General features: G+C 60.0%; 52 protein-coding genes and 1 riboswitch (2 of these 53 only partly in view). Of the genes, 23 read left to right on the forward strand and 29 right to left on the reverse strand.

Annotated features, from left to right (window positions below; translation table 11 throughout):
• Together hutH and FHT86_RS12175 are read right to left on the reverse strand one after the other, a co-directional pair.
• Positions 1-986: the 5' portion of a histidine ammonia-lyase gene (hutH, locus tag FHT86_RS12170; protein ID WP_246779429.1), read on the reverse strand. It extends 538 nt beyond the left edge of the window; the window shows 986 of its 1524 coding nt (coding positions 1-986); it begins with the start codon at positions 984-986; its stop codon lies beyond the left edge, outside the window.
• Positions 987-1016: 30 nt separating this feature from the next.
• On the reverse strand, positions 1017-2021 hold the full coding sequence (locus tag FHT86_RS12175) for an ornithine cyclodeaminase family protein (protein ID WP_133706976.1): 1005 nt from the start codon (positions 2019-2021) through the stop codon (positions 1017-1019).
• A 423-nt stretch (positions 2022-2444) separates the two neighbouring features.
• Between FHT86_RS12175 and FHT86_RS12180 the strand changes: the two genes are divergently transcribed.
• The 3 genes from FHT86_RS12180 (at position 2445) to FHT86_RS12190 (ending at position 5168) form a co-directional block, all read left to right on the forward strand.
• Positions 2445-3611 carry a DnaJ domain-containing protein gene (locus tag FHT86_RS12180; RefSeq protein WP_133707139.1) on the forward strand — a complete coding sequence of 389 codons (1167 nt, stop codon included), beginning with the start codon at positions 2445-2447 and terminating at the stop codon, positions 3609-3611.
• A gap of 122 nt (positions 3612-3733) precedes the next feature.
• Entirely contained in the window at positions 3734-4552 is an 819-nt protein-coding gene (fabI, locus tag FHT86_RS12185) for an enoyl-ACP reductase FabI (RefSeq protein ID WP_133706977.1), read from the forward strand.
• A gap of 19 nt (positions 4553-4571) precedes the next feature.
• Positions 4572-5168 (forward strand): histidine phosphatase family protein, encoded by a 597-nt coding sequence (locus tag FHT86_RS12190; RefSeq protein WP_133706978.1) that lies wholly within the window; start codon positions 4572-4574, stop codon positions 5166-5168.
• A gap of 17 nt (positions 5169-5185) precedes the next feature.
• Here the strand turns inward: FHT86_RS12190 and FHT86_RS12195 are convergent, their stop codons facing one another.
• Both FHT86_RS12195 and FHT86_RS12200 read right to left on the reverse strand, forming a co-directional pair.
• A complete protein-coding gene (locus FHT86_RS12195) occupies positions 5186-5710 on the reverse strand; it encodes a hypothetical protein (RefSeq protein ID WP_133706979.1) in 525 nt (174 codons plus the stop codon).
• A 178-nt stretch (positions 5711-5888) separates the two neighbouring features.
• Positions 5889-6149, reverse strand: a complete 261-nt coding sequence (locus tag FHT86_RS12200; protein ID WP_133706980.1) for a DUF1344 domain-containing protein — start codon at positions 6147-6149, stop codon at positions 5889-5891.
• Between the two features lie 313 nt (positions 6150-6462).
• Between FHT86_RS12200 and aroC the strand changes: the two genes are divergently transcribed.
• Both aroC and ribB read left to right on the forward strand, forming a co-directional pair.
• Positions 6463-7560 carry a chorismate synthase gene (aroC, locus tag FHT86_RS12205; protein ID WP_133706981.1) on the forward strand — a complete coding sequence of 366 codons (1098 nt, stop codon included), beginning with the start codon at positions 6463-6465 and terminating at the stop codon, positions 7558-7560.
• A 10-nt stretch (positions 7561-7570) separates the two neighbouring features.
• A complete protein-coding gene (gene ribB, locus FHT86_RS12210; RefSeq protein ID WP_133706982.1) occupies positions 7571-8674 on the forward strand; it encodes a 3,4-dihydroxy-2-butanone-4-phosphate synthase in 1104 nt (367 codons plus the stop codon).
• Positions 8675-8776: 102 nt separating this feature from the next.
• Here ribB and FHT86_RS12215 read toward each other — a convergent pair whose 3' ends face one another.
• On the reverse strand, positions 8777-9856 hold the full coding sequence (locus FHT86_RS12215; RefSeq protein ID WP_133706983.1) for a dipeptidase: 1080 nt from the start codon (positions 9854-9856) through the stop codon (positions 8777-8779).
• Positions 9857-9978: 122 nt separating this feature from the next.
• Positions 9979-11169: a winged helix-turn-helix domain-containing protein gene (locus FHT86_RS12220; RefSeq protein ID WP_133706984.1), complete on the reverse strand. Its 1191-nt coding sequence runs from the start codon at positions 11167-11169 to the stop codon at positions 9979-9981.
• A 108-nt stretch (positions 11170-11277) separates the two neighbouring features.
• On the opposite strand from FHT86_RS12220, the gene FHT86_RS12225 reads away from it, so the two are divergent.
• Genes FHT86_RS12225 through FHT86_RS12235 form a run of 3 tightly spaced genes read left to right on the forward strand, consistent with a single transcriptional unit; the run spans position 11278 to position 13149 of the window.
• Complete coding sequence (locus FHT86_RS12225) at positions 11278-11955, forward strand: energy-coupling factor ABC transporter ATP-binding protein (protein WP_133707140.1); 678 nt, start codon at positions 11278-11280, stop codon at positions 11953-11955.
• Positions 11955-12557, forward strand: a complete 603-nt coding sequence (locus FHT86_RS12230) for an energy-coupling factor transporter transmembrane protein EcfT (protein WP_133706985.1) — start codon at positions 11955-11957, stop codon at positions 12555-12557. Before FHT86_RS12225 ends, FHT86_RS12230 begins: the two co-directional genes overlap by 1 nt.
• 28 nt (positions 12558-12585) lie before the next feature.
• Complete coding sequence (locus FHT86_RS12235; RefSeq protein ID WP_133706986.1) at positions 12586-13149, forward strand: biotin transporter BioY; 564 nt, start codon at positions 12586-12588, stop codon at positions 13147-13149.
• A 73-nt stretch (positions 13150-13222) separates the two neighbouring features.
• Here FHT86_RS12235 and FHT86_RS12240 read toward each other — a convergent pair whose 3' ends face one another.
• The gene (locus tag FHT86_RS12240; RefSeq protein ID WP_166656786.1) at positions 13223-13624 is read right to left on the reverse strand and encodes a thioesterase family protein; all 402 of its coding nucleotides are present in this window, start codon (positions 13622-13624) and stop codon (positions 13223-13225) included.
• A gap of 169 nt (positions 13625-13793) precedes the next feature.
• On the opposite strand from FHT86_RS12240, the gene FHT86_RS12245 reads away from it, so the two are divergent.
• Both FHT86_RS12245 and FHT86_RS12250 read left to right on the forward strand, forming a co-directional pair.
• Complete coding sequence (locus FHT86_RS12245; protein ID WP_133706987.1) at positions 13794-14735, forward strand: histone deacetylase family protein; 942 nt, start codon at positions 13794-13796, stop codon at positions 14733-14735.
• 2 nt (positions 14736-14737) lie between these two features.
• Positions 14738-14989, forward strand: coding sequence for an exodeoxyribonuclease VII small subunit (locus tag FHT86_RS12250; RefSeq protein ID WP_133706988.1), 252 nt, complete (start codon positions 14738-14740; stop codon positions 14987-14989).
• Positions 14990-15013: 24 nt separating this feature from the next.
• On the opposite strand, the gene FHT86_RS12255 is transcribed toward FHT86_RS12250, so the two are convergent.
• Positions 15014-15496 (reverse strand): hypothetical protein, encoded by a 483-nt coding sequence (locus tag FHT86_RS12255; protein ID WP_133706989.1) that lies wholly within the window; start codon positions 15494-15496, stop codon positions 15014-15016.
• Entirely contained in the window at positions 15480-16421 is a 942-nt protein-coding gene (locus FHT86_RS12260) for a hypothetical protein (protein ID WP_133706990.1), read from the reverse strand. The genes FHT86_RS12255 and FHT86_RS12260 overlap by 17 nt, the downstream gene beginning before the upstream one ends.
• Positions 16422-16482: 61 nt before the next feature.
• On the opposite strand from FHT86_RS12260, the gene FHT86_RS12265 reads away from it, so the two are divergent.
• Both FHT86_RS12265 and dxs read left to right on the forward strand, forming a co-directional pair.
• A complete protein-coding gene (locus FHT86_RS12265) occupies positions 16483-17406 on the forward strand; it encodes a pirin family protein (RefSeq protein WP_133706991.1) in 924 nt (307 codons plus the stop codon).
• Positions 17407-17531: 125 nt separating this feature from the next.
• The gene (gene dxs, locus FHT86_RS12270; protein ID WP_133706992.1) at positions 17532-19448 is read left to right on the forward strand and encodes a 1-deoxy-D-xylulose-5-phosphate synthase; all 1917 of its coding nucleotides are present in this window, start codon (positions 17532-17534) and stop codon (positions 19446-19448) included.
• Positions 19449-19609: 161 nt separating this feature from the next.
• Here dxs and FHT86_RS12275 read toward each other — a convergent pair whose 3' ends face one another.
• A complete protein-coding gene (locus FHT86_RS12275) occupies positions 19610-20542 on the reverse strand; it encodes a LysR family transcriptional regulator (protein ID WP_133706993.1) in 933 nt (310 codons plus the stop codon).
• Between the two features lie 95 nt (positions 20543-20637).
• On the opposite strand from FHT86_RS12275, the gene FHT86_RS12280 reads away from it, so the two are divergent.
• The gene (locus FHT86_RS12280; RefSeq protein WP_133706994.1) at positions 20638-21435 is read left to right on the forward strand and encodes an NAD(P)H-dependent oxidoreductase; all 798 of its coding nucleotides are present in this window, start codon (positions 20638-20640) and stop codon (positions 21433-21435) included.
• A gap of 168 nt (positions 21436-21603) precedes the next feature.
• Here FHT86_RS12280 and FHT86_RS12285 read toward each other — a convergent pair whose 3' ends face one another.
• The 3 genes from FHT86_RS12285 to FHT86_RS12295 all read right to left on the reverse strand — a co-directional run bounded on the left by FHT86_RS12285 (position 21604) and on the right by FHT86_RS12295 (position 25387).
• Complete coding sequence (locus tag FHT86_RS12285) at positions 21604-23544, reverse strand: methyl-accepting chemotaxis protein (RefSeq protein ID WP_133706995.1); 1941 nt, start codon at positions 23542-23544, stop codon at positions 21604-21606.
• Positions 23545-23825: 281 nt separating this feature from the next.
• A complete protein-coding gene (locus FHT86_RS12290) occupies positions 23826-24212 on the reverse strand; it encodes a hypothetical protein (protein ID WP_133706996.1) in 387 nt (128 codons plus the stop codon).
• Between the two features lie 167 nt (positions 24213-24379).
• The gene (locus tag FHT86_RS12295; protein ID WP_133706997.1) at positions 24380-25387 is read right to left on the reverse strand and encodes a DUF4424 domain-containing protein; all 1008 of its coding nucleotides are present in this window, start codon (positions 25385-25387) and stop codon (positions 24380-24382) included.
• Between the two features lie 126 nt (positions 25388-25513).
• Here FHT86_RS12295 and FHT86_RS12300 point away from each other — a divergent pair, with 126 nt between their 5' ends.
• Both FHT86_RS12300 and FHT86_RS12305 read left to right on the forward strand, forming a co-directional pair.
• The gene (locus tag FHT86_RS12300; RefSeq protein WP_133706998.1) at positions 25514-26254 is read left to right on the forward strand and encodes a TlyA family RNA methyltransferase; all 741 of its coding nucleotides are present in this window, start codon (positions 25514-25516) and stop codon (positions 26252-26254) included.
• Complete coding sequence (locus tag FHT86_RS12305) at positions 26251-27501, forward strand: class I SAM-dependent RNA methyltransferase (RefSeq protein ID WP_133706999.1); 1251 nt, start codon at positions 26251-26253, stop codon at positions 27499-27501. The genes FHT86_RS12300 and FHT86_RS12305 overlap by 4 nt, the downstream gene beginning before the upstream one ends.
• 38 nt (positions 27502-27539) lie before the next feature.
• Here FHT86_RS12305 and FHT86_RS12310 read toward each other — a convergent pair whose 3' ends face one another.
• From FHT86_RS12310 to FHT86_RS12325, 4 genes are all read right to left on the reverse strand, one after another.
• Positions 27540-28010 carry an SRPBCC family protein gene (locus FHT86_RS12310; RefSeq protein WP_133707000.1) on the reverse strand — a complete coding sequence of 157 codons (471 nt, stop codon included), beginning with the start codon at positions 28008-28010 and terminating at the stop codon, positions 27540-27542.
• 28 nt (positions 28011-28038) lie between these two features.
• Entirely contained in the window at positions 28039-28380 is a 342-nt protein-coding gene (locus FHT86_RS12315; protein WP_133707001.1) for an ArsR/SmtB family transcription factor, read from the reverse strand.
• 65 nt (positions 28381-28445) lie between these two features.
• Entirely contained in the window at positions 28446-29198 is a 753-nt protein-coding gene (locus tag FHT86_RS12320; RefSeq protein ID WP_133707002.1) for a crotonase/enoyl-CoA hydratase family protein, read from the reverse strand.
• 10 nt (positions 29199-29208) lie between these two features.
• Positions 29209-30987 carry an acyl-CoA dehydrogenase gene (locus FHT86_RS12325; RefSeq protein ID WP_133707003.1) on the reverse strand — a complete coding sequence of 593 codons (1779 nt, stop codon included), beginning with the start codon at positions 30985-30987 and terminating at the stop codon, positions 29209-29211.
• Positions 30988-31270: 283 nt separating this feature from the next.
• On the opposite strand from FHT86_RS12325, the gene FHT86_RS12330 reads away from it, so the two are divergent.
• Positions 31271-32272, forward strand: a complete 1002-nt coding sequence (locus tag FHT86_RS12330; protein ID WP_133707004.1) for a transporter — start codon at positions 31271-31273, stop codon at positions 32270-32272.
• 75 nt (positions 32273-32347) lie between these two features.
• Here the strand turns inward: FHT86_RS12330 and FHT86_RS12335 are convergent, their stop codons facing one another.
• The gene (locus FHT86_RS12335) at positions 32348-32815 is read right to left on the reverse strand and encodes a BA14K family protein (RefSeq protein ID WP_133707005.1); all 468 of its coding nucleotides are present in this window, start codon (positions 32813-32815) and stop codon (positions 32348-32350) included.
• A gap of 293 nt (positions 32816-33108) precedes the next feature.
• Here FHT86_RS12335 and FHT86_RS12340 point away from each other — a divergent pair, with 293 nt between their 5' ends.
• Positions 33109-34062: a glycoside hydrolase family 25 protein gene (locus FHT86_RS12340; protein ID WP_246779430.1), complete on the forward strand. Its 954-nt coding sequence runs from the start codon at positions 33109-33111 to the stop codon at positions 34060-34062.
• Positions 34063-34140: 78 nt separating this feature from the next.
• On the opposite strand, the gene FHT86_RS12345 is transcribed toward FHT86_RS12340, so the two are convergent.
• The 3 genes from FHT86_RS12345 to FHT86_RS12355 form a co-directional block, all read right to left on the reverse strand.
• Complete coding sequence (locus tag FHT86_RS12345; protein WP_133707007.1) at positions 34141-35229, reverse strand: hybrid-cluster NAD(P)-dependent oxidoreductase; 1089 nt, start codon at positions 35227-35229, stop codon at positions 34141-34143.
• A gap of 3 nt (positions 35230-35232) precedes the next feature.
• The gene (locus tag FHT86_RS12350; protein ID WP_133707008.1) at positions 35233-36477 is read right to left on the reverse strand and encodes an aromatic ring-hydroxylating oxygenase subunit alpha; all 1245 of its coding nucleotides are present in this window, start codon (positions 36475-36477) and stop codon (positions 35233-35235) included.
• A gap of 98 nt (positions 36478-36575) precedes the next feature.
• Positions 36576-36779: riboswitch (cobalamin riboswitch) on the reverse strand.
• Positions 36780-36994: 215 nt separating this feature from the next.
• Positions 36995-37408 (reverse strand): ACT domain-containing protein, encoded by a 414-nt coding sequence (locus FHT86_RS12355; RefSeq protein WP_133707009.1) that lies wholly within the window; start codon positions 37406-37408, stop codon positions 36995-36997.
• A gap of 105 nt (positions 37409-37513) precedes the next feature.
• Here FHT86_RS12355 and FHT86_RS12360 point away from each other — a divergent pair, with 105 nt between their 5' ends.
• The 3 genes from FHT86_RS12360 to FHT86_RS12370 are packed head-to-tail and all read left to right on the forward strand — an operon-like array spanning position 37514 to position 40623.
• Positions 37514-38125 carry a DUF6656 family protein gene (locus FHT86_RS12360; protein WP_133707010.1) on the forward strand — a complete coding sequence of 204 codons (612 nt, stop codon included), beginning with the start codon at positions 37514-37516 and terminating at the stop codon, positions 38123-38125.
• A 58-nt stretch (positions 38126-38183) separates the two neighbouring features.
• Positions 38184-39158, forward strand: coding sequence for an L-threonylcarbamoyladenylate synthase (locus tag FHT86_RS12365; protein WP_133707011.1), 975 nt, complete (start codon positions 38184-38186; stop codon positions 39156-39158).
• Positions 39159-39192: 34 nt separating this feature from the next.
• Entirely contained in the window at positions 39193-40623 is a 1431-nt protein-coding gene (locus FHT86_RS12370; protein WP_133707012.1) for an FAD-binding oxidoreductase, read from the forward strand.
• A gap of 75 nt (positions 40624-40698) precedes the next feature.
• Here the strand turns inward: FHT86_RS12370 and FHT86_RS12375 are convergent, their stop codons facing one another.
• From FHT86_RS12375 to FHT86_RS12385, 3 genes are all read right to left on the reverse strand, one after another.
• Positions 40699-41247, reverse strand: a complete 549-nt coding sequence (locus FHT86_RS12375) for a GNAT family N-acetyltransferase (RefSeq protein WP_133707013.1) — start codon at positions 41245-41247, stop codon at positions 40699-40701.
• A gap of 195 nt (positions 41248-41442) precedes the next feature.
• The gene (locus FHT86_RS12380) at positions 41443-43869 is read right to left on the reverse strand and encodes a DNA translocase FtsK (RefSeq protein ID WP_409527586.1); all 2427 of its coding nucleotides are present in this window, start codon (positions 43867-43869) and stop codon (positions 41443-41445) included.
• 792 nt (positions 43870-44661) lie between these two features.
• The gene (locus tag FHT86_RS12385) at positions 44662-47169 is read right to left on the reverse strand and encodes a DUF1217 domain-containing protein (RefSeq protein ID WP_133707015.1); all 2508 of its coding nucleotides are present in this window, start codon (positions 47167-47169) and stop codon (positions 44662-44664) included.
• A 320-nt stretch (positions 47170-47489) separates the two neighbouring features.
• Between FHT86_RS12385 and FHT86_RS12390 the strand changes: the two genes are divergently transcribed.
• A complete protein-coding gene (locus FHT86_RS12390) occupies positions 47490-48056 on the forward strand; it encodes a DUF6101 family protein (protein WP_133707016.1) in 567 nt (188 codons plus the stop codon).
• Positions 48057-48147: 91 nt separating this feature from the next.
• Here FHT86_RS12390 and FHT86_RS12395 read toward each other — a convergent pair whose 3' ends face one another.
• The 3 genes from FHT86_RS12395 to FHT86_RS12405 all read right to left on the reverse strand — a co-directional run bounded on the left by FHT86_RS12395 (position 48148) and on the right by FHT86_RS12405 (position 50479).
• The gene (locus FHT86_RS12395) at positions 48148-48624 is read right to left on the reverse strand and encodes a GNAT family N-acetyltransferase (protein WP_133707017.1); all 477 of its coding nucleotides are present in this window, start codon (positions 48622-48624) and stop codon (positions 48148-48150) included.
• Between the two features lie 54 nt (positions 48625-48678).
• Positions 48679-49641: a 4-hydroxybenzoate octaprenyltransferase gene (ubiA, locus tag FHT86_RS12400; RefSeq protein WP_133707018.1), complete on the reverse strand. Its 963-nt coding sequence runs from the start codon at positions 49639-49641 to the stop codon at positions 48679-48681.
• A 64-nt stretch (positions 49642-49705) separates the two neighbouring features.
• A complete protein-coding gene (locus FHT86_RS12405) occupies positions 49706-50479 on the reverse strand; it encodes a MipA/OmpV family protein (protein WP_246779483.1) in 774 nt (257 codons plus the stop codon).
• Between the two features lie 306 nt (positions 50480-50785).
• On the opposite strand from FHT86_RS12405, the gene FHT86_RS12410 reads away from it, so the two are divergent.
• Positions 50786-51217: a hypothetical protein gene (locus FHT86_RS12410; protein ID WP_133707020.1), complete on the forward strand. Its 432-nt coding sequence runs from the start codon at positions 50786-50788 to the stop codon at positions 51215-51217.
• A gap of 94 nt (positions 51218-51311) precedes the next feature.
• On the opposite strand, the gene FHT86_RS12415 is transcribed toward FHT86_RS12410, so the two are convergent.
• Together FHT86_RS12415 and FHT86_RS12420 are read right to left on the reverse strand one after the other, a co-directional pair.
• On the reverse strand, positions 51312-52571 hold the full coding sequence (locus tag FHT86_RS12415) for a cyclopropane-fatty-acyl-phospholipid synthase family protein (protein WP_133707021.1): 1260 nt from the start codon (positions 52569-52571) through the stop codon (positions 51312-51314).
• Positions 52572-52716: 145 nt separating this feature from the next.
• A complete protein-coding gene (locus FHT86_RS12420; protein ID WP_133707022.1) occupies positions 52717-55026 on the reverse strand; it encodes a Tex family protein in 2310 nt (769 codons plus the stop codon).
• A gap of 249 nt (positions 55027-55275) precedes the next feature.
• Here FHT86_RS12420 and purD point away from each other — a divergent pair, with 249 nt between their 5' ends.
• A protein-coding gene (purD, locus tag FHT86_RS12425; protein ID WP_133707023.1) for a phosphoribosylamine--glycine ligase crosses the window boundary here: on the forward strand, positions 55276-56460 show its 5' portion. The gene runs 87 nt beyond the window's last position; 1185 of the gene's 1272 nt are visible here — the first part of the coding sequence; it begins with the start codon at positions 55276-55278; the stop codon falls past the right edge of the window.

The following is a 56460-nucleotide window of genomic DNA, read 5'->3' on the forward strand; positions in this document are numbered from 1 at the left end:
CCGGTCGGCAGCACGACATCTTCGTCGGCAAGGACCGATGGATTGTCGTCGCTGGAGCGCAGTTCCAGCTCGGTAGCGGCCCATGCCGCCCTCAGCGCATGCAATGCGGCGCCGGAGACCGATGGCACGCAGCGTAGGCTGAGCGGATCCTGAAGACGCCGTGCAGCCCCTTGTTTCGTGAGATCGCCCCTTTCGAGCAGCGAGCGGACCGCCGCCGCGATGTCTCCCTGGCCGGGACCGGGTCGCAAGCGGCTTGCCAACGGATCGAGCGGATCGAGGCTGGCGCGAAATCCTTCATAAGACAGCGCGGCTGCGCCGATATGCGCATCGAAAACGCACCTGACGTCCTGCAGCAGCAGACAGGCGAGGCCGACGGAAGCGGCGTTGGAAGAGATCAGCGACAGTCCATCCTTGATGCCGAAGGATGGCTGCATAAGCCCGACAGCCGCCAAGGCATCGGCGCCGGAGACCTCGCGACCATCCGGGAGAATGGCTCTCCCCTCGCCGACCAACACCAGGGCTATATGGGCAAGCGGCGGAAGATCCGCCTCGCCGATCGAGCCGGTCATCGGCACCTTCGGATGAACGGCGTGATTGAGCATGCCGGCAAGCGCCTGTGCCACTTCAGCCGACACACCCGAATAGCCGAGGCAGAAGCGGGCTAAGCGGGCTACGATCATCGCACGGACTTCGTCCGTTTCGGCAAAGCGTCCGACGCCGACGGCGCGGGGGCGTGGAATGCGGTGCTGCCCCGAATCCTTCGTGGGATCGAGGCGGGTATCGACGGCAGCGCCCAAGCCGGTGCTGACCCCGTAAATCGCCTTGCCCTCGCCGGCATGGCGGACGAGACAGGCATAGGCGGCCTCGATGCCGGCGATCGCATCGGCGCCGATCGTGACCGCAGCGCCATTACGTGCGACAGCGCAGATCGCATCGATATCCGCGCCGGACGCATCGAAGATCATGCTTTTGGCGTCCACACCCATCCGTCTGTCCGTTTCTCAAGCTATTCGTTTTCAGGCGAAGCGCAGGCGCTGGCCGATATTCATCCGCTTCGCCTTGTCGACCATGGCCGCGCCCAGCGCAACGTCCGTCGTGCTGAGGCCACGATGCCAAAAGAGGATGGTCTCGTCGTCGCTTTCGCGGCCCGGCCGTGCGCCGCAGACGATCTGGCCGATTTCGGCATGCAGCGTTTCCGCCGTCACCTTGCCCTCATCGACGTGCCGGCGCAATGCGCCGTAGGGACGGCCGGGACCGCATTGGCCCCAATCATCGACGACAACCTTGTCCATGATATCGGTCAGATCGAATTCCAGTGCGCTCATCGTGCCATAGGGAACGACGAAGGCGCCTTTCTTGACCCAAGCGGTCTTGAAAAGCGGCGTTGGCTCCGGCAGGCGGCTGGCCTCGACCATGATGTCCGCGCCCTTCAGGCAGTCTTCCCAATTGTCGGTGACGATAATCTTCTTGCCCAGATCCTTTTCCAGCCGCGCGGCAAAGGCATCGCGGCTTTCCGGCCGGCGGGAATGCACGCGGATTTCCTCGAAATCGAAGAGGTGGTCGAGCAGGCGGACATTCCAATAGGCGGTGCCGCGCGCGCCGACATGGCCGAGCACCTTGCTGTCCTTGCGGGCGAGATGGCGCGCGCCGATGGCGGTGACAGCGCCAGTACGCATATCGGTGATCGCAGTGGCGTCGATGATCGCCCTCGGCATGCCGGTGCGCGGGTCGAAAAGATTGAGCACGGCCATTTCGGAAGGAAGGCCCTGCTTGTAGTTGTCGACGAAATCGCCGACCACTTTGACACCGGCATAATCAAGCGGCTTCACATAGCCGCGGAGGACGTTGAAATGCCCCTTGTCGGAACTTTCAGGCACCAGATGCACGCGCGGCTCGATCACCGTCTCGCCGCGTCCCTGCGCATCCAGAGCCTTGCTGACGGCGTCGAGGATTTCATCATTGGTCAGCGCCAGCGCCTTGGTATCGATGGCGTTCAAATAGTCGATCCAGATTTCCTGCATGGGATGCCCTAGCCCTTCCGCTTGTCGCTATGCTCATCTCATCATGAAACGATTTGTCTATACTTATTGTCAAGGTGAATCCTGCGCGGAAACCGCGCCCTCAGCCAAAGGCCGGACATGGCGCCCAGAGCGCCGCGCGTTCATTTGAGCGCGCAAAGGTCGCTCTAGTCTTTTGAATCTAGAGCATCTAGGCAACATCTCGCATCAAAGCTTAGCGAACGGCTAACCATCACGGCAGATCCGACCGCCGCCGCCAGCGTGGCGTAACAACTGATTAGCAACTGCTCCCGCAGGATCACACCATATGCGCGTCAACCTTTCTTGCTTCCGGGGAGCGAGGGATGTGGCGCGATCCATATCTTTTCTTTCTTTTGGGGTGCCACAACGAGGCCGGGCACACCCAACAAAACGGTGGTTACAATGATGCGCGATCCTTACAAGGTGCTTGGCGTAAAGAGGGATGCTGGGGCGGACGAAATCAAGGCGGCGTGGCGCAACCTCGCCAAGGCCGTGCATCCCGACCACAATATCGGCGATCCAACGGCAACGGAACGCTTTGCCGAAATCGGCCGTGCCTATGAAACGCTGAAGGACCCGCAGAAACGCAGCCGCTACGACCAGGTGGCGCGCATGGCCGAAGCGAAAGGCCAAAGCAAAGAGCAGACCATCATGCAGCAGCGCCAGGCGGCCCGCGAAGCCGCTGAACGTGCCAAGGCTGCACGCGCCAATGCCGAAAAGATACTGGAAGAGCTTGCCCGCGCCAACGCTCAGAAGGCGCAGAAGGCAGCCGCAGCCGCCAATCCGCAGGCCGCCGGTGCGACGGAGTCACCCGAGGATATGGTCGAGCGCATTTTCGGCGCCAAGGCTGCACGCGCTGCACCAAACCAGGCGGAAGCCGTTACCGACGCTGCAGAGGCGGAAAAGCCGCGCGAGCCGATCAGCGGCGAGACCGAAGAGATGTTAGCGGACGAGGAACAGCTCGCAACCGGGACCGGCTCTAGCGTCTTCCGCTCGCGCTTCGGCATTCTCGGCTCGCTCGTGCGCCGCATTACAGGCGGCAGCACTCAAGATAAAGGGCCGGAGAAGACGCCGGAAATCGCCGCCGAGGCGACCGTCACCCTTGAAGACATGCTGAAGGGACATTGGATCACCGTGCCGCTTTCCGACGGACGGGAGGCGCGCTTCCAGGCGACGACGGATATCAGCAACGGCCAGGTCGTGCATCTGAAGGGCCAGGGACTGAAATTGCAGGGCATGCAGCGCGGCGACGTCGCAATTACCGTCCACCTTTCCGCCGACAGCCGCTTCACCCTTGACGGCTTCGACGTCCGCATGACGCTTCCCGTGACTATCGAAAATGCGGTGCTCGGTTATGAGACAACGGTCGAGGGATTGAACGGTCCGGTCAAGCTTACAGTCCCCGCCTGGTCCGGTTCGGATCAAGCTATCCGAATCTCCGGCCAGGGATTACCGGATGGACATGGCGGAAAAGGCGATCTCGTGGTGGAATTGCGCCTGATGCTGTGGGAAAAACCTGATGATAAAGTTACTGATTTGATGCGCAGCATGCGCGAGGGCTTTTTTCTGTGAAATTTCAGTGACAACCGCACCCTTTGTTACGATCCCTAACAGTTGATGATCTTTCCGATGCTTGAACAGGGGATCGGGCTATGCCATAGGCAGGATCAATCGAAAGTTCAAGGGAGCAGAATATGGCTCAAGCCACTGGCCTCATGGCAGGCAAGCGCGGCGTCATCCTCGGCGTTGCAAACAACCGTTCCATAGCGTGGGGTATTGCCAAGGCCTGTTCAGAAGCCGGTGCCGACGTTGCATTGACGTGGCAGGGCGACGCTTTGAAGAAGCGCGTCGAGCCGCTCGCCCAGGAACTCGGCGCCTTCATGGCGGGCCATTGCGACGTCACGGAACCCGCGACGATCGACGCCGTTATCGACACACTGGAAGCCAAATGGGGCAAGATCGACTTCGTCGTGCATGCCATTGCCTTCTCCGACAAGGACGAACTGACCGGCCGCTATGTCGATACCAGCCGCGATAATTTTGCGCGCACGATGGACATCTCCGTCTATTCACTGCTCGCTGTTGCCCAGCGCGCCGAGCGCATCATGAATGATGGCGGCTCAATCATCACGCTCACCTACTACGGCGCCGAAAAGGTCATGCCGAACTACAACGTCATGGGCGTTGCCAAAGCGGCTCTGGAAGCCAGCGTACGCTACCTCGCCGTTGACCTCGGCGGCCGCGGCATTCGCGTCAACGCAATTTCGGCCGGCCCGATCAAGACGCTCGCTGCCGCCGGCATCGGCGACTTCCGCTATATCTTGAAGTGGAATGAATATAACGCGCCGCTGAAGCGCACGGTCTCGATCGATGAGGTCGGCAATTCGGCGCTTTATCTCCTCTCCGATCTTTCCACCGCCGTCACCGGTGAAGTGCACCATGTTGATTCGGGTTATCACGCCATCGGCATGAAGGCCGTGGATGCGCCTGACATCGCCGTCGTCAAGGATTGATCAACAGAAAGCCTGAACCGTGCCGCCTCTCTATGTGATACGCCACGGTCAGACGGACTGGAATGCTGAACGCCGGCTGCAGGGACAGAAAGATATCGATCTCAACGCCATCGGCCGCGCGCAAGCGCGGCAGAACGGCGTCGAGCTCGGCGAAATCCTTGCTTTCGAAAACCAGCCTTTCGACTTTGTCGCGAGCCCGCTGAGACGTACCCGCGAGACCATGGAGATCGCGCGGGAAGCCATGGGCCTGCCACCCAAGGATTACCGCACCGACGAGCGGCTGGTCGAAGTCTCCTTCGGCGCTTGGGAAGGCTTTACCATCAAGGAATTGAAGGCGACCGAGGCCGAACGCCTCGCCGAGCGGAATGCCGGCAAATGGGATTTCATCCCGCCTGGCGAGGATGCGGAGAGCTATGAAATCCTCTCCTGGCGTGTCGGCTCCTGGCTGACTTCGGTCGATCGGCCGACCGTCTGCGTCACCCATGGCGGCGTCATCCGCTCGCTGTTCCGGCTTGTCGGTGATGTCTCGAAGGAAGATGCCGCCGAAGCGGACATTCCGCAGGATCGTATCTTGAAGATCGATCCGCAGCAGAAAATCATCGGCTGGCTGGAATAGGCTCTTTTGGCTCGCACCTATTTGGGATTGTCGATATTAGCTGTGGTGATGGCGTGTGATGTAAGCTTTCCGTTGGTTACCATCGCAACCGATGTCGCGCCTCCTGCCACACGCAGCCAGAATTCGTAGTCCGCTAACTGGTTGCCGAAGGCCGAAGCCTCATTGTCAGTAAGCCAGCGCGCCAACTCCTCAGGTGTTGCGAAGGAAGGGGAAATCGGCGATCCCTCCGTCGTCGTCTCATACATCATCAGATGCGTGCATTCGTCGGTCGGCCAAACCGGCATATAGTTTTTTGGATCGGGGCGCGGCCCAGCATAGTCGACGAAAGATTGTTTCTCGCCCTCGTAAGGTTTCCAACCGCCATTTCGAAAGTCTTTGACAAGCGGCCACTTTTCGGCGCGCTCGTCCCATCTTGCAACTGCCTCTGGATAGTCCGCTAGTAGACACCGCACGGAGCCAACCCAAGGCTCATCCGGTGCATCCTCTATTGTATATCGGGGATGCTCCCAGTTCGCCGGAACCCGTCTCACGTCCCGTCCCATCAAGTCGTCTCCCTGGACATTTTGCGAGGACGAAAATAGACTCTAACCGCGATGCTGTCTCGATCGGCGCCAGCCTACAACTAAATGGGCACAGGTTATTTGTGCCGTGCCATATGACGAATTGGAGCCCCCGCAACTCCTGAAAATGTTCGGCGGTGGGCAAACCCACGATCCAAAATCAGTTGACGATATCGAGATCGTTGATGACGCGCTTGCCGTCGACCTCGGTATAGAAGACGACGACCTTGACGCCGGCCTTCAGACCGCTGAAATCGAAATCCTCGGGCGCCTGATAATTCTTGCCGTCATCCAGCGTGATGCTGAAATTCTTCTCATCGACCTTCTTGATGGTGGCCTCCACATCGGCGCTTTCGGCAAAGCCGGCGACGGGGGCAAGAAGACTTGCCGTGGCCAGGAGCGTCGCAACAAAGAAGCGCATCGGCAGTACCCTTTAACTTCATTTTCGGTGCTAAATTTTGATTGGGTAGAGATAACGCTTTGAATATGGCGGAAGTTGCCCGCAACAATGGCGTTCGCCGCCCAATTGATGAATGTATTTTCACAATCCACAGCATGGGTTAATCTTCGTTTACCATGTCAGGCCCCTGGCGGATTTCGGCGCTGCCGGTGCCTGCGCGGCCACCGCGGAAAGAAAGATTTGCCTCGGCGGCTTTTTGGCCTATGAGTGTGCCGCAATTCCAAGAGATAAAGGCGCGGCCCGCCGCCGGGCCGCAGCAATCCGGTCGTTTTCCATGTCGCACAATACATTCGGTCATCTCTTCCGCGTCACCACCTGGGGCGAAAGCCATGGGCCGGCACTCGGCTGCGTCGTCGATGGCTGCCCTCCCGGGCTTCGTTTCAAGCTTGAGGACATCCAGGTCTGGCTCGACAAGCGCAAGCCCGGCCAGTCGCGTTTCGTCACGCAGCGCCGTGAAGACGATCTCGTCAAGGTACTGTCCGGGGTGATGCTGGACGAAGACGGCGAGACGATGATTTCGACGGGGACGCCGATCTCGATGCTGATCGAAAACACCGACCAGCGTTCCAAAGATTATGGCGAAATCGCACGTCGCTACCGCCCGGGCCATGCCGACTATACCTATGACGTCAAATACGGCATCCGCGACTATCGTGGCGGTGGTCGCTCGTCTGCCCGCGAGACCGCAGCGCGCGTCGCCGCCGGCGGCATTGCCCGTCTCGTCATGCCCGGCGTCACCGTGCGCGGCGCGCTGGTGCAGATCGGCAAGCACAAGATCAATCGTGCCAATTGGGATTGGTCGCAGGTCGACCAGAACCCGTTCTTCTCGCCGGATCCGGAAATCGTACCGGTCTGGGAGGACTATCTCGACGGCATCCGCAAGGCTGGCTCCTCGATCGGCGCCGTGGTGGAGGTCGTGGCCGAAGGCGTGCCGGCAGGCCTTGGCGCTCCGATCTATGGCAAGCTCGACCAGGATATTGCCTCGCTGCTGATGTCGATCAACGCCGTCAAGGGCGTCGAGATCGGTAATGGATTCGCCGCCGCCGAGATGACCGGCGAAGAAAATGCCGACGAAATGCGCATGGGCAATGACGGCAACCGCATTTTCCTGTCCAATCATGCTGGCGGCATCCTGGGCGGCATTTCCACCGGCGAGCCCGTCATCGCCCGCTTCGCCATCAAGCCAACCTCGTCGATCCTGACCGAACGGCGATCGATCGACGCCGACGGCAATAATGTCGATATCCGCACCAAGGGCCGCCATGACCCCTGCGTCGGCATTCGCGCCGTGCCGATCGGCGAGGCGATGGTTGCATGCGCCGTTGCCGACCACTACCTCAGAGACCGCGGCCAGACAGGCCGGCTGAAATAAGGACTTTTTCATGCCCTATGACCAGAAGCGTGTCGTGGAAGCCCTCCGAGCCTTCGAGGCCGGCGAGATCGTAGTCGTCATGGACGATAACGACCGTGAAAACGAAGGCGACCTGATCGTCGCCGCGGTCCATTGCACGCCCGACAAGATGGCCTTCATCGTTCGCCATACGTCGGGTATCGTCTGCACGCCAATGCCGCGCGAGGAGGCCAAGCGCCTGAACCTCAACGCCATGGTGGCAGAAAACGATTCGGCACACACCACCGCATTTACCGTCTCGGTCGACTTCAAGCATGGAACGACCACGGGCATTTCCGCCGACGACCGCACGCTGACGGTGCGCAATCTCGCCAATCCGAATGTCGGTCCGGCCGACTTCGTTCGCCCCGGCCATATCTTCCCGCTGGTCGCCCGCGAGGGCGGCGTGCTGATGCGCTCGGGCCATACGGAGGCCGCCGTCGACCTCTGCAAGCTCGCAGGCCTGCCGCCGGTTGGCGTCATCTGCGAACTCGTCAATGACGACGGTACGGTAACGCGCGGGCAACAGGTGGTGGATTTCGCCGAACAGCACGGGCTGAAGCTCGTCTCGGTCGCCGACCTCATCGCTTATCGTCAGCGCAAGGAAACGCTGATCGAACTCGGCGCCAGCTTCGATATCGAAACATCGTTCGGCAAGGCGCGCGCGCACACTTATTCGCTGCCGTGGGACCCGATGCAGCACCTCGCCGTCGTCTTCGGTGACATCCGCGACGGCATCGACATTCCGGTGCGTCTGCATCCGGAAAGCGTCGCCGAAGACCTGTTCGGCAAGCGCCGGCCGGTCGATTTCTACATGAAGAAGATCGCCGATGAAGGGCGCGGCATCATCGTCTATCTGCGCGAAGGTTCCGTCGGCGTCGGCCATTTCGACAACGGCCGCAAATCCCGCCAGACCGGTCACGAGACCCATGCGGAAGCCCAGGCCCGCGACAATGAATGGTTGGAAATCGGCCTCGGCGCACAGATCCTGAAAGATCTCGGCGTCAGCTCGATCAAACTGCTCACCAGCCGCGAGCGGCACTATGTCGGCCTGGAAGGGTTCGGCATCAAGATCACCAAGACGGAGATCTGCTGACCCCCCTCTCTTGAGAGGTGTCCGAAGGATCGCGATGGCGGCGCAGGCGATTCCCTGCGCTTCTATTCGTTGCGCCTAAGCGCCGCCAATATTTCGCGAGGCTCAGGATTGTCGCGACACGGCAATACGGCCGTCTGCCCAGGTAAGGCCAAACACGCGAAGCCAGTTGTCAAAAGCGAATTTCCGTAAGGCCAGCTCATCAAATCCGCCCTTGCGCATGGCTTCGATGAGACGCGGCAAACCGCTTGCATCCTTGATCTGGCGGGGCATGACTGCGCCATCGAAATCAGACCCGAGGGCGACCTTATCCGCTCCCATACGGCTGACCAGATATTCGATATGACGAACCACGACGTCAAGCGAAGTATCGTCGTCAAGGTGCCCGTCCGGCCGAATGTCATTAACGGCCAAGTTCAGCCCGATGACTCCGTCAGTGTCGCGAATGGCGTCCAGTTGTCGATCGGTCAGGTTTCGCGTCGATGGACATACGGCATGGGCGCAAGCATGCGTGGCAACGAGGGGAGCAGTGCTCAATGCCGCAACGTCCCAGAATCCACGCTCATTCAGATGAGAGACATCGATCATGATTCCAAGATCGTTGCACCTTTTTACAAGGTTTTTCCCTAAATCCGTAAGCCCCGGCCCCGTATCGGGCGACCTCGGATAAGCGAACGGAACGCCATAACCGAATATATTGGGACGGCTCCAAACTATGCCCAAAGATCGAAGGCCTGCATCATACAGAGTATCCAGATATTCGAGATCAGGCTCGATGGCCTCAGCCCCTTCCATGTGAAGCACTAGGGCGAAGGCGGCCTCGATCTGAGCTGCTTTGATGTCCTTTACGCTCGTTGCCAGACGTATTCGACCGTTCGAACGTTTGATTAAGCCCTTTATCGCAGAAAGCTGTCCGTCAATTTGTCTCCGCGCATGCGCCGGCTCCAGAGCATCGGCATAACGGACTTCGTATCCGTTGCTTGTGATAGTAAGATCATCTTCCGGCTCGCGTTCCGGGTGGGTGGACATTGCAAACAACCCACCAGCCAAGTGTCCTTCGAGCGCCCGTGGGAGATCGAGATGACCCTCCTCCGATCGAGCCAAAAAGTCTCGGCCGGTAGGTTCATAGTCCACCATGAACAGAACCGAATCATTATGCCCATCGAATACACAAACATTGTCCATGCGACTTCGATCCTCAGGGTTTATATCTATTTATGCACTCATCTCGGCAAACGCGTTTGATTTGCCAATCACCTGACAAGGCGACTGTTAGGCGAGAAACCAGTGATAAAGGGGCAGGCAGTTCAACCCCGCCACCCTTCCAGGAATACCACCTTCTCCACTCCGGCAAATCGCGCGATCCGCTCGAGCTCAGCCTCCAACTTCTCCAATCGCCCGGCGGATGCCCGGACACCCGGCTCCAGCCACAAGCGTTTGACGTCAAGCGTGCCCGCCTTGCGGTCGGCTTTCATGTCGATCCGGCCGATCAGCCGATCTCCTTCCAAAAGCGGGAAGACGTAATAGCCGTATTCGCGCTTCGGCTCCGGCACGAAGACCTCGATGCGGTAGAAGAAGCCGAACAGGCGTTCGGTGCGGTTGCGGTCGCGCAACGTCGGATCGAAAGGACTGAGGACGCGTATCCGCGCGGGAGCTTCGGGGAAGCTGTCGAGCGTGGCCGGGAAATCGGTGAAGGCGAAGGAAGGGCGTGGCTTGCCGCCACCTGCAGGCCCAATCAGCATTTCCGTCAGTTCGGCGCGGTGCGTCTCAACCCAGGTTTTGGCCTCCTGCGGCGTTACCAAATCCCAGAAGGCGGCGATCTCGCCTGATGTGGCGAAACCCAGGCGTTGCAAAGCGCTGCGGCAGGCCCAATCGACGAATTCGTCGTGATCGACTTCGGGCGTGTGGACATTTTCCGGCAATACGCGCTCGACGAGATCGTAGACCTTCTGGAAATTGGTGCGTCCGGCGATGGCAAATTTGCCGGTGCGCCAGAAATATTCGAGCGCGGTCTTGTTCGGATGCCAGTTCCACCAGCCACCGGAGACGTGATCGTCCGCCTTGATCTCACGGGCCGTGATGGCGCCGTTTTTCAACACGCGCTCGTAGGTCTCCTCGAAGGCGGCTTCGAACCCCTCGCCGCGCCATTTGCGCCAGCGCTCGACGATTGCCAGCTCCTCGCGGCGGAATCGGTGTTTCCAATAAACGAAGAAGGCGCTTGGCAGGATGGAGGCGTCATGCGTCCAGTTTTCAAACAGCGCCCCGTCCTTTTCGAGCAGCTCGGTCAGATGTTCGCGCCGATAGGTCTGGTTGCGCGAAAACAGGATCTGGTGATGCGCCCGCTCGACGGTCGAGATGCTGTCGACCTGTACGAAGCCGATATCGTGGATCAATTGTAGCAGCCCGGCCTTGGTCAAGGCGCGGTTCGGCGGATTGGAAAGCCCTTGCTTGGCGAGGAAGACACGGCGGGCGTCGCGGTTTGAAAGCAGATTCGTCATGCTCCGATCATAGGCATTAATTCCCATGCTTTCAAACGGGCGTTGATTTGATAATTCGTCATGATGGGCTATAGCACCGCGATATCGCTATGGAACAGGACCAGCAGCTTGGATATCCGCTTCGACAATGCCGGCGTGAACTTCGGCCCTCGGCTTGCGCTTTCGCCGCTCAGCCTGATGCTGAATGAGCGGCGCATCGGCGTGATCGGGCTCAACGGTTCCGGCAAGACGACATTTGCGCGGCTGATCAACGGGCTTGCCAAGCCGACGACCGGCCGGGTCACCGTCAACGGGCTCGACACTGTCACCAATGCCAAATCCGTGCTCGGCAAGGTCGGCTATATCTTCCAGTCGCCACAGAACCAGATCATCCTGCCGATCATTCGCGACGACATCGCCTTCGGCCTCAAGGCCCGCGGTCTCGGCAGAGCCGAGATCGAGGCGGCGGTGGACGGCATTCTCGACCGGTTCAGCGTCCGCCACCTGGCGGAACGGCGAGCGCATGAGCTTTCCGGCGGCGAACTGCAGATGGCTGCTCTCTGCTCCGTGCTGGTCACCGGGCCAGACATCCTCATCCTTGATGAACCGACCAATCAGCTCGACCTCAGGAACAGGGCGCTGGTGCAAGAGACTATCGCCGGCCTGCCGGAAAACGTCATCGTCATCAGCCATGACCTGCCGCTTATCGAGGATTTCGACCGCGTGTTGCTGTTCGATCAAGGTCGCTTAATCGCCGACGCGCCACCTCCCGAGGCCATCGCCCGCTACAGGGAGTTGGCTGCCTGATGCAGACGCTGCACGTCGACGCCAGTACCTGGATGCACCGGATAGGGCCGCGTCTCAAGCTTGGCACGCTAGCGGCTCTCGGCATCCTATTGTTCCTGACGGACAACCTCGCGCTGCTCTGTCTTGCCGTCGCCATCGGCGCCCTCCTCTATTTCAACACCGGGTTACCGGTAGGCGAAGCATTGAAGCGGCTACGGCCAGTCGTTCTCACCATTATCGTCGTGGCGCTGTTCAGCCTGATCTTCAACCCGATCCATGTCGCAATCGTCACCGTGCTGCGGCTGACCGCGCTCGTGCTTTTCGCGGCCGTCGTGACGGCAACGACGTCGATCGCCGCTTTCATCGACGAGATCACGGCGCTCGCCACGCCATTGGAAAAGGTCGGCCTCCTGAGGGCTGCCGATATCGGTCTTGCGGTCGGCCTCGTCGTGCGCTTCGTCCCGGAAATTCTCGACCGTTACCGCGCCATCCGAGAGGCGCATGAGGCTCGCGGGATCAAAATCCGCATCACAACAGCCCTGGTGCCGCTGATCATCCTGACGCTGCGCGATGCCGATAATATCGCGGCTGCGATTGACGCCCGCGGCATTCGGCGGCATTGAAAAGACACTGTTTTCGAATGGAGCCGTCATGACGACCCGCGACCTCGTCCTCTCTGCGCTTTTTGCCGCCATCATCGTGGCGCTAGGCTTGCTGCCGCCGATCTCGATCGGCCTCATCCCGGTGCCGATCACGGCGCAATCGCTCGGCGTCATGCTTGCGGGCGTGGTGCTCGGCGCGAAACGCGGCGCGATCGCGGTGCTGATCGTCGTCGTGCTGGTGGCGATCGGCCTGCCGGTGCTGTCGGGCGGCCGCGGCGGGCTTGCAGTCTTCGTCGGCCCGACGGCCGGCTTTTTCATAGGCTGGATCTTCGCCGCCTACGTTACCGGCTATCTCTCCGAGCGGTTGGTGAAGGCCGAGCAGACGGGCCTTGCCCAGGGCATCGGCTTCTTCATCGCTTCCGTGGTCGGCGGCGTCGTGGTTCTCTACGCCTTCGGCATCGCCTGGCTCGCAATTGCCGCCAATATCGGCTTCACCAAAGCGTTCCTGGGGTCGATGGCCTTCGTTCCCGGCGATCTCGTCAAGGCTGTTGTCGCCGCCCTCGTCGGCCGCGCCGTCATGGTTGGCTACCCCCTGCTGCCGCAGCGGAGCTGAGCATCATCCCGAACCGAAGGGCCGCTCAGCGGAAAGTGTGAAACGGTTTTCGGGATTACGCTCAACTGAAAAGTCAGTCCAAATATTTATAGAGCCAATCGCGTGTGTCTTCGGGCAGCGGCACGGGATCGTGTTCCTCGCCGCGCACGGCGAGCCAAAGGATTTCCACCTCCGCCGCCAGCTCATTGCCGGTTTCGACCATGACCATAAAGCCGATGGACTTGCCGCCGATCTTATTGACGCTGACCGAAAAGCGGGCGAGATCGTCATAGCGCAAAGCCCGGTGCAGCGAGCAGGAGGCCTTGGTGGCGATATAGGCCGGCTCGTCGCTGACGAGCGGCCGGGCACGCCAGAATTTCGACAATGCCGTTTCCGCCTGGGAGATGTAGGAGGCGATGAACATCTGTCCATGCCTGTCGACATCGCGAGGCGGTACCCGCATCTCGATGACATCGGATCGTTCTACACTCATCATCACGCAAAACCTTGGCCGGCGCGGTTCGCACCTTAATGAAAGCTTAACATCGCGCCTCAAGAAGTAAACGGGCGGTAGCTCAACGTGGTTAAGATGGATTGTTGACATTATGGTGATACTGCCCATGTCCCTGTAGCAGACGTCATATCTCGTCTATAAATTTGGTTTCATGAGCACACGTCTTTACGAGCACCCTATCTTCCTGGAACACCTTACCCCGCCGGGCCATCCGGAGAGGCCGGACCGGCTGCGGTCGCTGAACATTGCGCTGGAGCATCCGAACTTCGAGCGGTTGGACCGGCGCAAGGCGCCGCTCGCCAATGAGGACGCCGTTCTGCTCGCCCATCCGGAAGAACATCTGACCTTCGTCCTGCGCTCGATCCCCGACAGCGGCGACGAGGGCGAAATCAACCAGCTCGAGGCCGATACCTATGCCAGCCCGAAGACGCTGCAGGCGGTGCTGCACGGCGTCGGCGCCGCAATGGCGGCGGTCGACGACGTGTTCTCGGGTGCGGCCGACAACGTCTTCGTCGCGGCCCGACCGCCCGGCCACCATGCCGAGAAGAGCAAAGCCATGGGCTTCTGCTTTTTCAACAATGCGGCGATCGCCGCTCGCCATGCCCAGAAGGTCCATGGAGCCGAGCGCGTAGCCATTGTCGATTGGGACGTGCATCACGGCAACGGCACGCAGGACATCTTCTGGGATGACCCGTCGGTGCTCTTCTGCTCCACCCATCAAATGCCGCTTTACCCTGGCACCGGCAAGAAGGACGAGCGCGGACCGCATGATACCATCGTCAACGCGCCGCTTTCGCCCAATACCGGCGGCGACCACTTCCGTGAGGCTTTCAAATCGCGCGTCCTGCCGGCGCTGGATGATTTCCGCCCCGACCTCATTATCATCTCTGCCGGCTTCGACGCCCATCATCGCGATCCCCTAGCGCAACTCAACCTTACCGGTGAGGATTTCGACTGGGCGACCGGGCGTATCCTGGAAGCCGCCGACCGCAGCGCCAAGAACCGGGTCGTCAGCCTGCTCGAAGGCGGTTATGATCTGGAAGGTCTCGCCGAATCGGCAGGCCTGCATATTCTGCGCATGATGAAGGGTTGATGATGAGCGAAAGCGCCAAAGTGGATGTGTCGGGCTATTCCTTCGAAAAAGCCGTGGCGGAGCTTGAAAGCATCGTCGCGCGGCTGGAACGCGGCGACGTGGCACTCGACGAATCCATCGCCATCTACGAACGCGGCGAAGCGCTGAAGAAACATTGCGAAGCGCTGCTTTCGGCCGCCGAAAACCGCATCGAAAAGATCAGGCTCGATCGCTCGGGCAAGCCGCAGGGCGTGGAGCCGCTGGACGGGGCTTGAGGAAGCCCCGTCGCTGGGTCGGGATTATTTCGCAGGGTTTTCCATGACATAGGCCTCGCCGCCTTTCCTGTCATGCAGGAAAAGATATCGATGCCCATGAATGGTGCCGAAGAAGGCTAGACCGTTCGCTTCCGCAGGGGCGCTGTCCGTGACGTCGGTCACCACCTTGGTAAACTGCTTCTGCAGAGACGGGTCCGACTTGTTCTTGCTCGTCGTGGCGCATTCCTTGTTCGGCTTGATCTGAATGGAAAGCGACTCATCCGCCGTAGTACCGATCCAGCCCGTACCATCCGAGATGTCCATCTTCTTGGCCCCGTAACGCTTTGCCGCCACTATACCTTTTTCGAAGGATGGCCCCGTCTTCAGGCAGACATCCCTGAAAGCTGCGATCGCAGTCTCCGTCACCTTGACGGCGTCGACGGACGCGGCCGATGCGGATTGGGGAACGACGATGGACAGGACCAGTGCCGCCAATCCTAATGAACGGAGACTATTGAGCTTTTGCATGCTTTTCTTTCGCTGAGGGCATGTTGAGGTTAAGGCTGGAAAGCATCAGATCCAAGTTGGAAGAGAATTTGGTATAAGTGAGGCGAGGATAAAGCTCGGGCAAATGCTGCCTGACGGATTCCCTAAAGGCCGTTGGCGCCTCCGACGCAATCAGCCGGCCTACGCCCCCTACCCGACCGCCACCCACCTCAAGGGCGTCGATATTCAGAAGGCCGGCATCTACGATCTGGCCGCTGCCGATGCGGATGTAACTGTCGCCGAGAAGAGGCATGGGACCTATCTTGACCGGCTTTTCAAACAATGACGGAGGCTTGGGACCGAGCGTTATGGTGTTCAGCCCCGGATTGTCGCACACGACCTGGGTTACGACATAGGCGCCCGGTTCAATCGGCTCATAGGAGGTCCGCATGTCATTGGACTGAGACTTGGGGAGCGCCGAGAAATTAAGCTTCAGGAGATTGGAAGAAATATCGCCGAGTTTGTTGGATCCGGTCATATGCGTCACCTGACCGATGTCGACGCGGCTCTCCGAGATTCTGCCGTCGATCACCTTATTGAGGGTAACGACACCGCTGCCGCAATAGGCATTATTGATCTTGACGCGTACAACGATCGCGGCACCCTTCTGCTTCACCATCGCCACGGAAGCGACGGCAGCGGTCTTGGCATCGCCGTTCAGCTCGGTCGACTCCATATTCACGCAACTGGAAAGCGTGCTGGCTGCAAGAAAGGCGGCAGCCATTCCAAAAGTCTTATGTTCGGACACCCACATCGTATATTCACATTCTTGAAGATTAATCGAATGCAGCAACTCTCCTATAAATTGTATTTTCGTCAATCGGCTGATACTTTCAAGCCTAATAAAACATAAATGTGACACCTGCAGAGCGGCCGGTTCGGCTGCTTTTAAAGCCGAGAATAGCAACCTCGCTATCGCATGCCCCTCTTTGCAGATAAGCTGACGTCAAATCGATCGGAGATCCGCCATGTCCTTTTTCCCCGGCAAAGACCCGCTTCCCGGCGATACCTTCGCCTGCGATGCAATCGAGAATCTCATCATTCCGCGCACCACCGATCTCGGCGGCTTTTCCGTGCGCCGCGCGCTTCCGAGCAGCCGGCGGCGGCTGGTCGGTCCGTTCATCTTTTTCGACCGCATGGGTCCGGCGGTGCTGCGGCCCGGTGAAGCGCTGGATGTCCGGCCGCATCCGCATATCGGCCTGTCGACCGTCACCTATCTTTTCGACGGTGAAATCCGCCACAAGGACAGCCTCGGAACGGAAAAGGTCATTCGCCCCGGCGACATCAACCTGATGACGGCTGGGCGCGGCATCGTGCATTCTGAGCGCACGCCGGACAATCTGCGCGGCCATCCGCTGGCGATGTCCGGCCTTCAGACCTGGCTGGCGCTTCCGGACAACAAGGAAGAAATCGATCCGGCCTTTACCCATACTGAAAAGAGCGACCTGCCGCTGATCAATGACGGCGGTGCGACGGGCCGCGTGGTCATCGGCAGCTTCGAGGGCGTGACCTCGCCGGTCAACGTCTTCTCCGACACGCTCTATGTCGATCTTCAGCTTCAGCCCGGCACGAAATTTCCGTTCGGTGCCGAGCATGAGGAGCGTGCGGTCTATATTCTCTCCGGCTCGCTTGTCGTTGCCGGCGATCGTTTCGAGCAGGATCAGCTCCTTGTCTTTCGCCCTGGTGATGCCATTACCATGGAGACGGCTGAAAAAGGCTGTCATCTTATGCTTTTTGGTGGTGCGGCGCTCAATTCGAAGCGCTATATCTGGTGGAATTTCGTGTCGTCTTCCAAGGAGCGTATCGAAAAGGCCAAGGAAGAATGGCGCACAGGCCGTTTCGATATCGTGCCGGGAGACGAGGAAGAGTTTATTCCTTTGCCGGAAAGCTAACGAGTTCATAACAATGCCAAATGTTTCTTGTTCAGGCACTCCTTGAATTCGGCGTCTTTTGCCGCAATCTGTTTTGAGATAAAGGCGGGCCGCCGCCCAAGAATAGCAAGAAAGAGGCTTCAGCCTTGACACACATGCCAGAGACGCCCCTGCTGGACCAGGTCCACTATCCCTCCGACCTGCGAAAGCTGGAGGACCGGGATTTGCCGCAACTCGCCCGCGAAGTTCGCGACGAGATGATCGATGCGGTATCGCGCACGGGCGGACATCTCGGCGCCGGCCTCGGTGTCGTCGAACTCACCATCGCCATCCATAACGTCTTCAACACGCCGAACGACCGGCTGATCTTCGATGTCGGGCACCAGTGTTATCCGCACAAGATTCTGACTGGGCGGCGTGACCGTATCCGCACGCTGCGACAGGAGGACGGGCTCTCCGGTTTCACCCGCCGGGCGGAAAGCGAATACGACCCCTTCGGCGCAGCGCACTCCTCGACCTCGATTTCCGCCGGCCTCGGCATGGCGGTCGCAGCCGATCTCGACAAGACCGACCGCCGCGTCATTGCCGTCATCGGTGATGGCGCGATGTCGGCCGGCATGGCCTACGAGGCGCTGAACAATGCCGGCGCCCTCGACGCCCGGCTGATCGTCATCCTCAACGATAACGACATGTCGATTGCTCCGCCGACCGGGGCCATGAGCGCCTATCTTGCGCGCCTCGCCTCCGGCCGCACCTATATGGGCTTCCGCGATTTCGGCAAAAAGCTGACCGCCTATCTCGGCAAGAATGTCGACCGTGCCATTACCCGCGCCGTCGAACATGCCAGGGGCTATGTCACCGGCGGGACCATGTTCGAAGAGATGGGTTTCTACCATATCGGCCCGATTGACGGTCATTCCTTCGACCACCTGCTGCCGGTCCTGCGTAATGTACGGGACCATGCACAAGGCCCGGTGCTGATCCATGTCGTGACGCAAAAAGGCAAGGGCTATGCGCCTGCCGAAGCGGCAGCGGACAAATATCACGGCGTCAACAAGTTCGACGTCATCACCGGCGCACAGGCAAAGGTCAAGCCGAACGCGCCGAGCTACACCAGCGTCTTCGCCGATGCCCTCGTGCAGGAAGCGATGCTGGACGACAAGATCGTCGGCATCACCGCCGCCATGCCGAACGGCACCGGCCTCGACAAGCTTCAGGAATTTTTCCCTGCCCGCTGTTTCGACGTCGGTATCGCCGAACAGCATGCCGTCACCTTTGCAGCCGGCCTGGCCGCCGAGGGCTTCAAGCCGTTCGCTGCGCTCTATTCCACCTTCCTGCAGCGCGCCTACGACCAGGTGGTGCATGATGTCGCGATCCAGGGTCTGCCGGTGCGCTTCCCGATCGACCGCGCCGGTTTCGTCGGCGCCGACGGGCCGACTCATGCTGGCTCCTTCGACACGACCTTTCTCGCCACCCTGCCCGGCTTCGTGGTCATGGCCGCCGCCGACGAGGCGGAGCTGAAGCATATGGTGCGCACCGCCGCCGCCTACGATCTTGGCCCGATCTCCTTCCGCTATCCGCGCGGCGAGGGCATCGGCATCGAGATGCCGGAACGCGGCGAAATTCTTGAGATCGGCAAAGGCCGTGTCGTCAAGCAGGGATCGAAGGTGGCGCTGCTGTCCTTCGGCACGCGTCTCGCCGACAGCCTCGCCGCCGCCGAAGATCTCGATGCCGCCGGCCTACCGACAACGGTTGCCGATGCTCGCTTCGCCAAACCACTGGACCACGACCTCATCCGCCAGCTTGCCAGCCACCACGAGGTGCTGATCACCATCGAAGAAGGCTCGGTCGGCGGCTTCGGCAGCCAGGTCATGCAGTTCCTCGCCACCGAAGGCCTGCTCGACAACGGCCTGAAGATCCGCACGCTGGTGATGCCCGACATCTGGATGGAACAGGCCAAGCCCGAAGTCATGAACGCCAAAGCCGGCCTCGACCGGGCCGGCATCGTGCAGACTGTGTTCAAGGCACTGGGCCGCAGCCGCATCGTTGGGGCGGCTGGGTGAGGCGCAGTTTGGCACAGCCGAAGTAGGGACGAACGCTTCGAGCCGATACGGCCGGCCACGATCGCTCAGACAAATGGTCACGTCACCCGACAGAATGCGGCGATGGTGGAAGAAACCACTGGATGCCGAACCGGCTGAAGGATGTCCTGGGTTGTGCGCGGCTAACGTTCCGATTGCGGCTTTTCGATCCCTGCGATGGTGCCGATCTGTCCGACGAGAAATTCGACCAGTAGCCGGACCCGCGCAATGCCCGCCCGCTCCGGGACAATTAGCATGCTGAGCGGAGTCGGCGGCAGCGAATAGTCCGGCAGGATCACCTCCAGCCGGCCCGTCGTCAGGAGATCATCGACAAGCCATCGATGGGCGGGCGCGATACCGCGCCCAGCGACGAGAGCCTCGCGCGCGGCAAGGCCATGGTCGACCCGAAATCGTCCGCCGAACGGAACGGCATGGTGCCTGCCGTCCGGCCCCTGCAGACCTAGGATATCGCTGCCGGCAACGTTCGACATGCGGATGCCCTCATGGCCGGAAAGATCCTGCGGACCAGCCGGTCTTCCGCGCTCTACCAGATAATCCGGTGCCGCGACGAGCAGACGTCGGGACTGGCCGAGAGTCCGCAGCTTCATGGAGCTGTCGGTGAGAGGGCCCAGGCGAAGTGCGATATCGACACCCTCCCGCACGAGGTCGATGCGCTCGTCGGTGAGGCTGAGATCGACGCCGATGTCGGGATAGCGATCCTGAAACGCAAAGATCAGCCGGCTGACGTGTAAGATCCCGAAAGCCGCCGTGCACGATATCCGGATCGTGCCGGCTGGCGCACCGCGCGTGCCTCGCACCTCATCGCCGGCCTGCTCGACGAGGCGCAGGATCTGGATGCTGTCGGCATAGTACCGGCTGCCCTCATCGGTCATCGTGACACGCCGGGTGGTCCTGCTGAGCAAAGGCACACCAACGGCTTCCTCGAGCTCCCGCAGATGCCGCGTTACCGTTGATTGACCGACTCCGAGCTCGCGCGCAACCGCCGACAGGCTCCCGCGCTCGGCAACGCGGACGAAGGTACGCATTCGCTCGAGGGTGACATCCAACTTATCCATTATTCGGCATAATCTTATGCATTTCCTACATGTAGCGGACTGTCCCTGCATTATCTAGCTTAAAGGTCGACCTTCCAACTTAGGACCGCTGACCCATGAAAGTTCTGCTTGTCTTCGCCCATCCCGAACCGCGCTCGCTCAACGGCGCCCTCCGCGACGTCGCCATCAGTGAGCTCGAGGCTCAAGGCCACGAGGTGCGCGTGTCGGACCTTTACGCAGACGGCTGGAAATCCGAGGTCGATCGTGCCGATTTTCCATGGCTGACACCGGATGCACAGCTCATACCGATCGCAGCTTCCAAAAAGGCATTCGAGGCCAATACGCTCACCGAGGATGTCAAAGCCGAGATCGAAAAGCTGCTGTGGGCCGATACACTGATTCTTCAGTTTCCCCTCTGGTGGTTCACCATGCCGGCGATCCTCAAGGGTTGGGTGGACCGGGTGTTCGCCTATGGCTTTGCCTATGGGGTCGGCGAGCACAGCGACAAGCGATGGGGTGACCGCTACGGTGAAGGGACCCTCATTGGAAAACGCGCAATGTTGATCGTGACCGCCGGCGGCTGGGAGGAGCACTATACTGCCCGGGGAATCAACGGACCGATCGACGATCTGTTGTTCCCGATCAATCACGGCATCCTCTATTATCCGGGCTACGAGGTGCTTCCGCCCTTCGTGGTCTACAGAGTCGATCGTTTCGACGAGGCCGGCTTCCAATCGGCGGCAGAGCGCCTGCGTGAGAGGATGCGGACGATCGAGACCACCCCGCCCATCCCCTATCGACAGCAGAATGCTGGTGACTATCTGATCCCCAGCATGCAGCTCCGCACCGAGCTGGGTGATCCGGGTGTAACCGGCTTCGCGCTTCACTTGAACGGCGCAGGCAAAGACGGCTAGGTCCGTCGGACAAGGATCTGCGCGACGGCTCACGCCGCGCGGATCCTGGCATCGATCCGGCAAAAAGCTCCACCGACTTGAGATCAAAAGGGCCGGATGGAGCAGTGCCTACCTCAAAGCATTCCTCTGCCAAATAGCCCTCCCCGTAAGGAGAGGGCTATAGAAGCATCAAAACTCTTCCCATTCGTCCTGAGCAACGGCAGCAGCCGTTGCCTTGCCGCCGAAAGCCTTGGCTATCGTGCGGCCCAGCGCCCGTGCCGGCGAGGCGGCCGGTTTTGAGCGCACTGTTGCCGCTGCCGGTCGCGCGGGAGCCGCCTGCGGTGCATCGCTGAGTTTGAATTGACGCAGCAAGTCGTTGAGGGAACCTGCCTCGCGGGCGAGCGCATGGCTGGCGGCCGTCTGTTCCTCGACCATGGCCGCATTCTGCTGCGTGCCCTGGTCCATGTTGTTGACGGCGGTGTTGATTTCCTGCAGGCCCGTCGACTGTTCGCGGGTGGCGATAACGATAGCGCCGACGTGGCGATTGATCTCCTGCACTTCGGAGACGATCAGTTCCAGCGCCTTGCCGGTCTCGCCGACCAGCGACACACCGGTATTGACCTGATCGCTCGAGGTGGTGATCAGCGCCTTGATCTCCTTGGCGGCATTAGCGGAACGCTGCGCCAGCTCGCGGACTTCCTGGGCGACGACCGCGAAACCCTTGCCGGCATCACCGGCGCGGGCGGCTTCGACGCCGGCATTCAGAGCGAGAAGGTTGGTCTGGAAGGCGATGTCGTCGATGACGCTGATGATGTTGCTGATCTCGCCCGAAGACTTTTCGATCTGCTGCATGGCGAAGACCGCCTTGCGCACCACTTCGCCGGACTTTTCCGCGCCAAGGCGGGCGCGCTCGACGAGATGGCCGACATCTTCGGCACGCTTGGCCGAATCGCGAACCGTTGTCGTCACCTGTTCGAGGGCTGCTGCGGTCTCTTCGACGGCGGCGGCCTGCTGCTCCGTGCGGCGGGCAAGATCGTCGGCGGCCGAGCGAATTTCACCTGCGCCCGCATTGATGGCCGATGCGTTGCGGCCGACCGACTGCAGGGCCGATTCCAGCTTTTCGACGGCATTGTTGAAGTCGGCGCGAACATTATCGAACTGCGGCGCAAAGGCGCGGTCGAGACGTGCGACGATATCGCCGGAGGCAAGGGCGGAAAGCCCGCTGGCCAACGCGTCCATGGCGAAGCGGATTTCGCCCTCTTCGCGAGCCTTCTGTTCGTCGCTCATCTGACGTTGACGCTCGGCATCGCCGCGCATGCGCTCGGTCTCACCGGCAAGACGCAGCTTCTCGATCGCCGCGTCCTTGAAGACGAGGACGGCATCGGCCATGCGGCCGACTTCGTCGCCGCGGCCGATGGCAGGCACGTCGATGTCGTGTTCGCCGCCGGCGAGGCGATCCATGGCGGCAGTCATGCCAACAATCGGACGAACGATGGTGCGCGCGAGCAGCCAGGCGAGCACGGCTGCGGCCAGCGAGGCGATGATGCCGCCGGCGATCAAAGTCATGCGAAGATCGCAGTTTGCTTCGTCCTGCGTGGCGGCAAGGACATCAGCCTTGGCACGGGCAGCCTGCTTGATCTTGGCAGCGGCCTCTCGGAAGCCATCGAGCTGACCCTTGGTCTCGTTCTGACCGATCTTGACGATCTGGTCGAGCGGCATCTCCGTTTCCCTGCGTGCCTTCATCTGCGGTTCGGCGAGCTGATGGAAATAGAGATCCGCTGCCTTCTGCATGCCGTCGATTGCCGAAAGCATGTCCGGCGCATCGGCAGCAACCACCTTGGCGGCTGCGATGCTCTTCAGCATGCGATCGCGATTGGTCCCGACGTCGCCATAGGTGCTGTCGCTGCGCAGCAGCAAGAAGCCGCGCAGATTGACGGCCTGTTCCAGCATGGCTTGCAGGGAATCGTCGATCAGATTGACGAGCTGCTGCGACTTAACCTGCTCAGCGGCAGCCTGTGCGGAGACTTCTTCCTTGGCGTAAACGAATGCGGAAACGCAGGCAAAAATAGCGATAAGTGCTGCAAAAGTGATGGCGAGTTTGCCATTCAAAGAAAGGTTCTTCGCAAACATGGGCAAGCGCCTCCTGAGCGCTGGTCCTGGCAAGCATCGACGAAGCGGCTGGGAGGAGCGCGGCCGGATGCTTGAATATTCATAGGAAAAGGCATGATTGGGCGCGAAAATGCGGAGCCGTCATGGCAGGCGACCGTTCCAAAGCGGACAATCGCAATCGTAGGCATAACTAGCTGCTACAACTTTAAAATCATTTAATTTTGTGCGGTGCAATAAGCGTGGCAATATCGAAGCCTACGGCGCGTTGGTACTAGTGTGCGAGTAGCGTTCGCGATCCAGTCTCAGGTCCCGGTATCCAGCACGATGATGACAGCGTCGAACGGTACTTCGGTTGGAACCTCGCTCCAATGACCCTGCCCGCTCACATCTTCCATCTGCCAAACCGATCCAGCCTGGATGAGGCGAACCTCGCCGTCGCTAGCCGTAACTTTCAACGCACCCGACATGCAGAACAAGATTTGCCGGTAAGGTGAGCGATGCAATTCACCGGCCCATCCAGCCGGTATGCGGATGGCGACATAGGCTTTGGCCGGCATTATCGGGGAGACCTGAAATGGGCGCGCAGGCGGCGCAAACTCCGTCTCATGCAAGGGCAATGCAAACGCGCCAAAATGGCTTTCGCCCGCCGCGTCCTCCGTCAGATGAATGACATCGTATGCACTATCCATTGACGCCCCTCCCCCTGGAGTTTTAGCACAACAGTCATCTCCATTCCACGGAACAGCACCACGGGCTCACATGGTCTGGATTGGCAGCAATCAAGACACGTGACCAGGCGTCGATGACCGCTAGATTGGCTGCATCATCTGCGGGCCTCAACCAACCATCGCCGAACCTAATTTTGTGACACGGCGTTGAGGATCAGAATATCCAGATCATGTTCTGGATAAAAATCCTTCGCGGTCGTCTGAAACGTCGTCGGGCCGATCTTCTTGACGCCCATGCCACAGAAGCTGACATAGTTGTCCGGGCTGCCCTTATCGACGGTCAACTGAAAATGCTTGATCGGACCGGACCAGTTGGCGCCAGTGCTGAGCACATAGGAAATCCAGCTTTCGGTATAGCCGCGGCCACCCTTGTCGGCGGCTGCGGATAGCTTGCCAGCGGTTTTGACGAAAGCGTCGTCGACGCAGAATTTGGTCTGATAGCTCTTAAGCTGCGCTTTCTTGTAATCGTCGTCGCCGGCAAACGTGATGGCCACGGTCCCGCCGACGCTCGGCTTATAGCGATGCTGGACGCTGATATTTGCGCCGGCCGGAAACCTGGTGCGCCACCAATAGGTCGTATGCAGGGTCCACATCGGCGTCGGGTGATGCTTCATGCCCTGCCCGTCATTGTCGTATTCGTCGTCCGCGATGAGGCCGCGAGCTGTCCAGTCCTCGAGCACGTCAGGAGGCAGCTTCGCGACCGCGTCCAGCGTCGCTTTGCTGAGCGGCAGCAGCGGAATGTTGTGCGCCTTCAACTCCGCCGTCATATCGATACCGGCGACGGTGACGCTCTGCTGCAAAGTCGGAGTGATCGGCTTGCCGTCCTGCGCGACGGTGAAATCGAGGAAATTGTCGGCATCGACGTCACCGATCGCGACCATGCTGTCGATATCGCCCTGAATGTCCGGCATCGGAAAGGCGACCATGCTTTCGACATCCTTGTCCGCGGTGTTCTGGAAGATGTAGTCGACCCGCACCTCCGTCGGGGAAATGAAGAGCTTTTCGTCATCCATGCTGATATCGCCGGTGCGGACATAGGCTAGGCCACCCGTCTTGAGTTCGGCCATGGTGTCATTTGCCAGGGCCGGCGTGGCAAGCATCGCCAGAGCCGTCGCATAGCCGTAGATCCCGTGCATTCGAGCCCCCTCTACCACCGGTTTTGCGGCGATTATGGCGAGATACCGCATAGCGTCAACGCCGACATTCGACACCATCAGCACAAAACGCTTGCAACGCCGACCATTGCCCGGCATGGACAGCCTATGTCCGAACCGCAACGCCTTGATCAGCTTCTCGTCTCCCTTTCACTTTTCGCCAGCCGCTCGCGGGCACGCGACGCCATTCAGCGCGGTACCGTGACGGTTTACGGCAAAGTGGTGAGCAAGCCCGGGGCTTTGTTTACTGAAGATGCCGAGATCGCGATCGACGATCCCGCTCAGGATTATGTTTCGCGGGCCGCACTGAAACTTGTGGCCGCGCTGGATCATTTCCAGCTCGACCCCCAAGGACAGCAGTGTCTCGATGTCGGCGCTTCGACTGGCGGTTTCACCGAAGTGCTGCTACAGCGGGGTGCGGCGCATGTCACCGCCATCGATGTCGGGCATGGACAGATGCATCCGCGCATATCAGCCGATCCGCGCGTGACCAATATCGAGGGGCTTAACGCACGCAATCTGACGGCTGAGGATGTTGGCAAGCCCACAACCTTCATCGTCTCCGACGTGTCCTTTATCTCGCTGAAGCTGGCGCTGGCACCGGCCCTTGTGCTCGCAGACCCAGGCTCGCACTGTGCGTTGCTCGTGAAGCCGCAATTCGAGGCCGGGCGCGAGGCGATCGGCAAGGCGGGCCTATTGAAGGACCCCTCTTCCGCTCCGACGGTTGCGGCGGAACTGGAACGCTGGCTGATCGAGGACATGGGCTGGCGGAGCCTCGGCCTCATCCCATCGCCAATCGCAGGTGGCGATGGCAATCAGGAATTTCTTCTCGCAGGGATCAAGCCATGAGCACCGAAACCGTCACCATTCAGAAGCTCGGAGCCCAGGGCGACGGCATTGCCCAGGGCGTGGACGGGCCGATCTATGTGCCCTTCACGCTGCCCGGTGAAACCGTTGCTATCGCGCGTGTGAAGAGCCAGGGCACATTGATGTCGATCACATCAGCCTCGTCCGACCGGCAGGAGCCGCACTGTCGGCATTTCGGCCCGGACGGCGTCAACGGCGCCTGCGGCGGCTGCACGCTCCAGCACTATGCCGATGGTCCCTACCGCGCCTTCAAGCGCCAGCTCGTGGTCGATGCGCTGCGCTCCAAAGGGCTGACGCCCGAGGTGGACGACATCATCGCCGCACATCCCGGCGAGCGCCGGCGCGTCGTCTTCGCTGCGCGGAAGACCGAGAAGGATATGCTGATCGGCTTCAATCAGGCCGAAAGCCACCATATCGTCGCCATTGAGGAATGTCCGATCGCCTCTGCCGGGATCATGTCACGGCTGCCGGCGATCAGGGCTGTCGGCGCGGCCCTCGCGGTCAGCGCGGAAGCATTTCGCATCTCCGTTTTGGAGACGCTCTCCGGCCTCGACATCGCCGTCGATGACGTCAAAAAGCTCTCCGATAAGCAGCGTCGCGGCGCCATCGAAACCATTCTCGCCCTGCGCGGCGTAGCCCGTGTCTCACTGAACGGCGAAATCCTGGTGGAGCCGATGAAGCCGATCATCGATTTCGGCGGTATACAGGTCTCGCCACCGTCAGGCGCCTTCACCCAGGCGACGAAGCCGGCGGAAGAGGCCATGGCCGAACTGGTCGCCGCCCATATCGGCAAGGCGAAGCGCATCGCCGATCTCTTCGCCGGCAGTGGCACCTTCTCATTGCGCCTGGCGCGCATCGGCCGCGTGCATGCGGTCGAAAGCGAGGAGAAGGCGCTGGCAGCGCTCGATCATGCAGCGCGCAATACGCAGGGGCTGAAACCGGTGACCATCGAACGCCGCGATCTTTTCCGCCGACCGCTTATGGCCCAGGAGCTGAAAGCCTACGACGCCGTCGTCTTCGATCCGCCGCGCGCCGGCGCGGAGTTCCAAAGCAAGGAATTGGCTCGCTCCGCTGTCAAGAAGATCGTCGCCGTCTCCTGCAACCCGCTGACGCTTGCCCGCGACCTCGCCCTGCTGGTTGAAAGCGGCTTTCGGATCACGAGGGTGACGCCGATCGACCAATTCCTGTGGACATCGCATGTCGAGGTCGTGGCCGCGCTGGAGAAGTGACGACTTGCCACCCCTCCACAACCGGATCACGTTCCCGATCAGTTGACCATCTGTTGTTCCAGGAAATGACCTAGTTGGTCGAGTTGGCTGGAGATGCCGCGTTGGCGATATTCAGGCTTATCACCGTCATCGAGGACTGTCATTTGTTCGGTCAGGATAAGCCGCGTACCTTTGGCAACCGGCTTCATTTCGACGGTGGTTAGCGAAACCGAGATCCGCGTTCCGTTGTGGGCCATGCTATAGGCATAGACGATGCGTGCCTCAGGCACGATATCCTCGTAACGGGCTTCGGCGACGAACTGCGACCCGTCATCGAAGTGGAAGCGGCTGACATCGCGGCCACCGACACGGAAATCGCTTTCCTGGTAGCTCGTCTCGAAGCCTTCGCCGATCGCCTCCCATTGTGCCCTCGCTTTCGGGTCCGCCCACGCGGCGAAGACCCGCCTTGGCGAGGCGCCGTAGATCCGTTCAATCGAGAAAGTTGCATGGGTTGCGCTGCGGTCGGTCATAATCCTGCTCCTCAGTTGCGGATTGATTTCATGCCTCCGGCTCCTCCGGATGTGCGTCGAGATAGTCGCCCAACCGATCGAGGCTGCCCTCCCAATAGGCACGCCGCTCGCCGATCCAACGTTCGGCCAGACGCAATGCCGCAGGTTCAATGCGGCATGTCCTGACCCGCCCGACCTTCTGCGAGCGTACGAGACCGCTTGCCTCCAGCATCTGCAGGTGCTGCATCACCGACGGCAGCGACATGACCAATGGTTCGGCCAGTTCACTCACCGAAGCAGGGCCGTGACAGAGTCGATCCACCATGCTGCGGCGCGCCGGATCAGCGAGCGCTTGGAACATCAGATCAAGTTCAGATGATTGGTTAAGCATGTGCCTAAGTATATAGGCACAGTCATGTCCGTCAATAGATACTTAGGTAATTTATTAAGTATTTTTCACCGCTTCATGAACGCTTCAAATGCCGCCCGGGCCTCGGCGCTCTTCAACTGCGCCGCAAAGTGTCTTGCTTCCTCGTCGATGCGGGCGAGAACGTGCTCGGTGGAGCCTCGCATCAAATTGCGCGCGATCCGCAGAGCCTCGGGCGGTTTGGCGGCAAGCATGGCAGCGAGCGACATGGTTTCGGCTTCCAGCGCTTCCGGCGTGGTGACTTTCCAGATCAGGCCGGCATCTTTTGCTTCCGCAGCAGAAAAGCCCTCGCCAAGAGCGAGCAGAGCGAAGGCGCGCTGGTGGCCCATAAGCCGCGGCGCAATCAGGCTGGACGCGGCTTCGGGGACGAGGGCGAGATCGACGAAGGGTGTTTTGAACAGGCTGCGGTCGGAAGCGATGGTCAGGTCGCAATGGAGGTGGATCGTGGCGCCGATGCCGATCGCCAGGCCGTCGACACCGGAGACGACGGGCTTTTTCGCCGTGGCCAGCGCGCCCAGGAAGTCCAACACCTCGCGGCCCATGCTGCCGCTCGTGGCGAAGGCCAGGAAATCGGCCAAGTCGTTACCGGCGGAAAAGCAGCCTTCACTGCCGAGGAAGGCGGTGACGCGGATATCCGATGTCTCACCCGCTGCCCGCAGCGCGTCAGTCATCGTCTGATACATGGCGCGGGTGATGGCGTTTTTCTTTTCCGGCCGGTTGAACCGGATTACCTGCACATACGGCGCGGTCTCAGGGCGTTCGATCAGGATATGGTCGGTCAAGTATGTGTCCTCAGGCAAGAGCGATGCGCGCAGCTTCGAGACTGGAAGCGCCGGTGACGATGCGATCGGTGAGTGCGGTGGCTTCGGCCAGCATGTTTTCCGCAGCAAAGCGGCAGAGCGCGATGCGCTTTTCCCCCTCGCCATCCGAAGCATCGGCCAGCCCCCCCTTAGCGAGATAGCAGCTCGTCAGGACGAGGCCGAAAAGCCGCTGATAAGGCGTGGCGCCCGCCAAGGCATCGGCGATGCGGCCCTCCGCCTGGCATGCCAACAGCCATTCGCTTGCCGCTTCGAGATCGGTGATAGCGGCGTACAGCCGTGCGGCCGTCTCGCCAAAACCGTCAAGATTGGATTTGGCAACGGCATCAGCAATCTCGCGCAGCTCGGCGGTGAAGCCACGCACATGGTCGCCGTTGGCGATTGTCAGTTTACGCGTCACGAGGTCGATCGCTTGGATGCCGTTGGTACCTTCATAGATCGGCGCGATGCGGGCGTCGCGCAACAGGCGGGCCGCACCCGTCTCCTCGATGAAACCCATGCCACCATGCACCTGGATGCCGAGCGAGGCGACATCGACGCCGGTATCGGTGGAAAAGGATTTGGCGATTGGCGTCAGCAGGGCGGCGCGCTCCTGCCAATGTCGCGCCTTGCCTGGATCGCGATGCGACATGTCGATTGCCTCGGCACAGACATAGCAGATGGCACGGGAACCTTGTGTCAGCGCCTTCATCGTCAGCAGCATGCGGGCGATGTCGGGATGTTCGATGATCGGGCTCATGCCTGCGCTTGTCGTACCCGGTGCCCGGCCCTGCGTGCGTTCTTTTGCATAGGCGATGGCTTTCTGCGTCGCGGCCTCGGCGATCGCCACGCCCTGGATGCCGACGGCGAGGCGCGCATTGTTCATCATGGTGAACATGCAAGCGAGGCCCTTGTTCTCTTCGCCGACGAGCCACGCAACAGCACCCTTTTCGGTGCCGTATTTGCCGTCGCCGTAGATTATCGTGCAGGTCGGGGAGCCATGGATGCCGAGTTTATGCTCCAGCGAATGGGCGAAATAATCGTTGCGAGCCCCAAGCGAGCCATCGTCATTGACGAGGAATTTAGGCACCAGAAACAGTGAAATGCCGCGCGTGCCCGCAGGCGCATCCGGAAGGCGGGCGAGCACGAAATGGACGATATTCTCCGCCGCCTCGTGATCGCCCCAGGTGATGAAAATCTTCTGGCCGAATAGCCGATAGGTGCCGTCGTCGCGGCGTTCGGCGCGGGTGCGCAGTGCCCCGACGTCGGAGCCGGCATGCGGCTCGGTCAGGTTCATGGTACCGGCCCATTCGCCGGAAACCAGTTTTGTCAGATACTTGCGCTTAAGGTCTTCGCTGCCGTGCGCGATCAGCGCCTCGACCGCACCCATGGTCAGCGTCGGCGCGAGGCCAAAGGCCATGGAAGCGGAATTCCACATTTCCAGCGTCGCGACATTCAGCATGTGCGGCAGGCCCTGACCGCCGAACTCTTCCGGTGCGGTCAGTCCGTTCCAACCGCCGGCAATCCAGTCGCGATAGAGCTTCTCCCAGCCATCGGGCAACATCACCTTGCCATCGACAAGCTTCGCGCCCTGCCGATCGCCGATCTCGGCCAGCGGCTCCATCTCATCCCCGGCAAAACGGCCGGCCTCGGTCACAATGGCGTCGACGACATCACCGCTGAGATCGCCTAGACGCCCCTCTTCCATCGCTTGCCCCATGCCAGCAATATGCTTCAGCGTAAACGCGATTTCCTCGACCGGCGCCTTGTACATGGTGTTTTCCTCCGCAGTGACGATGCCGACAGTCTACCTCACCCAAGCTATCGGCCGCATGTTGTTTATAGCTTATTGATTTTTACGTAAACGTCAATTTTGAAGAGGCAATCCCTTAACATCTAAGTTGCGTCTGCAACCAGCCGGCGATTCTTCAATCGCCTCGCCCCGCTGCGGCATTTCCGCCATACTGCAGGATTGTCACGCCGCATCCCGGACTTGCATAAACAACCGTCATGAACAATGACTATGCAACTCCTTTGACGATGCGAACAATCCGGCCATGAACACAATCACGTCAGCCACCACGATACCTGGTCTCGTCTGGGCCTATCGCCTTCGTCCCGGCGTGGGCAAGCCGGAGCGGCTGTCCGATGATACCGACCGCGCCTCGTTGTTTGCCGAGGATGGTTTCCTGTGGCTGCATCTGAGCCTTGTCGATGCCCGTGTGCCTGCGTTTCTGGAGGACGCACCAGGGCTGAACGAAGCGGCTCGTACGGCGCTGACGACGCATGAGACACATGCGACAATCACCGTTGACGACCAGATGCTGTTCGGCACATTGGTCGATTTCCAGCGTGAATTCGATCAGGACACGCGCGACATCGGCTGGCTGCATTTCGTGCTCACCGACCGCATGCTCATCACCACGAGAGTGCAACCGCTGCGCAGCGTCGAGCGGGCGCGCATGCTGATCGAAAAAAACGCCGCCAAATTCTCCCGCCCGATCGATATCTTCGAGCTGCTGGTCGTGGAATTCCAGCGCACCTTGATCTCATTGGTCATCGAGATGACCGAGGAGCTGAACCTTATCGAGGATTTCGTTTACGAGAATGCACCGCGCGACGAACGCCGACGGCTGGCGCCTGTGCGGCGGACGATCGTGCGCCTGCACCGGCATCTACGCACCGTCTTGACACTGATGCGCCGCGCCGCGGCGTCCGACGACGAGGAGATGCCGCTCGGTTTCGAGGATGTTGCCGGCCGCTTGACGGGCCGGCTGGAGGCTGTGGATCATGACGTCTACGCGCTGCAGGAGCGTGCGAGGCTGCTGCATGAAGAAATCGACTCGAAGCTTTCCTCCGAGATCAACCGCCATCTCTACATCCTGTCTATCATGACGGCTTTCCTGTTGCCGCCGACGCTCGTGACCGGCTTTTTTGGTATGAATACGTCGAATCTGCCTTTTTCAGGCGGCGGTGCCGGCACTGAATATGCCGTCGGCCTCATCATCGCCTCGATGGTGCTCGCCTGGTGGCTGCTCAAGCGGGTCAACATTCTCTGACGCAGGATATTCATTAACAGAAAACCGCCCGGCGTATGGCCGGGCGGCTTGCATCGATAGGCCGAAATCTCTCGCTCAAAAGTAGGGCGAGTAGCACTGTTGCCGGGGGCCATAATTGGGCTGGAACGTGTTGTCATAAGCCCGGTAAGACCGATAGCGCGATGCGCACCATTCGATATGGCGCGGATTGATGCCTGCGGCCGGAGCCGGGTCGACGTAGCGCGGCTGGCTGGCAATTGCGCCACCGATGATGGCTCCGGCGCCGAAAGCCGCGAGCGGGAACCAATAGCCGTCGTAATAGCGGTAGCCATGACGATAGCCCGGATAACCGCGATAGCCGCCGTACCAGCCGCGACGATAGTACCCACCGCGATAGCCGCCATAGTGGCGCCATTGAACCTGCTGGATGTCGGCAGGAGCGGCCTTGTCTGCTGCCGCAACGGGCGCGGCAGGCATCTGCATTGCGAAGGACGGGGTGAAGCTCGTCAGAGCCACAGCGACCGAAACAGCGATAGTCGCAATTCTCGCACGGAAACCAAGCATTTATATCTCCATTCCCTGGCTTATTTTGTGCTCAGGCAAATAATATTCCGTATTGGGGAAGGATCCCCAAAACAGGGTTCGAGTTACCTGCTGCGCCGCGCGTTCACTAAGGCGCGCCGGGACGCAGCGGCGCATAGTCTTTCCCCTAAATCGGTACCAATTTAAGGGGTTATGCGCGGACCCCACGGTCAATTTATAGCGATCTCATTCTTAACCCAGGATTAACCACCGATCCTTACCATTGTTTCATGAAGGGATACCGGCAGACTCGCGTTCTGATTTGCAGTTTCCTGATGATCCTGGCGCTGCTGGGATCGGCTTCCCGGCTTGCGGCCGGTGAGAACCAGCCTTGGAACGATCCCAAAAACGCCCTCATTGTCGATGCCTATGAGTTGAATACCATCGATTGGGATCAACTGCTGCAGGACAAACGCATTGCGGCCTTCATCTCCAAAGCCTCCGACGGCCTTCCTGAAAGTTTTACCTGTTTAGGCGATCACGCCGGCGACACGTTTGCTCACTGCAAGACGATGTGGCGTAAATATGCGGTCAGCCGCGAGCTATATCAGACCCGCCGCATGCTAGCGAAAATGAACGGCCTGCTTTGGGGCGCTTATCATCTGGGACGGCCTGGCAATCCGATCGACCAGGCTAATCATTTTCTCGATTATGCCGATCCGAAACCGGACGAGCTGATGGTGCTCGATATCGACGGGATGGACACGACCCAATTCATGTCGCTGGACGATGCACAGATCTTTGTCGGTCACATCAAGGTGAGAACCGGTCGTTATCCCATCCTCTACACCAACCACAACACCGCCCGTTACATCGCCGATCACCGTGATGATTATCCGATCCTGTCGCGGTTGCCGCTGTGGTACGCGCGTTATAAGCCGGATGTGAAAGGCACCTTCCCGCTCGGCAATTGGGACAATTATGCACTCTGGCAATTCTCCTCGTCCGACAATTGCTCGGAGAAGACCTGTCCTTACCGGGTGCCGGGGACGCTCATCGATATCGATGTCAATGTCGCGCCGATGACGAAGGTGCAGCTCGCGAAGATCTGGCCGCAGGGCGATCTGCTGCCCGCCAAACCGGAGCCTGCGCCCATGATCATCGCCAAGGGGCCGAGCTGTACCGGCTCGCTGCAGACGCTCGCTTCGCTGATGATCGATCCCATCGTCACCGCCGCTACCCAGCCTAAGCCGGTCGAGATCAACGAGCTGAATTATCAGGATTTCTGATTCTCGCTCTTGAGAACGATCCTGTCTGAAATTCGCCTCACGCCTTTCACCGCGCGGTCCGTCAGCTCGGGGCCATACTCAGGCTTCTATCTGCACATCCGACTTGGGCCGCGAGCAGCAGGCAAGGATATAGCCTTCGTCGATTTCGTCGTCGAGGATGCCGCCATTGTGGCTCATCTCGACCTCACCCGACAGTTTCATCACCCGGCAAGTGCCACAGAGACCAGATTCACAGGCGGCGCCTATGCGCACACCGGCGCCGCGCGCAGCCTGCAGAATCGTCTGCCCCGGGGCGCAAGCGACATCCTTGCCGGCCATGGTGAAGCGGATCGAGGTCGCCGCCTCCGTCGACGCGTCATCGCTGACCTCGGCCAGTGGCGTTGCCGCCTGTGCCGGCTGGAAGCTTTCCTGATGGTAGCGCGCCATGTCGAAGCCATGGGCTTCCAGCATGGAGCGGACGGCGTCCATGAAGATTTCCGGGCCGCAGCAGAAAATGGTGCGTTCCATGAAATCAGGCGCCAGCAGTCCGATCTTCGCCTTGTCGATACGGCCTTTCAGCCCTGACCAGAGATCTGTGCGGCCGCAGCCCTCGACGATGAAACCGAGATCGAGGTTTGGCATGAAGCGGGCCAGATATTCCAGCTCCGAGCGAAAAATGATATCGGCGGGGCTGCGCGAGCAATTGATGAACGTGATGTCCGAAAGTGGTGCGGTGTCGGCCATATAGCGCGTCATTGCCATCATCGGCGTGATGCCTGAGCCGGCGGAAACGAAGAGATATTTTTCGCCGGGATGACGGACATGGCTAAAATCGCCAAGGGGACCAAAAGCCCGGATGCGCATGCCGGGCTTCAGGTTCTCAAACATCCAGCGCGTGCCGATGCTGTCCTTCTGCGCCTTCACCGTGACGGCGACAGAAAAGGGCCGCGACGGCGTGGACGACAGCGTATAGGTGCGCATGACCGGCTCCGGAGCCGTCGGCAGTTCCAAGGTCACGAACTGGCCGGGCAGATAGCGGAACCAGTTGTCCTTGTCGGAGCGGAAGGTGAAGGTCATCACATCGGGCGCTTCCGGCGTTGCCGAGAGGCATTCGAGCAGATGCTGCCTATCGCTCCAAGGCTGCATCTGGTCCAAGTGCTGATGACGGAGAGAGACGGACATATTCATAACTCAGGCGACCGCCGACAGCTTGGCCTGATCGCCCTGCAGCCGATTGATCATGAAATTCGTGTACCATTCGACGAACTGCATGACGCCGCCCTCGTGGATTTCCGAATAAGGACCGGGCTCATAGGCCGGCGAGCGGATGCCGAAGGCGTTTTCCTCGACGATGCGGCGGTCCTGGTCGTTGGTTTCCGTCCAGACATGGGTCAGCTCTTCGAGATCGTAATCGACGCCTTCGACTGCATCTTTGTGCACCAGCCATTTGGTGGTGACGGCAGTCTCCTCGGCGCTAATCGGCAGCACGCGGAAAGAGATGGCGTGGTCGCCGAGGAGGTGATTCCACGTCGTCGGGTAATGGAACAATAGCATCGTGCCGATGTTGTTGATTGTTACGTCAGGGGACAGCGGCCGCTCGACGGCGCGCTGGCCGGACATGGTGTAGCTTTCAGCCCCTTCGATCAGCGGCATGCGGGCGGTGCGGAACTGGCCATCCTGCGAGAGCTTGAATTCACTCGGCAGGCCGGCGGCTTCGCAGCGCTGCCAGTGGTCGGTGATGACGGGATCGCTCATCGCCCCCTGCACGCCGCTGACGGTCGGCGCTTCCGGAAAAGTACGACAGAGCTCCGGATGATTGGCAGCGCAGTGGTAGCACTCGCGATTGTTTTCCCATACGAGCTTCCAGTTTCCCTTCTCGATAATGGTGCTCTGGAAGGCGACCTTGGCCTCGCCGATACGATGCGGCGCTATATAAGGCTCGATCGTGGTGCGGACCGAGGAGAAGTCCGGGGCGCTCTTCGCGAGACAGATGAAGATATAGCCGCCGACGCTTTCGCAATGGACTGGCTTCAGGGAGAATTGGCTCTTGTCGAAATCCTCGGCCATCTGCCGAGCGAAAAGCAGCGAACCGTCGAGCTCATAGGTCCACTGGTGGTAGGGGCAGACAAGCTTGGCCGAAGAACCGCGCTCGGACGCGCATACACGCGAGCCGCGGTGGCGACAGCTGTTGTGGAAAGCGCGGATGACCTGATCTCGGCCGCGGACGATGACGACGGGATAATCGCCGATCTGGACGGTGAAATAATTACCCGCACGCGGCACTTCGCAATCATGGCCGATGAACAGCCAGTCGCGATAATAGATCGTCTCCATGTCGAGCTTGAAATAATCGGGATCGGTATAGAAAGGCTGCTCCAGGCTGAAACCCTGGCGACGGTTCTTCAATTGCCGCAAAACATTGGTGCTGATATCCACTTTGCCTATCCTTGCGCAGTACCAGGCAGCAGGCAGAGGACATGCACCGGTCGGCCTTGGACGGCTCAACGCGTTGCCCCGACCGCCCGCCGCGGTCAGTAAATCTATCACCCCAAGGCTGGTTTCCGGGCTCTGGAGCGGTCCTCGAAAGAACCCCATGGCGCCTTCCCAGGCTGTCTCAACCCAGTGGCTTTATCTGCCATGCCTCACTCCACCACCGTTGCGGGGGCAGCGCCGGATTTCGACCGGCTTCCCAATTCTCCGCCTCCCTAGCAGACGGCACCTTGAGATTGACGCCATCATAGCTGCCGCGTTGTTAGCCGCTCTGCTGCAATGCGACATCAGGTTCGAAATTGGCGACAGCGAGGACAACGCCAGTGCAGCCGGTCATGCGTGCCGAAATATCGACTGACAATTCAATCTGTTACGGTTCGTGGAAATACACGATCTTTCGCATTGGTCGCCCGACATTGGTGACGCTTTGTCCTGATTGCGACAGGCGGTTCCGGAACCCATTTCACGGTAGGTCTTGAGCGGCGGAAAGCGCACGCAATACCGCAACTGCGCGCTCCGCATCGGCGGCCGGTACGAAGATATGATCGTGATAATAGGCCGCAACGACGTTTGCGCTGATGCCGTTGCTTCCGAGCGCGGTAGCGAAGGCCGCTGTCAGGCCCACCGCCTCCAGCGAGGAATGGACGTCGAGCGTGATCATCCGCATCGCCGGCTCGGTCGGCAACCCAGCCTGCCGGGCGGCCTCCAACGGAACGATCAACGTCAACCCTTCCTTTTCTTGAAACAGGCCGATCGGCTTCAAGTGGAGATAATCTGCGAGCGTCGTCGCCGGCACGCTGCAATAGACGAATGTTCCTTCGACGAGATTCGGCCGCATGCTGGAAATCAGCAAAGCAAGATCGGTAATGCCCGGCATGGCTCTGATCCCTTTCAGTAGTCCGTCAGCACTCGCTGCACTCAAGCCCGGCTCAAGCTAGGCGATCTATCAACTGGTATCCATACCCATACCGTGAGTGCCGCCATGGCCAAGCTCAGATATTTCGACGCCAAGAAGTCCGTAGAACCGGAACCGGAATTACCCGCGGCCTCACATAGCGAATTCCTGCGCACCGGCCGCATCACGCGCGAGAGGGCGCATTGGCTAGCCGAGGAGCGGCGCTATCTCACCCATCAGGAAGTGGCCGAACGCACGGCGAACAAGCTGCGGAACGCCGGCGAAAAAACTCATGACAGGCTGAACAGCTTTCACCAGTCGATCCGTTTCCCCAAGATGATCTTTCATCAAACGCTGAAAGATACGCCGCATCTCGGATACTGCCATGTGACCGCGGCGCGAACGCAATTCGCGCAATATGAAGAGGTGAGCTGGGCCTTCTACATCGCCAACTTTTTCGCGCGCATCGGCCAGAACGACGCTTTCTTCGAAGATATCAGCCTGAAATATTCGCGGATGTATTTTGCCGTTGCCGTCCACCCGGACCAGGAATCGCCGGAGAAAAAGCTGACGATCAACCGCGAGGTCAGGGGCAACGGTGTGCTCTTCCACACCCACGATCCGCAGATCGCCGTCCGCAACGTGCTGCTGCTCGGCGCCCGCAACGAACAGCTCCGCGACATCATTCGCCAGCTTTGATCATTGATCCCCAATCTTGAAAAGCATAAGAACTGCCTGAACTGCAACCGGTCAGGCCATGGCACGACATATAGACATTCTGCAATACCCCGAAACAGCGATCGCTACGGCGTCAGCGACGCTCGCCGACGGGTTGCCGATCGGGCTACCAACCGAGACGGTCTATGGGCTCGCCGCTGATGCCACCAATCCGGCCGCAATCACCCGCATCTACGAGACCAAGGGCCGGCCGCGCTTCAATCCGCTGATCTGCCATATGAGCGATCTCGCCATGGCGGAACGATATGCGATCTTCGACCCGATCTCGCGAAAACTGGCGGAAGCCTTCTGGCCTGGTCCGCTAACCCTTGTGCTGCCGCTGCGGCCGGAAAGCGGCATCCATCCGCTGGCGACGGCGGGGCTTGATACGGTGGGCATCCGCGTGCCGCAGGGTTTTGCCGGCGAGCTGATCCGCGCCTTCGGTCGGCCGCTTGCCGCCCCCAGCGCCAATACCTCCGGCAAGATCAGCGCCACCAGCGCCGATCATGTTCATGACGATCTCGGCGAGCGGATTTCACTGATCCTCGACGCCGGCGCTTCGATCGTCGGCGTCGAATCGACCATCGTGAAGGTCGAGGACGGTGAGATGCGCCTGCTGAGGCCGGGCGGACTGGCGGCGGAAGAGATCGAACGGGTCGCAGGTCAGCCGCTCAAGCGCAAGAATGGCGCCTCGCCGGCTATCGAAGCGCCGGGAATGCTTGCCTCGCATTATGCGCCGGGTGCCGCTGTGCGGCTCGACGCGACGGCTGTTTTGCCGGGCGAGGCGCTGATCCGTTTTGGACGCCCAGATATTGCCGGCACGGAGAATGCCGCCATCGTGCTCGATCTTAGCCCGGCCGGCGATCTCTCGGAAGCTGCCGCCAACCTCTTCGACTTCATGAAACGAGCCGACGGCAGCGGCGCGGCAACCATCGCCTTTTCCAGCATTCCCGACGAAGGCCTCGGCGAGGCCATCAACGACCGGCTGCGCCGCGCGGCCGCGCCCAGAGAATAAATCCGGTCAAAAACAAATCGGCAAAGGACACGCCATGAGCAGCTCCGCCCCCTCCTCCGCCCTTCTCGACCGCTTCGTCGCTATTGTTGGCGAAAAGCATGCGTTGCGGGAGGCGTCTGATATCGCGCCGCATCTGATCGAAAACCGTGGCCTCTATCATGGCGCATCGCCGCTGCTCTTAAAGCCCGGTTCGGTGGAGGAGGTTTCGGCGATCCTGAAGCTTGCCAGCGAGACCGGCACGGCGATTGTGCCACAGACAGGCAATACCGGCCTTGTCGGAGGCCAGACGCCGCGCGAGGGCGGCTCCGACATCATCCTTTCGTTGGAGCGCATGAACCGCATCCGCGACATCGATCCGGTGGGCAACACCATGGTCGTCGATGGCGGCTGTATCCTGGCCGATGTACAAAAAGCCGCAGAAGAGCATGGCCGCATGTTCCCGCTATCGCTTGGCTCGGAAGGCTCGTGCCGCATCGCCGGCAATCTCTCCACCAATGCCGGCGGCACGGCCGTTCTCGCCTATGGCAACACGCGCCAGCTCTGCCTTGGCCTCGAGGTGGTGCTGCCGACCGGCGAGATCTGGAACGGCCTTCGGCGGCTGAAGAAAGACAATACCGGCTACGACCTGCGCGATCTCTTCATCGGCGCCGAGGGAACGCTCGGCGTCATCACCGGCGCGGTTCTGAAGCTTTTCCCGCAACCGCTCGGCCATCAGGTGGCCTTTGCAGGTATACAGTCGACTGAGGACGCGCTGACGCTATTCAAGAACGCCTCCAGCCTCTGCGGCCCCGCGCTCACCGGCTTCGAGCTGATGCCGCGCATCGGCGTCGAGTTCACTGTGCGCAATATTCCCGGCGTTCGCGATCCCCTGGAAACAGTCCACCCCTGGTATGTGCTGATCGATATCTCCACTTCGGATTCGGCCGAAACTGCCGAGCGAATGATCACGACACTGTTGGAACAGGGGTACGAGGCCGGCCTGGTCCAGGACGCGACCATCGCCAGCTCCGAGGCGCAGCAAAAGGCGCTATGGCATATGCGTGAAAGCATGTCGGACGCGCAAAAGCCGGAGGGCGGCTCGATCAAACACGACGTCTCCGTGCCGGTCGCGCAGATTCCGAAATTCATGCACAAGGCGGAGACAGCTGTGATGGCGGCCATGCCCGGCGCCCGCATCTGCGCTTTCGGGCACATGGGCGACGGCAATATTCACTACAACATCTCGCAGCCTGTTGGAGCCGACAAGGCGGAATTCATCGGCCGCTGGCGGGAGATGAACAAGATCGTGCACGGTCTGGTGCTGCAACATGGCGGCTCGATCTCCGCCGAACACGGCATCGGACAATTGAAACGCGACGAACTGGCCTCGATCCGCCCCGAGATCGAGATGGACCTGATGCGCCGGATCAAGATGGCGTTCGATCCGGCTGGCGTCATGAATCCGGGGAAGGTTTTGCGGGTGTAAGAGGCTCTGCACGCTTAGAGTTTAGCGGCATCGGGTAGTTGTCGGAATAGCCGCCGCTGGCTTCCCCCGGTGGTCTCAGCGAACTTTAGAATACAGGAAAGCGTCCCTCGGCTCATCGGACACATTTGGATGAAAGAGGTACCGTCGAAGCAACGCTTCCTGCGTCATGCCAGCCTTTTCCATCACACGCGCTGAGGCCACGTTCATGACATCACAAGCTGCCTCGGTGCGATAGATCATCGGATGGGAAAGGGCATGCTTGACCGCCCAATGCACCACTTCACTCGCAACTCCCTGTCCCCAGCGGTCCTTTCGAACGAGCCAACCGTACGAAACTCTTGGTCCGAACAGACGCGCGTCAATCCTTCCGATCAGTTCGCTCGGCGCATCTCGTGAGCAAATTACCGCTGGAAAGGTCGCGCCGCCTTCCCAATCCCGATGGGAGCGTTCCGCAGCTTCCCGCGTCTGGGAAAGCTCTGTATGAGGACGCCAGGTAAGATATTTCGTCACTTCGAGATCAGTAGCCCAACCAGCGAAGATAGCGTCGGCATCAGACGGCAGTATTCGTCTTATAAGAAACCGATCCGTGGAGAATTCCTCTGGAAGTCGATAGGTCGGGTTCATTCTGTGGTCCTTGAGTACTAATCGCGCTCATGTCAGCGTCAGCGGAGCGTAACGCTCAGAAAGCATGATGGCTTGCTGAGGCGGTGCGACATACTCCCAACAATCTCCCCCGTTGTGGGGGAGATGTCACGACGGTGACAGAGGGGGCAGCGGAGGTTCGGCATATTCGGAACCCTGCTTCTTCCCCCTACTCCATCAATCATAATCCTCATGGCTCGGCTGTGCTCCGCCGCCATTCCGGTTGCCGGAGATGATTTCGCGCTTGCCGACGTGGTTTGCCGGGCCGACGAGGCCGTCTTTTTCCATGCGTTCTACTAGCGAGGCGGCACGGTTATAGCCGATGCCGAGGCGGCGTTGGATGTAGGAGGTCGAGCACTTCTTGTCGCGCATGACGACCTTGATCGCCTGCTCATAGAGATCGTCGCCATCTTCTGAGGCGATTGCACCCTTGTCGAATACGGCGGTGTCTTCTTCCTCTTCTTCGTCATCCTCGTCGGCGGTGACCGTGTCGAGATATTCCGGCCGCCCTTGGGTCTTCAGATGAGCGACCACCTTTTCGACCTCTTCATCCGAGACGAAGGGACCGTGGACGCGAGAGATGCGGCCGCCGCCGGCCATGTGCAGCATATCGCCCTGGCCGAGGAGCTGTTCTGCGCCCTGTTCGCCGAGGATTGTGCGGCTGTCGATCTTCGAGGTCACCTGGAAGGAGATGCGCGTCGGGAAGTTTGCCTTGATCGTACCGGTGATGACGTCGACCGAGGGACGCTGCGTCGCCATGATGAGGTGGATGCCCGCAGCACGCGCCATTTGCGCCAGACGCTGGATCGCGCCTTCGATTTCCTTGCCGGCGACCATCATCAGGTCGGCCATTTCGTCGACGATGACGACGATGTAGGGCATCGGCGTCAGGTCCATTTCCTGCTGTTCTTCGATCGGCGCGCCGGTGCCCTTGTCGAAACCGGTCTGGACCATGACATGGATCGTCTCACCCTTTTCGCGGGCCGAGGCGACACGGCTGTTGTAGCCGTCGATATTGCGCACGCCGAGGCGTGACATCTTGCGATAGCGATCCTCCATCTCGCGCACCGCCCATTTCAGCGCCATCACGGCCTTCTTCGGATCGGTGACGACGGGGGTCAGAAGATGCGGGATGCCGTCATAGACGGAGAGTTCGAGCATCTTCGGATCGACCATGATTAGGCGGCACTGTTCCGGCGTCATGCGGTAGAGCAGCGACAGTATCATGGTGTTGATGGCGACCGACTTGCCCGAGCCGGTGGTGCCGGCCACGAGCAGATGCGGCATCTTGGCGAGTTCGGCGATGACGGGTTCGCCGCCGATCGTCTTGCCGAGGCCGAGCGCCAGCTTGTAGCCGCTCTTCTCGAAATCCGAGGACTCGATCATTTCCCGGAAATAGACGGTCTCGCGGGTGACGTTCGGCAGTTCGATACCGATGACATTGCGGCCGGGAACGACCGCGACGCGGGCCGAGAGCGCAGACATCGAGCGGGCGATATCGTCGGCGAGGTTGATGACGCGCGAGGATTTGACGCCAGGAGCCGGCTCGAATTCGTAGAGCGTCACGACCGGGCCGGGACGGACATGGATGATCTCGCCCTTGACGCCGAAGTCCTCCAGAACGCTTTCAAGAAGGCCGGCATTCTGTTCGAGCGTTTCCTGCGTCATGATCACGCCGGAACGGGCCACAGGCTCTTGCAGCAGTTCGCGGGGCGGGAATTCATATTCGCCCTCACCGCTACGGGCGATCGGCCGCCACTCCGGCGGCGTCAGGGCTGCGGGCCGGCGCGGCGTGATCTGCGACGGCGGCGGATCGATAAGACGCTGCTTGGCGGCTTCGACGGCGGGAATGACCGGCTTTGCCTCGACAACAGGCGTCGCAGCAACCGGCGCCGATGTCCGAACCGGCATCGGAGCAACGACCATGACGGGAGCCGGCGACGGCATGCTCGAGTCCGGAGCGGGCTGCGGCTCGGCAGCGGTCTCGACTTCATTGGCGAAGACGGCCGTAACGAAGGCGGGCGGTACGAAGGCTGCAGGCTCGATCGTTTCCGGTTCGATGAGGGTCGGCGCGGCCACTTCGACCGTTGCCGGCAAGACAGGCGCCAATGCAATGGCTTCCAGTGCGGCGAGCTCGTCGATTACGAATGCACTGATCAGGGCTGCCTCTGCAACAGAGTGGGGTTTGGCCGGCACACCGACGGCAACATCCTGCGAAACAACGATCTCTTGCGGCATCTCCGCGACAGGTGCCGGACGGCGGCATTCGACCACGCGGAATTTCGCGACGATCGATTCGATTTCAGCCTGGACCTCAGGAATGTGCAGCGGCTGAATCTGCGTTCCCTTGATGGCGGAGAGGAATTCGCTTTCGAAGGGCATGGCGTCCCAGAAGGCGAAATCGGAGAGATGGGCGAGCCGCGACTCGACCACAGGCGCGGCGAAGGATTTTTCAACTTTCGGCAGTGACGGCGAGGCATCCAGCGCGATCGCGGGAGCCTTATGAAATGCGGTAGCGATGACGGTCATCTCCAATGCGTCCGGCTCCATCGCCGGAGATTTCTGAATTACGGTAGGCTTGTAGGTCTCAGCCGCGAACGGCATGTCTTCCCATAGCGGCAAGTGGAATTCGACCGACTGCTCTTCTTGGGGAGTATCGGTCGAGGCCGATGATTCGATTACCGGCGGCTCCATGACCCGCATCGCGGCATGGCCCGCGGAGGGGTTTGTCAAGCTGGGCGCAGGTTCGGCGGGCGGGCGCCGGCTGATGATCTCGGTCTCGCGCGTCCGGGTGAAACGGACGTTCGGCCCCATCAGAAAGGCGTTTTGCCAGCCGGGTGACGCAAGTTCCTCGGCGGAAATCCCATGCGGTGTGACAGGCATGACAGGGCCACTTGCCGCGGTGCTGGCCTGCAAGGCCTCTACGATCGGTTTTGGTGCTGCGGCGATGCGCAACCGTGCTTCTTCGGCGAGCCGCAGTTCTTCGGCGCGACGCCGCTCTTCAGATTGACGCTTTGCCTCGCGCGCGTTGCGGATCTTCTCTTCTAGAAATGCGCGGCGTGCGGCGATCTGCTCGGCTCGGCGGGCCTCTTCCGTGACCTGTTCCGGGTCCGACCCACCCTCCTGCTGGAAGCCGGTTGCCGCATTCGAAATGTTCATTCGGGAAAGACGCATGAGACCTGCAACCCAGTCATTGATATTGCCGATGGCTTCACCAATCGAATAGGGCAAGGACGGTTAATAAGTTCCTTCTTATCGGCGCCGAATGCACTTATTCCGCGTCTCCAAGGCTAGTAGAGCGGTCCATATCGGCACGACTGCAACAGACGCGCAGACTGCTCTCGCGCCGCACATCAAAGCAGCGCGAATCGATCCCCAATTTTGCGGAACCCTTCGCTATTTATTGGAAAGCTGCGCGATTGAGAGCAGCGTATCGGCGCTGATTCCGACGCTTGAAGAACCGGTGAGAATCGACAGGGCGGGCGAGCTCGATGACGACGTGGTGCTGTTCTGCAGATCGTACATCGCTGAGAACCGCTGGAGCAGTTTGGTGACCTTGTCCGGATCCTGCAGGTCGGTGACATCGATATACTTGCCCAGCAGCTTGGCCTGCTGATCGACATCCATCGACGAGATCGAGCTCGGCAGGCTGAAGGTCGTCGTTATGACCTGGTAGAGTGCGCTGTCGCCCATGATATCGTAGATGGAATGGATATCCGGCGCCTTGCGCTGGAAGTAGAGTGCCAAGCGCACGCCGGCGTTGGTCTGCCCTTCCTGATCCTCGAGGGTCTGGTGCAGGAAGAGGTCGTTCGTCTGGGCGATCGTGCCCTGGTTTTGCGCCGTACCCAGTTTCGCGTCCGTCAGGTTTCCCTTCGTGTCGAAATTGAATGCGTTGACAATGTCCTTGAATTGAGCGCCGTCGGCCGTGTTGATGAAGCTCTTGGGATCTGACGGATCGGAGGCGAAAGCCTTCTTCAGCGTCGCGGTGGTGACGCTCTTCGGGTCAATGCCGTTAGCGGTCAGGATGAAATCGGTGAGCTTGCTGTCGGCGAGAAGGTCGCTGACATTGGTAATCTTGACGATATTGGTCGCAAAATAGGTCCCCGCCGTCTTTGCGTCGCTAGAGGCCTTTGTCGCCTGAGCACCCGTCAGTCCTGCCGTGCTGCTACTGGAATATTCGGAGATGTAATTATTAATCTGTGTTTGCGACAGCGCCTGGACCGGCTGCTTCAGCTTGCCGTCACTGTCGAAATTGAAGGCCTTGGCGAGATTGGTGAAACGCGGATCCTTGAGCGAGCTGACATAGCTTTTCGGATCATAGGGATCGCTTTCGAGAACCTTCTTCATCTGCGTCTTCGACATCTCATCCGGGCTGATGCCGTAAGCGCGCAGCGCCATGTCGTAGAGATCGGGCAGATTATCGTTGGACTGGTCGCTGTCTGCGGCAGCATTTGTGGCGAAGAAGTCGTTGATATTCTTCACGTCGGCAATGCGGTTCTTGTAATTGTTGACCGCGTCGGTGGTCAGGGACGACTGCGATGTCTTGTAATTTTTCATGTAGGCGGTCGATGCCGCATCGATCGCGTCCTGGGACTGTGCCGTGTCTCCGGTTGCCAAGGTGCCGTCCGCCTGGAAATTGAACGCCGCCACGACATCGGTGAGACCGAAGATCGCCGCCGTGGTGGAATCAGCGAAGGCATTTTTGAATACGACAGCGGGGGTGGTCGGATCGAGCCCATAGGCTGTCTTGATATAGTCGAAGAGCCGCGGGTCCGAGGTCAGTTGGTCGACCGAGGTGATGGAGCCGATGTGATCCTTGTAATAAAGATCGTTGTCGGTAGCGCCGACATCGGTCGTGAACGAGGGAACGGTGGAATTGTAAGCGCTCATGACATCGGCCGCCTGGCCGAGCGTCTGTGGGCCGCCCGGATAATTGGTTGCGTAGGCCGCCGTCGTCGTACTGATCTGAGCAGCGGTCTGCGCCTGCGAGCCGCTGGCGACCGTGCCGTCGGTCTGGAAATTGAACTGCGCCAGCACATCGGTCAGCCCGTTCGACTTCGCAACACCTGCGTCCTCGGCCGAGGCATTGAATTGGTCGGCGGTGATATAGACCGGGATGTCGAAGGCGGTTTTGACATAATCGAACAGCTTGGGATTGGAAGTAAGCTGATCGACGGACGTGATCGTGCTGATCTGGCTCTGGTAGTAGGCCGTATCGGCGTCCGGCGTCGACGTCTTCACCGTTCCGTCGGCGTTGAAATTGAATTCCGCGACGATCGCCTTGTCGGCCGCACTGCCATTTTGATTTACGAAGCTGTTCGGATCGCTGATATCGCTCGTCAGCATCTGTTTCAGGAACGAGTTCGACACATTTGTCGGGTCGATCCCATAAGCCTGCAGCACGTAGTTTCGCAAGCGCGTGTTACCCAGGAGATCATCCACGGTTTTAACATCGCTGATGTGCTGGCTGTAATAATTTGTTTCGGTGTCAGCGTTGGTTTCCTCAGTCGTAAAGGACTGCTGGTAGAGGCCGACGAGATCGTCTTCTTGTTCACTGGTTTGTGCTGTCGAATCGCTGCCCGTGCCGAAATTGAACGCCGCAGCGAATTCCTTGTAGCGCGGATCCGTCAGCTTGTTTGCAAAACTGCTGGAATCGCTGAGGTCGCTGGTCAGCACCTGTTTCATAAAGGCCTTGGCATAGGTCATGTCCGAAAGACCGTAGGCTTCCATAGCGTAGCTATAGAGCTGATAGTCGTTCATGAAATCGTCGACATTGGTGACCTTGCCAATATTGGCATTGTAATAGTCGATCTCGCGCTTGTTCTGCGCCTGCGATGCCACCTGATTGAGCGTCGTCGTCATATTCCTGGTCGCGATCGAGTAGCCAAGATAGGTGGATATCATCAGCGTGAGTCCCAATAAATCTCTAATATACGCGAGCGAATCTGTCGGTAGTATCGCAGCTAAACCTTACCTGAGACTTACAATACTTCAGCCGTTGCGTGCACCAAGTCGGTACAACCGATTGCGCCGTGCATTCACTTTATGGAAACCCTGATGCATTCGATTTTGCTAACCATTTGAGGACGCAAAGTTTTCTTAACCGCGATTTTTAAGCTGTCTGGAAGAGCCGCCGCCTAATCTGCATCCCAACGAGAGGACAAAAAGTTCTCCGTAAGAAGACCGGAAAACCGGCTCTCAGGTAAAGCAAGGGTAGAGATTAGATGACAAATACCGTCCTGAAGCCCGATTGGGCTGGAACCACACTGCGGCTTGATCCGACGCGCTTTCCGCAACAGGTCAGCTATGCCATGCGAGGTGCCGCGGGTGATGTCACCATCACGATCGACGAGCGCGGCGCTGTGCTGCGCAAGATTTTGCCGTCCAGCGGCCTGCCGCTGTCGGTCGCACTGCCAAAGCGTGCCTTCAAGGGCGTTGCCGCCCGCGCCATCGACCATGGCGACGGCGAAGTCACGGTGACGCTGGAATTGCACCATGAGGATCCCGATCTCTGCATCCCCCTCCTCGTCGCCCATGACCTGAGCGACATCGCCGCCGACTGGCGTTCGTGGTCGGAAGCATTCCGCATTCCGATGCTGATGATCGAAGCCGATGGCGTCGCGCGTCCGCTGGAAGAGCATCTGGGCGGCGTCGCTACCCGCGATATCCAGCCTCGTCGCCGCCACTCCTATTTCGCCAATCGCCGCCCGCGCTTCCTCGTGCGCCGTACGACCGGCAAGCTCGGCATCAAGATGAAGATCGAAGGCCGCGAGATCATCGCGCGGAATTAAGTTGCCCAGAACATGCGGATCACGCCAGCGTTCGATGTCCTGGTCCGCAACCGAAATCTCAGCATATCGTGAAAGATCGGCCGCAAAACCCTCAGTCTTGCGGCCGATCTTGCGACGACTCCAGCGTAAGCTCCATGGTGATGGTCCGCTCATCGCCATGGTAACTATCCCTTACGGCTTTAAAGCCGATTTTGGAGTAAAACGGTTCCGCGGTGATGGACGATGGTACTGTTAGAACCGCTATATTATTGGTGCGCGCTGTCCGCTCAATTTCGGCCATAAGCCGGGTTCCGACTCCTTGTCCTTGCACCGAAGGAGACACGAACACTGTGCGGACCACAGCGCCGTCGAGGCTGGCAGTGCCCACGACCTCTCCACCTCTTATCGCGACGAAAACTGTTCGATTGCCCATCAATCTTCGCACCGATGCGGGATCGAAGCTCTGTTCGACGCGGGCGATTATGTCCTGCGAATAATCCTTCGCACTGGTTTCGCGAAGGGCAGACAATATTACCACGCTGATGGCTTCAGCCTCGCTCTCGCGAGCCAACCGAATTTCGCACTCCATCGAGGTATTGCATCCCCCGCTTGTCGCTAAGACCTCAGACCCGATTTATTCTCATCACGGAACGAGAAATAGGAACGACAGGAAGAGGCCCGCGAATATGATGAGGCCGACCTTGCTGTTGGATTTGAACAGGGTCAGGCACTGTTGTGCATCATTGATGTCGAGCACGGCGATCTGATAGGCGAACATGCCGCCGGCAACGAGAAGGCCGACATAGGAGAGCCATCCTGCTCCCGCCAGCGCAAAAGACAACAGCATCAGCACCAGCGTCGCGCCATAGAGGCCGACCAACCAGAGGCGCGTCCTGTCGCCGAAGAGCCGGGCGGTGGAGCGCACGCCGATCAGCTCGTCATCCTCCTTGTCTTGATGGGCATAGATCGTGTCATACCCGATCGTCCATAGAATGGCGGCGGCATAGAGGACGATGGGAGCGAGCGACAGGCTGCCAAACAGCCCGGCCCAGCCCATCAACGCCCCCCAGGAAAAAGCCAGCCCCAGGAAGAACTGCGGCCAGTCGGTAAAGCGCTTGGCGAAGGGATAGAGCGCGACGACAGCAAGCGACAAGACGCCGAGAATGACGGCGAACCAGTTGAACTGCAGCAGGACCAGCAGGCCGACCAGCGCCTGCAGCGCCGTAAAGATCTTCGCTTGCCAGCGCGTCACACGACCGGACGGCAACGGGCGTGAGCGCGTGCGGGCCACTTCCATATCGATCTCATGATCGACCAGATCATTATAGGTGCAGCCGGCGCCGCGCATGGCGACAGCACCGATGAAATAGAGGATGAGGTGGTAGATCAACAGAAAGCCGGGCGAGGCCTGGCCCGCAGCTACAGCGGCATTGGCCGCCAACGCGGCCGACCAGAAGCATGGCCACATCAAAAGCTGCCAGCCGATCGGCCTGTCCCAGCGCGCGAGCTGCGCGTAGGGCCAAAGCGCCGAGGGCAGGACGCGGTAAACCCAGTTGCCAGACGGAGCGTCGGCGACGCGCCCGTTGATGTCGTCTGTCTTTTGCATAGGCAACTAGTAGTGATATCTGTCGCCTGCGGTCAAGCAGCGGGGCTGCAGCCCCGCTCTTTTCTCAGTTCAGCGTGAAATTGAATTTGTAGCTGGCGGAGACACCGACCAGCAACTGGTTGCGGTCGCCGCGCTCGCGCACGAGGCTGCTGTCGGCAGCCGGGCCAGTCAGGCGGGTGTATTCGACGAAAGCGCTCGTGGTCCAGTTCTGTGTCGCCTTCCAGGTCAGCGCGCCGCCGGCGCCGACCGACTTCACGCCGCCGCCCGGATTGTAGCGGCTGAGGCCTGACGCCGCAGACTCCTTGGCATTAACGCCATAGTAGGTGTCGAAATAATCGGTGGAGGCGAGCGTCATGCGCGGGCCGCCGGAAAGGCGCAGTTCCGGCGTGATATCGGTGAAGGCGTCGACGGCGGCGTCGGCGACGATGCCGCTATGCGCGCGAATGCCCTGCCGGACTTCGACGCGGGCGCGGAGCCAGTCGGTGGGATAGGCTTCGACGAAACCGCCAGCTTCGACACCCCACTTGACCTTCTTCAGACCTTTCAGCTCGTGACCGTCACTGGAATCGCGGCTCGGCACAAATCTGCCGACGAGACCCGCCCGAAACGCGCCGTTTTCGATCAGAGCAAAGGAGGGGCTGTCGTTGCGTGAGGAGTATCGCGGGCCGGGACCTTGCTTTCCAACCGAGATCAGTGGCGACCATTGCAGCTTGTTATGCTTGCTGCCTTCGAATTTCGGTGCCGTGAAACCGGCTGCACCGACGCTTAGGTACCAATCACCCGACCAAAAGTGCTGACCATCCCCAGCCAAAGCAGCGCCCGTAGAGGCGGCAAACAGGCTGAGGGTGAAAAAAAGACGCGATTTCGCAAACACAATGCAACTCCACAATACGCAATACAAAGGGCCATGAACGGCCCTCAGAGTTGCCGCAAATTATCCAGATCGCGTTACCGCTCTCTTAACCAAACACGATTGAATTCGGGGGCGACGGCGAAATTTTTAATGCGGCTTACGCTAGCTCGGGGCCTGCGCCGATGTGTCGCGGTGATTTAAATTCAGCATGCGTTACTCAATCATAAGTAATGATCTGTCGCGCAAAGATTAAGTAATTCCTTACTAATATAATCAAATTAAGAGAGCGGAATGAAAAATATATCCTTGATTTCTCTCAGTGCATTTATCGGCATCGGTGTAGCGCTTTCAGGCTGTGTCAGCACGCCACTTGATGGAGCCAAACAAAACCAGTACTCCCACAGGGCCATCTCCGGCAAGAAGACGGCGCTTGGAATGGCCGCTTCGGTGAAGCGAGACTGCACATTCAACTCCTATCCCTATACGGGAATCCTCAAGCAACCCAGCCACGGCAAAGTGACGTTCGAACATGGCCCGGTTCGCGTCAAATACGACAAGGACAGCGACGTTTATATCTGCAGCGGCAAGCCGGTTGAAGGCACAACGGTATATTACACGTCCGATCCTGGCTTCACCGGCACGGATCAGTTCACCCTACGCATGACCGTGTTATATGCGAATAAAGTCAACGACGAGAATCTGACCATTCAAGTGGTCAAATAAAACACGTACCGTCTCCGCGTGGTGGGCAGGAAAATCAAAACGCCGGGCCATGGAAACCCATCGCCCGGCGCGAACTTAAAAAAACAGCAGACGTTTAGAACGTCACCTTTTCCAGCGGCGCACGGGTCGCCTCGAATTCCCTGAGCTTCGCCTCCCGCTCGGCAATGTAATTGCGGTTGTCGGGAACGGCGAACTGGTTCTTGGAAAGCTGGATCTGCATGATGAAGAGCTCGTCCCAGCGGAAGCCCATTTCCGAGCCGGCCAGATAGAACTCCCACATGCGGAAGAACTTCTCGTCGTAGAGCGCGACGGCCTCGGCCTTGCGCGCCACGAAACGATTGCGCCAGTGCCGAAGCGTATGGGCATAGTGCATCGGCAGGATTTCGACGTCCTTGACGAGAAGTCCGGCCTTTTCCAGCGGTGGCGTGGTCTCGCCAACAGACGGAATATAGCCGCCCGGGAAAATATACTTCTCGATGAAGGCGTTCGTCGCAAAGCTCGGCTTCGGACGAGCGATGGAATGCAACACCATGACGCCGTTGTCGTCGAGTAGCTCCGAAACCTTCTTGAAGAACTTGCCGTAGTCGCCGATGCCGACATGCTCGAACATGCCGACCGAGACGATACGGTCGAACTTCTTGCCCGTCATGTAACGGTAGTCCTGCAGCTCGAAGCGGACGCGATCGGACAATCCGCGCTTGGCGGCGCGATCGCGCGAGACTTTGAGCTGCTCTTCGCTGAGCGTAATGCCGGTGAAATCGAGGCCCGGGTTGGCTTCGGCAAGATACATGCCCATGCCGCCCCAGCCGGAGCCGATCTCCAGTACGCGCTGGCCGGGCTCGACCAGCAGCTTGGCGGCGATATGGCGCTTCTTGGCCAGCTGCGCCTCGTCCAGGCTGATGCCAGGCGGCACGAAATAGGCGCAGGAATATTGCCAGTCCTCGTCGAGGAAGAGATCGAACAGCTTGGCCGACAGATCGTAGTGATGCGCAACATTGTATTTGTTGCGGTTGATCGGCGAGCGGCTCTTGATCTGCTGCCAGGCGATACGGCCGATCAGCAGCGCCGCCATGCGCAGGTCAAAGATTTCGTTGGTGGTGTTCTGCTTCACCAAAGAGAGGAATTCATAGATATCCCCCTGCTCGAGAATGAAGCGCCCTTCCATATACATTTCGCCCAGCTTCAGAGTCGGATCGCGCGCAATCGCGTCCTCCGCCTGCTGGTCGGCCAAGCGGACGGCGACTGTTTCGCCGGATCCATCGCCGATCATGTGCGTCTCGCCGGAAGCGAGTGTAAGTTTCAGGGAACCCTTACGGATGATTTTCTTGACAATCGAGAAGAGTGCCGACGCCATGGACGCCTCGCATATTATGACATGACATTGAGGCTGACTTTAGCGCCTCACAGCATTGTGGCAAGCTCACCTTTTCGCACTCTTTGGCACTCTGGCAACAACTCTGCCAGAGTGTGACATTCTTGCACTGACTCTCGCTAAGTGCTTATTTTCGCTTGAGTGCATCTGCCAGAGCCGCACCGAAGCTGCCCTGTTGTTCCTGCTTTGAGCGACCGTCATGCCTACCGCCAGCGTTGCGCGCACCATTTTGTTCGCGCGACTCACGTCCGGGCGCGGCGGCCACAGTGCTGCCATCTTTACGCATGGTGAGACCGATTCGTTTACGTTTGGCGTCGACCTCCACAACCTTCACTTTCACGACATCGCCCGCCTTGACCACTTCATGCGGGTCCTTCACGAAGCGGTCGGCAAGCTGCGAGACGTGGACAAGACCGTCCTGGTGGACGCCGATATCGACGAAAGCGCCGAAGGCGGCGACGTTGGTCACGGTGCCCTCCAGCAGCATGCCGGGCTTGAGATCGCCGATCTCATTGATCCCCTCGGCAAAGGTCGCGGTCTTGAAGCTCGGGCGCGGATCGCGGCCGGGCTTTTCCAATTCGGCGATGATGTCGCGCACCGTCGGCAGGCCGAATTTTTCATCGATGAACTGGCGCGGATCGATCGCCTTCAGGATGGCTGAGTCGCCCATCAGGCTGCGCAGATCACGGCCGCAGGCCGCAACGATTCTCTTGGCCACACCATACGCTTCCGGATGCACCGATGAGGCGTCCAGCGGCTCCTTGCCATCCGGGATGCGCAAAAAGCCGGCGCATTGCTCGAAGGTGCGCTGGCCGAGGCGGGCGACCTTCAGGAGGTCGCGGCGGCTCTCGAAGCGTCCCTCGCCGTCGCGATGCTTGATGATCGCGTCAGCGATCGACGGGCCGAGACCGGAGACGCGGGCAAGCAGCGGCGCCGACGCCGTGTTCAGGTCCACGCCAACCGCGTTGACCGCATCTTCCACGACGGCGTCCAGCGAGCGTGACAGCTTCTGCTGGTCGACATCGTGCTGATACTGGCCGACGCCGATCGACTTCGGTTCGATCTTGACGAGTTCCGCCAGCGGATCCTGCAGGCGGCGGGCGATGGAGACCGCGCCGCGCAGCGACACGTCGAGGCCGGGAAATTCCAGTGCCGCAGTCTCGGAGGCGGAATAGACGGATGCGCCGGCTTCCGAGACGATGACTTTCGTCGGCTTCGGCGCCGGCAGATCGGCCAGCATGTCGGTCACCAGCTTCTCGGTCTCGCGACTACCGGTGCCGTTGCCGATGGAGATCAGCTCGACCTTATATTTGCGCGCCAGCGCGGCCAATGTCGCCTGCGTGCCGCGCACGTCGTTTTTCGGCGGGAAGGGATAGACCGTCGTTGTCTCCAGAAGTTTGCCGGTGCCATCGACCACGGCGACCTTGACGCCGGTGCGGATGCCTGGATCGAGGCCCATGGTGGCGCGCGAGCCGGCTGGGGCCGCAAGCAGCAGATCCTTCAGATTGCGGGCGAAGACGTGGATAGCTTCCTCTTCGGCGCGTTCCCGCAGCTCGCGCATCAGATCCAGCGACAGCGACATGGAGAGCTTGACACGCCAGGTCCAGCTCGCCACCTCGATCAACCAGCGGTCGCCGGGTTTGCTTGCGCCGATCTCGTAAGCCGTCGCGATCATCCGCTCGACCGGCTTGTTCGGCGAGACGGCATCGACGTCGATTTCGATGGTCAGCGTCAGTATCTCCTCATTCCAGCCACGCAGCATTGCGAGCGCGCGGTGGCCCGGAGCCGTTGCCCAACGCTCCTGATGATCGAAATAGTCAGCGAATTTCGCGCCAGCCTCCTGCTTGCCGTCTACGACCTTAGCTTTCAAAGCCGCATTTGTTTTCATGTAGGTGCGCAGCTTGCCGAGCAGGTCGGCATTTTCGGCAATGCCTTCGGCGATGATGTCGCGGGCGCCTTCGAGCGCCGTCTTCATGTCGGGCACGTCAGCCGTGATGAAACCTTCGGCGAAGGCAGCCGGCTCCTTGGAACGGTCGGCAAGAATGGTATCAGCCAGCGGGCCAAGGCCGCGCTCCCTAGCGATTTCGGCGCGGGTGCGGCGCTTTGGTTTGTACGGCAGATAAAGGTCTTCCAGCTCGGCCTTGGTAGCGACCACGGCAATCTTGCGCATCAACTCGTCAGTCATCTTGCCCTGGCCGTTGATCGACTCGACGATCGCCGCACGGCGGGCTTCCAGCTCGCGCAGATAGACGAGGCGTTCCGCCAGCGTGCGCAACTGGCCGTCATCGAGACCACCGGTCACCTCTTTGCGATAGCGGGCGATGAACGGCACCGTCGCACCTTCGTCGAGGAGCTCGATCGCGGCCCTGGCCTGATCGGGACGGGAATTGATCTCAGTGGCGATGGTTGCGGCAAGAGAGCGGATGTCAGCGGCCATATGATTCTCTGAACTGGACAAAGGTGATGGGACCATAAGCATGATCCCGAAAAGTGCGAAGCGGTTTTCGGACCAGATCATGCCGATCCGAGCAACTAACGCGGGACGACGATTCGAAAACCAGCATCTCGCATTAGCGGCACAAAAAGGCGTGGCAATGTTGTAGCCTACGACTCCACAGGATTTGCCGCTTGACCTTTGGTCCAACGGCCCTTAACCGCGCAAATGGACGTAAGAGAAGGGCAAGCCATGAAAGTTCTGTTGATCGGATCGGGCGGACGCGAGCATGCGCTCGCCTGGAAGCTGGCGCAATCGCCGCTGATGACCGAATTCTACGCAGCGCCCGGCAATCCCGGCATTGCCGAACATGCGACACTTGCCGCCATCGACATCGAAGATCATGACGCGATCGCCGCCTTCTGCAAGGAAATGACCATCGACTTCGTCGTCGTAGGTCCGGAAGCGCCGCTGGTCGCCGGCCTTGCCGACCGGTTGCGCGCCGAGGGCATCGCCGTCTTCGGGCCGTCTGCCGCTGCCGCGCAGTTGGAGGGTTCCAAGGGGTTCACCAAAGATATCTGCGCCCGCTACAATATCCCGACCGGCGCTTATCAGCGCTTCAACAACGCGCCGAAAGCGAAAGCCTATATCCGCACGCAGGGTGCGCCGATCGTCGTCAAGGCCGATGGGCTCGCTGCTGGCAAGGGCGTTACTGTCGCCATGACAGTCGAGGAAGCGCTTGCAGCCGTCGATGACTGCTTCGAAGGCGCCTTCGGAGCCGCCGGCGCCGAAGTCGTGATCGAAGCCTATCTGGACGGCGAGGAGGCGAGCTTCTTCTGCCTCTGCGACGGCAAACACGCGCTGGCTCTCGCCACCGCCCAGGACCACAAGCGCGTCGGCGACGGCGATACCGGCCCGAACACCGGCGGCATGGGCGCCTACTCTCCCGCCCCGGTCATGACGGCGGAGATGATCGAACGCACGATGAAGGAAATCATCGAGCCGACGATCCGCGGCATGGCGGAAAGCGGCCATCCCTTCTCCGGCGTCTTCTTCGCCGGACTGATGATCACAGCCAAGGGGCCGGAGCTGATCGAATACAATGTCCGCTTCGGTGATCCGGAATGCCAGGTGCTAATGATGCGGCTGAAGAGCGACCTGCTACCGCTGCTTCTTGCCTGCTCCAACGGCACGCTGGATCGGGTCAACGCCGAATGGAGCGACGATGTGGCACTGACCGTGGTCATGGCCTCGAAAGGCTATCCTGGCTCCTATGCCAAGAACACGCCCATATCGGCTCTGCCGGCCGACGGCGCCGGCGCCAAGGTGTTCCATGCCGGCACAGCCCTGAAGGACGGTGCATTGGTCGCCACAGGCGGTCGTGTGCTGAACGTCACGGCGACCGGCAAGACTGTCAGCGAGGCGCAAAAGCATGCC

The sequence above is a fragment of the Rhizobium sp. BK313 genome (genome assembly GCF_014193655.1).
In the GTDB taxonomy this organism is placed as follows: Bacteria; Pseudomonadota; Alphaproteobacteria; order Rhizobiales; family Rhizobiaceae; genus Rhizobium.

Excerpts from the sequence above, each read along its gene's own strand:
- FHT86_RS12175 (WP_133706976.1), bottom strand. The coding sequence starts at position 2,021 with ATGCAGGAAATCTGGATCGACTATTTGAACGCCATCGATACCAAGGCG.
- FHT86_RS12180 (WP_133707139.1), top strand. The coding sequence starts at position 2,445 with ATGCGCGATCCTTACAAGGTGCTTGGCGTAAAGAGGGATGCTGGGGCG.
- fabI (WP_133706977.1), top strand. The coding sequence starts at position 3,734 with ATGGCTCAAGCCACTGGCCTCATGGCAGGCAAGCGCGGCGTCATCCTC.
- FHT86_RS12195 (WP_133706979.1), bottom strand. The coding sequence starts at position 5,710 with ATGGGACGGGACGTGAGACGGGTTCCGGCGAACTGGGAGCATCCCCGA.
- FHT86_RS12200 (WP_133706980.1), bottom strand. The coding sequence starts at position 6,149 with ATGCGCTTCTTTGTTGCGACGCTCCTGGCCACGGCAAGTCTTCTTGCC.
- aroC (WP_133706981.1), top strand. The coding sequence starts at position 6,463 with ATGTCGCACAATACATTCGGTCATCTCTTCCGCGTCACCACCTGGGGC.
- ribB (WP_133706982.1), top strand. The coding sequence starts at position 7,571 with ATGCCCTATGACCAGAAGCGTGTCGTGGAAGCCCTCCGAGCCTTCGAG.
- FHT86_RS12215 (WP_133706983.1), bottom strand. The coding sequence starts at position 9,856 with ATGGACAATGTTTGTGTATTCGATGGGCATAATGATTCGGTTCTGTTC.
- FHT86_RS12220 (WP_133706984.1), bottom strand. The coding sequence starts at position 11,169 with ATGACGAATCTGCTTTCAAACCGCGACGCCCGCCGTGTCTTCCTCGCC.
- FHT86_RS12230 (WP_133706985.1), top strand. The coding sequence starts at position 11,955 with ATGCAGACGCTGCACGTCGACGCCAGTACCTGGATGCACCGGATAGGG.
- FHT86_RS12235 (WP_133706986.1), top strand. The coding sequence starts at position 12,586 with ATGACGACCCGCGACCTCGTCCTCTCTGCGCTTTTTGCCGCCATCATC.
- FHT86_RS12240 (WP_166656786.1), bottom strand. The coding sequence starts at position 13,624 with ATGATGAGTGTAGAACGATCCGATGTCATCGAGATGCGGGTACCGCCT.
- FHT86_RS12245 (WP_133706987.1), top strand. The coding sequence starts at position 13,794 with ATGAGCACACGTCTTTACGAGCACCCTATCTTCCTGGAACACCTTACC.
- FHT86_RS12250 (WP_133706988.1), top strand. The coding sequence starts at position 14,738 with ATGAGCGAAAGCGCCAAAGTGGATGTGTCGGGCTATTCCTTCGAAAAA.
- FHT86_RS12255 (WP_133706989.1), bottom strand. The coding sequence starts at position 15,496 with ATGCAAAAGCTCAATAGTCTCCGTTCATTAGGATTGGCGGCACTGGTC.
- FHT86_RS12265 (WP_133706991.1), top strand. The coding sequence starts at position 16,483 with ATGTCCTTTTTCCCCGGCAAAGACCCGCTTCCCGGCGATACCTTCGCC.
- FHT86_RS12275 (WP_133706993.1), bottom strand. The coding sequence starts at position 20,542 with ATGGATAAGTTGGATGTCACCCTCGAGCGAATGCGTACCTTCGTCCGC.
- FHT86_RS12280 (WP_133706994.1), top strand. The coding sequence starts at position 20,638 with ATGAAAGTTCTGCTTGTCTTCGCCCATCCCGAACCGCGCTCGCTCAAC.
- FHT86_RS12285 (WP_133706995.1), bottom strand. The coding sequence starts at position 23,544 with ATGTTTGCGAAGAACCTTTCTTTGAATGGCAAACTCGCCATCACTTTT.
- FHT86_RS12290 (WP_133706996.1), bottom strand. The coding sequence starts at position 24,212 with ATGGATAGTGCATACGATGTCATTCATCTGACGGAGGACGCGGCGGGC.
- FHT86_RS12295 (WP_133706997.1), bottom strand. The coding sequence starts at position 25,387 with ATGCACGGGATCTACGGCTATGCGACGGCTCTGGCGATGCTTGCCACG.
- FHT86_RS12300 (WP_133706998.1), top strand. The coding sequence starts at position 25,514 with ATGTCCGAACCGCAACGCCTTGATCAGCTTCTCGTCTCCCTTTCACTT.
- FHT86_RS12305 (WP_133706999.1), top strand. The coding sequence starts at position 26,251 with ATGAGCACCGAAACCGTCACCATTCAGAAGCTCGGAGCCCAGGGCGAC.
- FHT86_RS12310 (WP_133707000.1), bottom strand. The coding sequence starts at position 28,010 with ATGACCGACCGCAGCGCAACCCATGCAACTTTCTCGATTGAACGGATC.
- FHT86_RS12315 (WP_133707001.1), bottom strand. The coding sequence starts at position 28,380 with ATGCTTAACCAATCATCTGAACTTGATCTGATGTTCCAAGCGCTCGCT.
- FHT86_RS12325 (WP_133707003.1), bottom strand. The coding sequence starts at position 30,987 with ATGTACAAGGCGCCGGTCGAGGAAATCGCGTTTACGCTGAAGCATATT.
- FHT86_RS12330 (WP_133707004.1), top strand. The coding sequence starts at position 31,271 with ATGAACACAATCACGTCAGCCACCACGATACCTGGTCTCGTCTGGGCC.
- FHT86_RS12335 (WP_133707005.1), bottom strand. The coding sequence starts at position 32,815 with ATGCTTGGTTTCCGTGCGAGAATTGCGACTATCGCTGTTTCGGTCGCT.
- FHT86_RS12340 (WP_246779430.1), top strand. The coding sequence starts at position 33,109 with ATGATCCTGGCGCTGCTGGGATCGGCTTCCCGGCTTGCGGCCGGTGAG.
- FHT86_RS12345 (WP_133707007.1), bottom strand. The coding sequence starts at position 35,229 with ATGAATATGTCCGTCTCTCTCCGTCATCAGCACTTGGACCAGATGCAG.
- FHT86_RS12355 (WP_133707009.1), bottom strand. The coding sequence starts at position 37,408 with ATGCCGGGCATTACCGATCTTGCTTTGCTGATTTCCAGCATGCGGCCG.
- FHT86_RS12360 (WP_133707010.1), top strand. The coding sequence starts at position 37,514 with ATGGCCAAGCTCAGATATTTCGACGCCAAGAAGTCCGTAGAACCGGAA.
- FHT86_RS12365 (WP_133707011.1), top strand. The coding sequence starts at position 38,184 with ATGGCACGACATATAGACATTCTGCAATACCCCGAAACAGCGATCGCT.
- FHT86_RS12370 (WP_133707012.1), top strand. The coding sequence starts at position 39,193 with ATGAGCAGCTCCGCCCCCTCCTCCGCCCTTCTCGACCGCTTCGTCGCT.
- FHT86_RS12375 (WP_133707013.1), bottom strand. The coding sequence starts at position 41,247 with ATGAACCCGACCTATCGACTTCCAGAGGAATTCTCCACGGATCGGTTT.
- FHT86_RS12380 (WP_409527586.1), bottom strand. The coding sequence starts at position 43,869 with ATGCCGTTCGCGGCTGAGACCTACAAGCCTACCGTAATTCAGAAATCT.
- FHT86_RS12385 (WP_133707015.1), bottom strand. The coding sequence starts at position 47,169 with ATGATATCCACCTATCTTGGCTACTCGATCGCGACCAGGAATATGACG.
- FHT86_RS12390 (WP_133707016.1), top strand. The coding sequence starts at position 47,490 with ATGACAAATACCGTCCTGAAGCCCGATTGGGCTGGAACCACACTGCGG.
- FHT86_RS12395 (WP_133707017.1), bottom strand. The coding sequence starts at position 48,624 with ATGGAGTGCGAAATTCGGTTGGCTCGCGAGAGCGAGGCTGAAGCCATC.
- ubiA (WP_133707018.1), bottom strand. The coding sequence starts at position 49,641 with ATGCAAAAGACAGACGACATCAACGGGCGCGTCGCCGACGCTCCGTCT.
- FHT86_RS12410 (WP_133707020.1), top strand. The coding sequence starts at position 50,786 with ATGAAAAATATATCCTTGATTTCTCTCAGTGCATTTATCGGCATCGGT.
- FHT86_RS12415 (WP_133707021.1), bottom strand. The coding sequence starts at position 52,571 with ATGGCGTCGGCACTCTTCTCGATTGTCAAGAAAATCATCCGTAAGGGT.
- FHT86_RS12420 (WP_133707022.1), bottom strand. The coding sequence starts at position 55,026 with ATGGCCGCTGACATCCGCTCTCTTGCCGCAACCATCGCCACTGAGATC.